The sequence below is a fragment of the Neobacillus phoenicis genome, assembly GCF_047302305.1.
GTDB lineage: Bacteria > Bacillota > Bacilli > Bacillales > Cytobacillaceae > Neobacillus.
In genome coordinates, this window is sequence record NZ_CP154847.1 from 3,054,778 (window position 1) to 3,112,448 (window position 57,671).

The 57,671-nt window shown below is 37.6% G+C and carries 61 protein-coding genes, 1 pseudogene and 1 other annotated feature (2 of these 63 only partly in view); of the genes and pseudogenes, 21 read left to right on the top strand and 41 right to left on the bottom strand.

Annotated features, from left to right (window positions below; translation table 11 throughout):
• Together AA0X95_RS15845 and AA0X95_RS15850 are read left to right on the top strand one after the other, a co-directional pair.
• On the top strand, positions 1-1,138 hold the 3' portion of the coding sequence (locus tag AA0X95_RS15845) for a hypothetical protein (RefSeq protein WP_413299439.1). 53 nt of this gene lie to the left of the window's left edge; the window shows 1,138 of its 1,191 coding nt (coding positions 54-1,191); its start codon lies beyond the left edge, outside the window; it ends in the stop codon at positions 1,136-1,138.
• Between the two features lie 191 nt (positions 1,139-1,329).
• Positions 1,330-1,998 (top strand): DUF2642 domain-containing protein, encoded by a 669-nt coding sequence (locus tag AA0X95_RS15850; protein ID WP_413299441.1) that lies wholly within the window; start codon positions 1,330-1,332, stop codon positions 1,996-1,998.
• Positions 1,999-2,076: 78 nt separating this feature from the next.
• On the opposite strand, the gene AA0X95_RS15855 is transcribed toward AA0X95_RS15850, so the two are convergent.
• From AA0X95_RS15855 to AA0X95_RS15865, 3 genes are all read right to left on the bottom strand, one after another.
• Positions 2,077-2,724 (bottom strand): phosphatase PAP2 family protein, encoded by a 648-nt coding sequence (locus tag AA0X95_RS15855; RefSeq protein WP_413299443.1) that lies wholly within the window; start codon positions 2,722-2,724, stop codon positions 2,077-2,079.
• 144 nt (positions 2,725-2,868) lie between these two features.
• Positions 2,869-3,945, bottom strand: a complete 1,077-nt coding sequence (locus AA0X95_RS15860) for an NAD(P)H-dependent flavin oxidoreductase (protein ID WP_413299445.1) — start codon at positions 3,943-3,945, stop codon at positions 2,869-2,871.
• Positions 3,946-4,064: 119 nt separating this feature from the next.
• Complete coding sequence (locus AA0X95_RS15865) at positions 4,065-4,436, bottom strand: DUF2500 domain-containing protein (RefSeq protein WP_413299448.1); 372 nt, start codon at positions 4,434-4,436, stop codon at positions 4,065-4,067.
• Between the two features lie 128 nt (positions 4,437-4,564).
• On the opposite strand from AA0X95_RS15865, the gene AA0X95_RS15870 reads away from it, so the two are divergent.
• From AA0X95_RS15870 to AA0X95_RS15920, 11 genes and pseudogenes are all read left to right on the top strand, one after another.
• Complete coding sequence (locus AA0X95_RS15870) at positions 4,565-4,957, top strand: thiol-disulfide oxidoreductase DCC family protein (protein ID WP_413299450.1); 393 nt, start codon at positions 4,565-4,567, stop codon at positions 4,955-4,957.
• 145 nt (positions 4,958-5,102) lie between these two features.
• Positions 5,103-6,285: pseudogene (locus AA0X95_RS15875) on the top strand (M14 family metallopeptidase).
• Positions 6,286-6,749: 464 nt separating this feature from the next.
• Entirely contained in the window at positions 6,750-8,174 is a 1,425-nt protein-coding gene (gene treP, locus AA0X95_RS15880; RefSeq protein ID WP_413299452.1) for a PTS system trehalose-specific EIIBC component, read from the top strand.
• 82 nt (positions 8,175-8,256) lie between these two features.
• Complete coding sequence (gene treC, locus AA0X95_RS15885; RefSeq protein WP_413299454.1) at positions 8,257-9,924, top strand: alpha,alpha-phosphotrehalase; 1,668 nt, start codon at positions 8,257-8,259, stop codon at positions 9,922-9,924.
• A 14-nt stretch (positions 9,925-9,938) separates the two neighbouring features.
• The gene (gene treR, locus AA0X95_RS15890) at positions 9,939-10,652 is read left to right on the top strand and encodes a trehalose operon repressor (RefSeq protein WP_413299456.1); all 714 of its coding nucleotides are present in this window, start codon (positions 9,939-9,941) and stop codon (positions 10,650-10,652) included.
• Between the two features lie 118 nt (positions 10,653-10,770).
• Entirely contained in the window at positions 10,771-11,448 is a 678-nt protein-coding gene (locus tag AA0X95_RS15895) for an SOS response-associated peptidase (protein WP_413299458.1), read from the top strand.
• 227 nt (positions 11,449-11,675) lie between these two features.
• Entirely contained in the window at positions 11,676-11,906 is a 231-nt protein-coding gene (locus AA0X95_RS15900) for a hypothetical protein (RefSeq protein ID WP_413299460.1), read from the top strand.
• 69 nt (positions 11,907-11,975) lie between these two features.
• Positions 11,976-12,194, top strand: a complete 219-nt coding sequence (locus tag AA0X95_RS15905) for a hypothetical protein (protein ID WP_413310064.1) — start codon at positions 11,976-11,978, stop codon at positions 12,192-12,194.
• A gap of 29 nt (positions 12,195-12,223) precedes the next feature.
• Complete coding sequence (locus AA0X95_RS15910; RefSeq protein ID WP_308079282.1) at positions 12,224-12,457, top strand: hypothetical protein; 234 nt, start codon at positions 12,224-12,226, stop codon at positions 12,455-12,457.
• Between the two features lie 199 nt (positions 12,458-12,656).
• A complete protein-coding gene (locus AA0X95_RS15915) occupies positions 12,657-12,827 on the top strand; it encodes a Spo0E family sporulation regulatory protein-aspartic acid phosphatase (protein WP_413299462.1) in 171 nt (56 codons plus the stop codon).
• Positions 12,828-12,914: 87 nt separating this feature from the next.
• On the top strand, positions 12,915-13,538 hold the full coding sequence (locus AA0X95_RS15920; RefSeq protein ID WP_413310066.1) for an RraA family protein: 624 nt from the start codon (positions 12,915-12,917) through the stop codon (positions 13,536-13,538).
• A gap of 143 nt (positions 13,539-13,681) precedes the next feature.
• On the opposite strand, the gene AA0X95_RS15925 is transcribed toward AA0X95_RS15920, so the two are convergent.
• The 4 genes from AA0X95_RS15925 to AA0X95_RS15940 form a co-directional block, all read right to left on the bottom strand.
• Positions 13,682-14,287, bottom strand: a complete 606-nt coding sequence (locus tag AA0X95_RS15925) for a hypothetical protein (RefSeq protein WP_413299464.1) — start codon at positions 14,285-14,287, stop codon at positions 13,682-13,684.
• An 83-nt stretch (positions 14,288-14,370) separates the two neighbouring features.
• Complete coding sequence (locus tag AA0X95_RS15930; RefSeq protein ID WP_413299466.1) at positions 14,371-14,616, bottom strand: hypothetical protein; 246 nt, start codon at positions 14,614-14,616, stop codon at positions 14,371-14,373.
• Between the two features lie 161 nt (positions 14,617-14,777).
• On the bottom strand, positions 14,778-15,251 hold the full coding sequence (locus tag AA0X95_RS15935) for a hypothetical protein (RefSeq protein WP_413299468.1): 474 nt from the start codon (positions 15,249-15,251) through the stop codon (positions 14,778-14,780).
• A gap of 44 nt (positions 15,252-15,295) precedes the next feature.
• Entirely contained in the window at positions 15,296-15,733 is a 438-nt protein-coding gene (locus AA0X95_RS15940) for a GNAT family N-acetyltransferase (RefSeq protein ID WP_413299470.1), read from the bottom strand.
• Positions 15,734-15,928: 195 nt separating this feature from the next.
• Here AA0X95_RS15940 and yyaC point away from each other — a divergent pair, with 195 nt between their 5' ends.
• Complete coding sequence (yyaC, locus tag AA0X95_RS15945; RefSeq protein ID WP_413299472.1) at positions 15,929-16,531, top strand: spore protease YyaC; 603 nt, start codon at positions 15,929-15,931, stop codon at positions 16,529-16,531.
• 219 nt (positions 16,532-16,750) lie between these two features.
• Here the strand turns inward: yyaC and AA0X95_RS15950 are convergent, their stop codons facing one another.
• The 7 genes from AA0X95_RS15950 to AA0X95_RS15980 all read right to left on the bottom strand — a co-directional run bounded on the left by AA0X95_RS15950 (position 16,751) and on the right by AA0X95_RS15980 (position 22,482).
• Entirely contained in the window at positions 16,751-17,182 is a 432-nt protein-coding gene (locus tag AA0X95_RS15950) for a hypothetical protein (protein WP_413299474.1), read from the bottom strand.
• A gap of 104 nt (positions 17,183-17,286) precedes the next feature.
• Entirely contained in the window at positions 17,287-17,592 is a 306-nt protein-coding gene (locus AA0X95_RS15955) for a hypothetical protein (RefSeq protein ID WP_413299476.1), read from the bottom strand.
• 439 nt (positions 17,593-18,031) lie between these two features.
• Positions 18,032-19,516: an RNA-guided endonuclease TnpB family protein gene (locus AA0X95_RS15960; protein WP_413299478.1), complete on the bottom strand. Its 1,485-nt coding sequence runs from the start codon at positions 19,514-19,516 to the stop codon at positions 18,032-18,034.
• Between the two features lie 16 nt (positions 19,517-19,532).
• On the bottom strand, positions 19,533-19,892 hold the full coding sequence (gene tnpA / locus AA0X95_RS15965) for an IS200/IS605 family transposase (protein ID WP_413299480.1): 360 nt from the start codon (positions 19,890-19,892) through the stop codon (positions 19,533-19,535).
• A 473-nt stretch (positions 19,893-20,365) separates the two neighbouring features.
• On the bottom strand, positions 20,366-20,767 hold the full coding sequence (locus tag AA0X95_RS15970; RefSeq protein ID WP_413299482.1) for an SET domain-containing protein: 402 nt from the start codon (positions 20,765-20,767) through the stop codon (positions 20,366-20,368).
• Between the two features lie 123 nt (positions 20,768-20,890).
• Positions 20,891-21,427 (bottom strand): cysteine hydrolase family protein, encoded by a 537-nt coding sequence (locus AA0X95_RS15975; RefSeq protein WP_413299484.1) that lies wholly within the window; start codon positions 21,425-21,427, stop codon positions 20,891-20,893.
• Between the two features lie 53 nt (positions 21,428-21,480).
• Positions 21,481-22,482: an alcohol dehydrogenase catalytic domain-containing protein gene (locus tag AA0X95_RS15980; protein WP_413299486.1), complete on the bottom strand. Its 1,002-nt coding sequence runs from the start codon at positions 22,480-22,482 to the stop codon at positions 21,481-21,483.
• A gap of 172 nt (positions 22,483-22,654) precedes the next feature.
• On the opposite strand from AA0X95_RS15980, the gene AA0X95_RS15985 reads away from it, so the two are divergent.
• The 3 genes from AA0X95_RS15985 (at position 22,655) to AA0X95_RS15995 (ending at position 25,325) form a co-directional block, all read left to right on the top strand.
• Entirely contained in the window at positions 22,655-23,551 is an 897-nt protein-coding gene (locus AA0X95_RS15985) for an ArsR/SmtB family transcription factor (protein ID WP_413299488.1), read from the top strand.
• A gap of 111 nt (positions 23,552-23,662) precedes the next feature.
• Positions 23,663-24,064, top strand: coding sequence for a hypothetical protein (locus AA0X95_RS15990; RefSeq protein ID WP_413299490.1), 402 nt, complete (start codon positions 23,663-23,665; stop codon positions 24,062-24,064).
• Positions 24,065-24,434: 370 nt separating this feature from the next.
• A complete protein-coding gene (locus tag AA0X95_RS15995; RefSeq protein ID WP_413299492.1) occupies positions 24,435-25,325 on the top strand; it encodes an alpha/beta hydrolase in 891 nt (296 codons plus the stop codon).
• Positions 25,326-25,455: 130 nt separating this feature from the next.
• Here AA0X95_RS15995 and AA0X95_RS16000 read toward each other — a convergent pair whose 3' ends face one another.
• From AA0X95_RS16000 to AA0X95_RS16010, 3 genes are all read right to left on the bottom strand, one after another.
• The gene (locus AA0X95_RS16000; RefSeq protein WP_413299494.1) at positions 25,456-26,586 is read right to left on the bottom strand and encodes an acyltransferase family protein; all 1,131 of its coding nucleotides are present in this window, start codon (positions 26,584-26,586) and stop codon (positions 25,456-25,458) included.
• A 160-nt stretch (positions 26,587-26,746) separates the two neighbouring features.
• Positions 26,747-27,265 carry a YbaK/EbsC family protein gene (locus AA0X95_RS16005; RefSeq protein ID WP_413299496.1) on the bottom strand — a complete coding sequence of 173 codons (519 nt, stop codon included), beginning with the start codon at positions 27,263-27,265 and terminating at the stop codon, positions 26,747-26,749.
• 152 nt (positions 27,266-27,417) lie between these two features.
• Positions 27,418-28,407, bottom strand: coding sequence for a quinone oxidoreductase family protein (locus AA0X95_RS16010; RefSeq protein ID WP_413299498.1), 990 nt, complete (start codon positions 28,405-28,407; stop codon positions 27,418-27,420).
• A gap of 305 nt (positions 28,408-28,712) precedes the next feature.
• On the opposite strand from AA0X95_RS16010, the gene AA0X95_RS16015 reads away from it, so the two are divergent.
• On the top strand, positions 28,713-29,624 hold the full coding sequence (locus tag AA0X95_RS16015) for an EamA family transporter (RefSeq protein ID WP_413299500.1): 912 nt from the start codon (positions 28,713-28,715) through the stop codon (positions 29,622-29,624).
• A 331-nt stretch (positions 29,625-29,955) separates the two neighbouring features.
• Here AA0X95_RS16015 and AA0X95_RS16020 read toward each other — a convergent pair whose 3' ends face one another.
• Both AA0X95_RS16020 and ilvA read right to left on the bottom strand, forming a co-directional pair.
• Entirely contained in the window at positions 29,956-30,675 is a 720-nt protein-coding gene (locus AA0X95_RS16020; RefSeq protein WP_309862850.1) for a YebC/PmpR family DNA-binding transcriptional regulator, read from the bottom strand.
• A 220-nt stretch (positions 30,676-30,895) separates the two neighbouring features.
• Positions 30,896-32,161: a threonine ammonia-lyase IlvA gene (ilvA, locus tag AA0X95_RS16025; RefSeq protein ID WP_413299502.1), complete on the bottom strand. Its 1,266-nt coding sequence runs from the start codon at positions 32,159-32,161 to the stop codon at positions 30,896-30,898.
• 83 nt (positions 32,162-32,244) lie between these two features.
• Positions 32,245-32,496, bottom strand: a binding site (T-box leader).
• Positions 32,497-32,682: 186 nt separating this feature from the next.
• On the opposite strand from ilvA, the gene AA0X95_RS16030 reads away from it, so the two are divergent.
• Positions 32,683-33,195, top strand: coding sequence for a gamma carbonic anhydrase family protein (locus tag AA0X95_RS16030; protein WP_413299504.1), 513 nt, complete (start codon positions 32,683-32,685; stop codon positions 33,193-33,195).
• A gap of 304 nt (positions 33,196-33,499) precedes the next feature.
• Here AA0X95_RS16030 and AA0X95_RS16035 read toward each other — a convergent pair whose 3' ends face one another.
• The 17 genes from AA0X95_RS16035 to AA0X95_RS16115 all read right to left on the bottom strand — a co-directional run bounded on the left by AA0X95_RS16035 (position 33,500) and on the right by AA0X95_RS16115 (position 50,528).
• The gene (locus tag AA0X95_RS16035; RefSeq protein WP_413299506.1) at positions 33,500-34,078 is read right to left on the bottom strand and encodes an SCO family protein; all 579 of its coding nucleotides are present in this window, start codon (positions 34,076-34,078) and stop codon (positions 33,500-33,502) included.
• A gap of 63 nt (positions 34,079-34,141) precedes the next feature.
• Positions 34,142-35,146 carry an ABC transporter substrate-binding protein gene (locus AA0X95_RS16040; RefSeq protein ID WP_413299508.1) on the bottom strand — a complete coding sequence of 335 codons (1,005 nt, stop codon included), beginning with the start codon at positions 35,144-35,146 and terminating at the stop codon, positions 34,142-34,144.
• Between the two features lie 15 nt (positions 35,147-35,161).
• Complete coding sequence (locus AA0X95_RS16045; RefSeq protein WP_413299510.1) at positions 35,162-35,923, bottom strand: ABC transporter permease; 762 nt, start codon at positions 35,921-35,923, stop codon at positions 35,162-35,164.
• Positions 35,907-36,692 carry an ABC transporter ATP-binding protein gene (locus tag AA0X95_RS16050; RefSeq protein WP_413299512.1) on the bottom strand — a complete coding sequence of 262 codons (786 nt, stop codon included), beginning with the start codon at positions 36,690-36,692 and terminating at the stop codon, positions 35,907-35,909. Before AA0X95_RS16050 ends, AA0X95_RS16045 begins: the two co-directional genes overlap by 17 nt.
• 160 nt (positions 36,693-36,852) lie before the next feature.
• Positions 36,853-37,707: a hypothetical protein gene (locus AA0X95_RS16055; protein WP_413299514.1), complete on the bottom strand. Its 855-nt coding sequence runs from the start codon at positions 37,705-37,707 to the stop codon at positions 36,853-36,855.
• A gap of 29 nt (positions 37,708-37,736) precedes the next feature.
• Positions 37,737-38,975: an ATP-binding protein gene (locus tag AA0X95_RS16060; RefSeq protein ID WP_413299516.1), complete on the bottom strand. Its 1,239-nt coding sequence runs from the start codon at positions 38,973-38,975 to the stop codon at positions 37,737-37,739.
• Between the two features lie 142 nt (positions 38,976-39,117).
• Positions 39,118-39,993: a proline iminopeptidase-family hydrolase gene (locus AA0X95_RS16065; protein WP_413299518.1), complete on the bottom strand. Its 876-nt coding sequence runs from the start codon at positions 39,991-39,993 to the stop codon at positions 39,118-39,120.
• A gap of 10 nt (positions 39,994-40,003) precedes the next feature.
• On the bottom strand, positions 40,004-40,711 hold the full coding sequence (locus tag AA0X95_RS16070; RefSeq protein ID WP_413299520.1) for a hypothetical protein: 708 nt from the start codon (positions 40,709-40,711) through the stop codon (positions 40,004-40,006).
• Positions 40,712-40,729: 18 nt separating this feature from the next.
• Positions 40,730-41,350, bottom strand: coding sequence for a TetR family transcriptional regulator (locus AA0X95_RS16075; protein ID WP_413299521.1), 621 nt, complete (start codon positions 41,348-41,350; stop codon positions 40,730-40,732).
• Positions 41,351-42,276: 926 nt separating this feature from the next.
• Positions 42,277-43,410 carry a glycerate kinase gene (locus AA0X95_RS16080; protein ID WP_413299523.1) on the bottom strand — a complete coding sequence of 378 codons (1,134 nt, stop codon included), beginning with the start codon at positions 43,408-43,410 and terminating at the stop codon, positions 42,277-42,279.
• Positions 43,411-43,485: 75 nt separating this feature from the next.
• Positions 43,486-44,760, bottom strand: a complete 1,275-nt coding sequence (locus AA0X95_RS16085; protein WP_413299525.1) for a GntP family permease — start codon at positions 44,758-44,760, stop codon at positions 43,486-43,488.
• Positions 44,761-44,879: 119 nt separating this feature from the next.
• Positions 44,880-45,989, bottom strand: a complete 1,110-nt coding sequence (locus AA0X95_RS16090) for a sugar diacid recognition domain-containing protein (RefSeq protein ID WP_413299527.1) — start codon at positions 45,987-45,989, stop codon at positions 44,880-44,882.
• A gap of 120 nt (positions 45,990-46,109) precedes the next feature.
• Complete coding sequence (locus AA0X95_RS16095; protein WP_413299529.1) at positions 46,110-47,234, bottom strand: NADH-dependent flavin oxidoreductase; 1,125 nt, start codon at positions 47,232-47,234, stop codon at positions 46,110-46,112.
• A gap of 167 nt (positions 47,235-47,401) precedes the next feature.
• Entirely contained in the window at positions 47,402-47,686 is a 285-nt protein-coding gene (locus AA0X95_RS16100; RefSeq protein ID WP_413299531.1) for a DUF3784 domain-containing protein, read from the bottom strand.
• Between the two features lie 73 nt (positions 47,687-47,759).
• A complete protein-coding gene (locus tag AA0X95_RS16105) occupies positions 47,760-48,659 on the bottom strand; it encodes a hypothetical protein (RefSeq protein ID WP_413299533.1) in 900 nt (299 codons plus the stop codon).
• Between the two features lie 43 nt (positions 48,660-48,702).
• The gene (locus AA0X95_RS16110) at positions 48,703-49,341 is read right to left on the bottom strand and encodes a LysE family transporter (RefSeq protein ID WP_413299535.1); all 639 of its coding nucleotides are present in this window, start codon (positions 49,339-49,341) and stop codon (positions 48,703-48,705) included.
• Positions 49,342-49,529: 188 nt separating this feature from the next.
• The gene (locus tag AA0X95_RS16115; RefSeq protein ID WP_413299537.1) at positions 49,530-50,528 is read right to left on the bottom strand and encodes a transglutaminase domain-containing protein; all 999 of its coding nucleotides are present in this window, start codon (positions 50,526-50,528) and stop codon (positions 49,530-49,532) included.
• Positions 50,529-50,664: 136 nt separating this feature from the next.
• Between AA0X95_RS16115 and AA0X95_RS16120 the strand changes: the two genes are divergently transcribed.
• Complete coding sequence (locus tag AA0X95_RS16120) at positions 50,665-52,617, top strand: GTP-binding protein (RefSeq protein WP_413299539.1); 1,953 nt, start codon at positions 50,665-50,667, stop codon at positions 52,615-52,617.
• 55 nt (positions 52,618-52,672) lie between these two features.
• On the opposite strand, the gene AA0X95_RS16125 is transcribed toward AA0X95_RS16120, so the two are convergent.
• The gene (locus AA0X95_RS16125) at positions 52,673-53,404 is read right to left on the bottom strand and encodes a TerC family protein (protein ID WP_413299540.1); all 732 of its coding nucleotides are present in this window, start codon (positions 53,402-53,404) and stop codon (positions 52,673-52,675) included.
• A gap of 220 nt (positions 53,405-53,624) precedes the next feature.
• Here AA0X95_RS16125 and AA0X95_RS16130 point away from each other — a divergent pair, with 220 nt between their 5' ends.
• Positions 53,625-54,665, top strand: coding sequence for an ATP-binding protein (locus AA0X95_RS16130; RefSeq protein WP_413299542.1), 1,041 nt, complete (start codon positions 53,625-53,627; stop codon positions 54,663-54,665).
• Between the two features lie 45 nt (positions 54,666-54,710).
• Here AA0X95_RS16130 and AA0X95_RS16135 read toward each other — a convergent pair whose 3' ends face one another.
• The 4 genes from AA0X95_RS16135 to AA0X95_RS16150 form a co-directional block, all read right to left on the bottom strand.
• On the bottom strand, positions 54,711-55,913 hold the full coding sequence (locus AA0X95_RS16135; RefSeq protein ID WP_413299544.1) for an MFS transporter: 1,203 nt from the start codon (positions 55,911-55,913) through the stop codon (positions 54,711-54,713).
• Positions 55,914-56,148: 235 nt separating this feature from the next.
• Complete coding sequence (locus AA0X95_RS16140; protein ID WP_413299546.1) at positions 56,149-56,472, bottom strand: BC1872 family protein; 324 nt, start codon at positions 56,470-56,472, stop codon at positions 56,149-56,151.
• Between the two features lie 288 nt (positions 56,473-56,760).
• Positions 56,761-57,159, bottom strand: a complete 399-nt coding sequence (gene spxA, locus AA0X95_RS16145; RefSeq protein WP_413310068.1) for a transcriptional regulator SpxA — start codon at positions 57,157-57,159, stop codon at positions 56,761-56,763.
• Between the two features lie 87 nt (positions 57,160-57,246).
• On the bottom strand, positions 57,247-57,671 hold the 3' portion of the coding sequence (locus tag AA0X95_RS16150) for an RrF2 family transcriptional regulator (RefSeq protein WP_413299548.1). The gene runs 4 nt beyond the window's last position; the window shows 425 of its 429 coding nt (coding positions 5-429); its start codon lies beyond the right edge, outside the window; its stop codon occupies positions 57,247-57,249.

Sequence of the window (57,671 nt, forward strand, 5' to 3'; positions counted from 1 at the left end):
AAATCTTTTTGTAGGTGAGAATGTATATAAAGGAAAATTAATCGGTGTAGAAACAGACCATGTTGTACTAGAAACCGACAATAAATATATATTTTATTATAATATCGAAAAAATTCAAGCTATCACAAAAAACACAAAGCAGTTCCAGCCAGATATATCTGCATTAAGCTTTAAAAGGACTCAAAGTTTAAAAGATCTCCTTCATTCCTTTCAAAATACCTGGGTAACCATTTTAGCATTCAACAAACAAAAATTCACAGGAGTCTTAAGTGACATTGATGAAGACTTCATAACTGTGATAAATGGAGAAGAACGGATTCTAATCAAAGTCGAACATGTATCTAACATTTTAAAAGGTGTTCTTAAGGAAGAAGAGTCTAAACAGAACGATGCAAAAGAGAACAAAAATAGCAGTAATAAATCCAACAAAAGTGACGACGATAAAAAAGATGAATCTGAAGAAGATAAAGATTGTCATTCCTGCCAGGACACAGAGGAAAAATCAAAACAAAAAACAAAATCATCATCGAACAAAAGTTCTGAAAAGAAAGCTAAAGCAGCTGAAAAGAAACACGTAGAAGTAGATACAGAAGAAAAGATGGTTTGGTCACAACCAATAAAAGGTGAAACAGTTGTAAATCAAATCAAAGAAGTATCTCACAAGAATAAAAAACCTCATTCTGAAGAAACAACACCAAAAGTGGTTACAGAAACAAAGAAACCACAAATGGAAATGGCTCATACCGACAAAAAGATGGATGAATCTAAGTCAATTAAATCCAATTTTGACGAGCCTTCCAAAGATATGAAAACAGAAAAAGAAGTTGCCCCTCTCTTTAAATTGGAACCTAAACCTGTACCGCTTTTACCAATGGCAAAGAAGGAAGTAAAACCAATAAAATCACAGGAAACTACACCACATACACCAAAAGCAAGTATGCCACAGAATGCTTCCAACAAGAAAGTAGAGAATACTACACATGAACTGAATACGAACGATACAAAGAGTGTGTGGAAACAAAAGGATAAAGAAACTCAAGCTTTCCGCTTTACTGGTGAACCCGTTAAACGTGATGAGATAAAAGCATTCCCGTTTGCAGGATGGCCAAATAGAAGCAAAAAAACTTTTAGATTTTAATTACAGACAATCACATGTAATGGAAATAGCATACTTTGATCGTTCGATCGAAATTATCTTTTTGTGCATCCTCAAGTCCTATTACAAATATGAGCTGGGCAGGTCCTCATAGATGAATTTAAAAAAATCCCTTTGCTGCTTCAGCCCTTCTCTATTTGTAAATGGAACATCATAGGAAAGGAAGTGAGTAAATGAGCTTAAAAGATAAGATCGGAAAATATATCAAACTAGAGATTTCTGGTAAGAAAATAATCAGTGGCTTATTAGTCGATATTGGTAGTGATTTATGGGTTGTTTTTAATGGGAATGACTATCTATATATTCCAATTGTCCATATACAAAATTGGCAATTCTTAAAACATGATGAAATAGCTGAAATTAGTTTCAATGATGAGCCTACCCCCATTTACAACCATAATGAAGAGATATCCTTGAGAAAAACACTAACAGCTGCAAAGGGAATATTTACAGAAATCTATGTAACAAGTAAACAAGCTTTACATGGGTATATTATTAGTATCATGAATAATTACTTTGTATTTTATTCCCCTATTTATAAAACGATGTTTATCTCCCTCCACCATCTGAAATGGTTAATTCCTTATACCAGTAACCAACGGCCATATGGTCTAAGTAATTCAAGTCTTCCAGTAAATCCAAGTGGCCATACATTTGCACGATCATTCGAAGTCCAAATAGAGAAATGTGTTGGCGAATTAATTGTCTTCAATATTGGGGAAAATGAGAATGTAATTGGAAAAGTGCAAGGGATTAAAAATAATTTCGTAGAATTAATCAGTGCAAAAGAAGACCCTGTTTTTGTCAATCTGCAGCATATTAAAACCGTTCATATGACTTGAATCCTCGTCATGTGATTGATTTATAAACAAGCTTAATAAAACAAAAAGAGTGTCAATGCACACTCTTTTTATACGGAACTATTTGTTTTTTAAAGAAACTGGCTCAGACTTTTCGCCAAAACGAAAGATTAACAGTTCAAATGTGATTCCATAAAGGAAGGTAACAAGAAACATCGAACCCATCATATCAAGAATGACATGCTGTTTAACAAATAGAGTGGAGATAATAATTAATGAACCTAAAACATGGATACATAGATTGGTAATTAGATGCTTATTTTTTATGTGAAGTGAAGCAAGCATAACCGCAAACGTTGTAAGTACATGTATGCTCGGAAAACAATTATATGGACGATCGTTTTCATATATCCACTGTACAAGCAATTGAAGAAAGTTATCTCCTTGAATGGTTGGCCTTGGAACAGTGGTTTGAAAAAAGAAATAAATTACAAAGCAGATCAGCTCGGCTATCACAATTAAAAGCAATGTTCTTAAATATACCTTCGTGTCCTTATACCAAAAGTAGACTAAAAACATAAATATATACATATACCAAAAAATATAGGGAATAATAAAAATCGATAAAAATGGGATCACTTGATCTACAGATGTAGAAATATCAAAAGCTTTATGCGAACGGTTATTTAAAAAGCTATAAACAATGGCTAGAACTGGAAATACTAATAAAAATAATAGGTAGGGAGTTTTTTGTATACTTTTTTTCATGCGAGTCCCTCCCCTTTAATAAATTGCTCACTTAATCATGAGATTACTAAATAAATATTTTGTCGAACTAATTTCATAATATCATAAAAACAGTTTGAATACATAAATTTTCCAACTGAATACTCAGTACCAAATCATCATTTGTTAGTAATTTCTTTTAAAATACCTATCCATTTCCAGTTTTAACCTTTCCATAAGTTCCTGAACAGTAATCCTCTTTGCTAAACGAGGACTTTGCCCTGACCAGAGTGACATACAATCATTATTTCCTATGGACCAAGAGGCCTTTCGTATTGCCTTTGTTAATTCATTTTGTATAGGGTAGTCTGGCAGTTCTTCTTCATATAGATTCAACTTCTCTATAAAACTGTTATTTATTCCTCTAGCCATTTTCCCTGAAAATGCTTTTGTAAGTACAGCTTGTTCTTCTGTTGCCATTAATATAGCTTCCTTATGAAGAGGATGTGCGCCGCTTTCTTCACATACTAGAAAGGCAGTCCCCATTTGGACACCTGATGCTCCGAGTATATTCGCCGCACAGATCCCCCTCCCATCCATTATGCCTCCTGCTGCGATTAATGGAATACAAATAGAATCTGAGGTTTGAGGAATAAGCGACATCAGTCCGATTAGGCCTCTTTTATCTTCATGCATGAATGTTCCACGATGTCCGCCTGCTTCCGCACCTTGGACTACGACGGCATTCATGCCGGCCTTTTCATTGAGTATTGCCTCTTGCACCGTTGTTGCTGTGCCAATCAATATGACTGAATTTTTCTTGAGTTTTTTTATTACTTCCTGTGTTGGCAAGCCAAAAGTAAAAGAACAAATGGGTATTTTTTCTTCCATGATTATATTTATGTGTTCCTGAAAGGTCTTGCAGTCTTGTTCAAATGTAGGTAGTGAGAGTTGATCGGTAATATCGTATTGATCCTTTATAGGCTGTAATAGAGCCATGGCTCTTTCCAGTTTATCAACATTAGTTGAATAGGTTGAAGGAACAAATAAATTTACCCCAAAAGGCTTATCGGTTAATTTTCGTATAGCCTTAATTTGTATCTGTAACTGCTCCGGACTCATATACCCAGCCCCTACCATCCCAAGACCACCAGCATTCGATACAGCAGAAACTAGTTCAGAAGAGGTTGGACCGCCAGCCATTGGTGCTTGAATGATTGGATAGTTAACCTTTAATAATTCACTTAATTTATTTTTCCACATATTTGTATACCCCATTTCGGACCGTGTATCCTTCCTTCGCTTCCCTAAATTCAATCTAATACATATAAAGACGAAAAATCTTGGTTTCAGGTTTCGTGTTTTTGCAATATGTGTGAACTTTACAGTCCATCTTGTCTTCGAGTAAAACCATGATAGCGTGTGCCTTGGAAGACGAGTTCTCCTCGATCGCCTTCAGCTAACTGACCGTATTCTCGACCATTTACACCAAACTCCATCCGATCGCCACTCTCAACCTGGAACGTTACATAGTACCAAGTACTAGAATGATGATCATTACCGCCATGTCGTACTTGTGTTCGCTTAGAAACCACAACTGCTTCAACGTTTAACCGCGGTTGGCTATTATTAGAACTCCATTCCCTTATACCCCTTATAATGGAAAATAGTATGATTCCAGCGACAATAATAAAAAATATTGGGAAAATAGTCTGCATAATTGAAAACATATCAAACCCTGTGTAAATATCCATCTCCTAGCCCCCTTTTTGTAGTTAAATAGTAATACGTAAAACACGAGGATTCGTTTCGAATATTTTAATAAGTTCTATTGTTGCTTATATGGTAAGCTAAAAAAAATGAAAAATAGTTGGTGAAACCAATGGAACGAATAATATTATTTGACGGTGTCTGTAATCTTTGCAATAAAAGCGTACAATTTATTATCAAAAGGGATCCGTCCGGAACGTTTAAATTTGCCTCCCTTCAAAGCAAAACAGGTCAAAACCTTTTAATAACGCATGGATTATCAACCGATATAAATAGCTTTGTTTTAATTGATAATAAAAGAATATATGTAAAATCCACTGCCGCTTTACGAGTTAGTTCCCATTTACGTGGTCTTTGGAAAATGCTATCCATATTCCTGTTAGTCCCTTCTTTTTTTCGTGACCGACTTTACGAATGGATCGCCAATAATCGATATAAATGGTTTGGAAAAAAAGATCACTGCCTGCTGCCATTACCTGAGTGGAAAAGCAGATTCCTTGAATAAGCAAACGACAATGTTGTTTACCTAATTTGATTCTAACATGTAATGGGTATGTAACCATTTGGTGCCTGACACCATAAAAACCTAATAAATTATCCTCAGAAGCATACATTTTACTAATTTGTCTAATCTCATCTGGAGGTGCTTCATGGATATTGTTGTTAGGCAAGGGGATTCTCTATGGCACTATAGTCAGTTATTTAAAATAGATTTGCAATTAATTAATGATTCCAATCGGAACGTGCAACCAAATGCTCTTTCCATTGGGCAAAAGATTCGGATTCCAGGTTTTGTCGCTCAGGAATATCAAATACGCCAAGGGGATACTTTATGGAAAATAGCTCAAAATCGTAATCTTGCACTAGAAACCCTGCAACTGGTTAATCCAAACATACATCCTACTAACATAAAAGTGGGCCAAACAATTAAAGTTCCTTTAAGGATAACCTGGAGATTAGTGAACGGCGGACAAAAATACGACTATCAAACCTTGATCACTGATATTAACCGATTACAAAGTGTTTATCCATTTTTACAGACACCTTCAATAGGAAAAACCGTGCTAGGAAAAAGTATTCCTGAGATGGTGATTGGTACTGGTGGGAAGAAGGTTCACTACAATGGATCTTTCCATGCAAATGAATGGATTATTACCCCCATCATTATGACTTTTATTAATGATTACTTATTATCACTGACAAATCACACTGCCATTCGTGGACTTTCAACTAGCAGATTGTACCAGCAAAGTACTTTATCAATTGTACCAATGGTAAATCCAGATGGTGTCGATCTTGTTTTACATGGGCCACCTTCCATCGCGCCATGGAATACAAAAGTCATTGACTACAATAAAGGCAGTACAGATTTTTCAGGATGGAAGGCCAATATTAGAGGTGTTGACCTTAACGATCAATTCCCTGCCAGATGGGAGCTTGAAAAAGCAAGGAACCCTGATCAACCTGGGCCTAGGGATTACGGTGGCGAAAAGCCTCTCACTGAACTAGAAGCCATCGCAATGGCAGATCTGACTAAAAGTTACACTAGTGCTTGCGTTCCATACTCAAGGTGAAGTAATGTACTGGGGATTTGAAAATCTTGAACCCCCTGAGTCAGAAACATTGGTAACTGAATTTAGTATAGTCAGTGGATATGAACCTGTAAAGACGATAGAAAGCTATGCAGGTTATAAAGACTGGTTTATCCAAGATTGGAGAAGGCCAGGATTTACAATAGAGATTGGGAAAGGAATTAACCCTCTCCCCCTTTCCCATTTTGATGAAATATATCTAAAAACACTTGGAATTTTCTTGGCAGGACTCTATATGTGAAAGTTAAAGAGGTTGGAAAATTCCAACCTCTTTTTTTTTGTAAAAAAAGAACCCTTGAACAATTAGTTCAAAGGTTCAAACGAGAACTTAGTGGTCTAGGCTAAGTTCTCAACAATTAGGAGGTCTAAACTCAGAAGAATTTAAACATCTATAGTTTACCATTTTTGCAAAATTCATTCAATGGTTTAATGCTGTAAAGACAAAAAGTGATACAAAAGACATATTAAGATATGACCATTTATTTCTTAGAAACGATAGCGTAGGCCTAAGGATATTGAATAGAAAAAATTTCTACATTTCATTGTTGACATACATGTATATACAAGTTAGAATGTAAACGTACTCACAACTTGTATATACAAGAGGGAAATCTCAAATGTAAACGCGCTCAATACTACTTGTATATATATCAGATAGCAAATAGATAATAATGGGGCCAATCCCATTTACAGGGGGAAAGAAAAATGTCTAAGTACACAGAACCTTCAAAAGATTTATTGAAGCACATTGGAGGAAAAGAAAACATTGCTGCCGTTACCCATTGTGTAACACGCATGCGATTTGTATTAAATGATCCATCAAAAGCTGATGTTGAAAAAATCGAAGGCATCCAGCTTGTAAAAGGTACATTTACCCAAGCTGGTCAGTTCCAAGTCATTATTGGAAATGATGTTTCTAGTTTCTACAACGATTTTGTCAAAATTGCTGGTGTAGAAGGCACATCAAAAGAGGAAGCAAAAGTAGCTGCCAAACAAAATATGAACTGGCTACAGCGTATGATGGGACACTTAGCTGAAATTTTCACCCCATTAATTCCCGCACTGGTAGTTGGTGGTTTAATCCTTGGCTTCCGAAATGTAATCGGTGACATTAAATTACTCGAAGATGGAACAAAGACCATTGTTGAAGTTTCTCAATTTTGGGCCGGAGTCCACTCATTCCTATGGTTAATCGGAGAAGCAATATTCCACTTCTTACCAGTTGGTATTACATGGTCAGTGGCAAAGAAAATGGGCGCTTCGCAAATTTTAGGTATCGTTTTGGGTATTACCCTTGTATCTCCTCAGTTATTAAATGCATACGGCGTTGCAAGTGCAAAGGAAATACCAACATGGGATTTTGGTTTTGCTCATATTAAGATGATTGGTTATCAAGCACAAGTAATTCCCGCGATTTTAGCTGGAATTGTACTAGGATTCTTGGAAACAAGATTACGTAAAATCGTACCAAACTCAATCTCTATGATTGTTGTTCCGTTTTTCGCATTAGTTCCTACAGTATTAATTGCACACACCATTTTGGGTCCGATCGGCTGGTCAATCGGTTCTGGTATCTCTCATGTGGTTTACTCAAGTTTAACTTCTGCGTTTGGCTGGTTATTTGCAGCAATCTTTGGATTTGCTTACGCTCCACTCGTTATTACAGGATTACACCATATGACAAATGCAATTGACCTTCAATTGATGAGTGAGCTTGGTGGTACAAACCTATGGCCTATGATTGCTTTATCTAATATTGCTCAAGGGTCAGCAGTTCTTGCAATGATTTTTATCAATCGTAAAAATGAAGAAGAAAAGCAGGTTTCAATACCAGCTGCGATTTCCTGTTACTTAGGCGTAACAGAGCCAGCGATGTTCGGTATTAACTTAAAATATGGCTTTCCATTCTTAGCAGCGATGATCGGTTCCATGATTGCTGGTGTTGTATCAGTAGCAACTGGTGTCATGGCTAACTCAATTGGTGTAGGTGGTCTTCCTGGAATTTTATCCATACAGCCAAAATATATGGCAATGTTTGCAGTATGTATGTTGATTGCAATTGTGGTTCCATTCATTTTAACAAACATCTTTGCAAAAACAGGTGTTAAGAAATTAAATCTAAAAAAATAAAATAATACTCCATTTAGGAGGGAGACCATCTCCCTCCTTTTCCACATTAGAGAATTTCAAAAATAATAGGCAGGTGGTTAGTTTGTCAACAGCTTGGTGGAAAAAAGCAGTCGTTTATCAAATTTATCCAAAGAGTTTTAATGATACAACCGGAAGTGGTACTGGAGATATCCAAGGAATCATTGAAAAATTGGATTATTTAAAAGAACTTGGGGTGGATGTTCTTTGGCTAACACCTATATACAAATCCCCACAACGTGATAACGGTTATGATATTAGTGATTATTATTCCATTCATGAAGAATACGGAACAATGGCTGATTTTGAACAGCTCCTGGAACAAGCTCATAAACGTAATATTAAAATCATTATGGATATCGTAATCAACCATACCTCCACTGAGCATGAGTGGTTTAAACAAGCTAAGTCCTCTAAGGATAACCCGTACCGTGACTTCTATATTTGGAAGGATGGTAAAAACGGTGAACCGCCAACAAACTGGGAATCAAAATTTGGTGGATCTGCATGGAAGTACGATCAAGCAACTGAACAGTACTACCTTCATTTGTTCGATGTTACACAAGCGGACCTCAATTGGGAAAACAAAAAGGTACGCGAGGCGCTATATGAGATGATGCACTTTTGGTTAAAAAAAGGTGTCGATGGATTCCGCTTGGATGTGATTAATTTAATTTCTAAAGACCAACACTTCCCACAAGATGACAGTGATGGTCGGAAATTTTATACAGATGGACCGAGAATTCATGAATTTTTGCATGAAATGAACGAACAAGTATTTTCAAAATACAATATCATGACAGTTGGTGAAATGTCTTCTACATCAATTGATAATTGTATTCGTTATACGAATCCTGATCAGAAAGAATTAAATATGACGTTTAGTTTCCATCATCTGAAGGTTGATTATCCAAATGGAGATAAGTGGACAAAAGCAGATTTTGATTTTCAATCATTAAAGCAAATTCTATCTAGATGGCAGATTGAGATGAATCAAGGTGGCGGTTGGAATGCCCTTTTCTGGTGTAATCATGACCAGCCACGTGTGGTTTCACGCTTCGGCAATGACAAAACCTATCATAAAGAATCTGCTAAAATGCTGGCAACATCTCTGCATTTGATGCAAGGAACCCCTTATATTTATCAAGGGGAGGAATTTGGGATGACGAATCCCAACTTTACTAAGATTGACGACTATCGTGATGTCGAGTCCTTAAATATTTATAACATTAAGAAGCAAGAAGGTTTAACAGAACAAGAAATTCTTGAAATCCTTAAACAAAAATCTCGGGACAATTCTAGAACTCCTGTACAATGGAATGCTGGTAAAAACGCGGGCTTTACTACTGGAACACCATGGATTGGTACCGCAAGAAACTACAAAGAAATTAACGCTGAACAAGCTGTTAGCGATTCAGACTCTATTTTCTTCCACTACCAAAAGCTAATCAAATTAAGAAAACAATATGATGTGATTACAAAAGGTGATTTCGAGCTCATTTTGGATAATGATGGAGAGATATTCGCTTATATCCGGTCAAGTGGCACTGAAAAATTAGTTGTGATAAATAATTTTTATGGAAAAGAAAAGACATTCCACCTCCCTTCTCATTTAAATCTTGATGAATTTACAAGTGAGATGTTACTCTCTAATTACAAGGATTCTGCGAAATTCGGACGGGAAATTCAATTAAGACCATATGAATCACTTGTGTACCACCTGAAAAAATGAACGGAGATGTCAATATGACAAACAAATACCTAACCATCTATAACCATATTGTGGAGCAAATTAAGAGTGGTGAAATCCCGCCGCAGACCCTTCTTCCCTCAGAAAACGAATTAAAGGACCAATTTGATACATCAAGGGAAACCATTCGCAAAGCGTTAAACCTGCTCTCGCAAAACGGATATATCCAAAAAGTTAGAGGTAAAGGTTCGATTGTCATAGACATTAGCAAGTTTGATTTCCCTGTCTCAGGATTGGTAAGCTTTAAAGAACTTGCCAATAAAATGGGCAGTAAACCGAAAACGATTGTCAATGAGCTTTCGTTAGTAAAGCCAGATGGATTTATTAGACAGCAACTTCTGTTAGGTAGTAAAGACCAGGTTTGGAAGGTCGTACGTACAAGGGAAATGAATGGGGAAAAGATTATTTTAGATAAGGATTTCATAAGTAAAAAGTTCGTCGCTCATTTAACGGAAGAGATTTGTACCGACTCGATTTATCAGTATATCGAGGATGAACTAAAGCTAACAATAAGCTTTGCTAAAAAGGAAATTGTCGTAGTAGAGCCTACTATCGAAGACCGGTCCCTTTTAGACTTAGATGGTTTTCATAATGTGGTTGTTATCAAAAACTATGTTTATTTAGATGATGCTACCCTTTTCCAATATACAGAATCAAGACATAGACCTGATAAATTTCGTTTTGTGGATTTTGCACGTAGAACACATTGAAAAAAGTAATTTAGGAGCCTTCAAATGAGGCTCCTTTTTCTTCGAACATTGGACTAATTTCACCTTTTATGATTTGTTTTGCTACAATAAACCTAAATAAACGTTGAGGTGACTTAGAATGTGTGGGCGATTTACACTTACTGCAACCTTGGAAGAAATTATGGATCGTTATGAAATTCAATCTTTTCTCGATGAAGAACATTATTCCCCCAGTTATAATATTGCACCTTCTCAGGGAGTACTTGCAGTGATTAATGACGGAAAGTTAAACAGAATGGGATTTTTAAAATGGGGCTTGATACCTCCATGGGCAAAGGATGCAACTATCGGCCATAAAATGATTAACGCCCGCGCGGAGACTTTAAATGAAAAGCCCAGTTTCAGAAATGCATTTAAGAAAAAGCGCTGTTTAGTCATTGCTGATAGCTTTTATGAATGGAAAAAGAATGAAGATAAAACAAAAACACCGATGAGAATCAAACTAAAGTCAAATGAATTATTTGCAATGGCAGGAATATGGGAAGGCTGGAAGTCTCCTGAGGGTCAAACGATCCATACTTGTTCAGTCATAACTACAAAACCAAATGAACTAATGAAGGATATTCATGATCGAATGCCCGTTATATTAAAACCGGAGGATGAGAAAATCTGGTTGGACACATCTATTACGGACCCACATTTTTTAAATCAATTCCTTGTTCCACTGGACGAGAGTTTAATGGAGTCATATCAAGTTTCATCGTTAGTCAATTCGCCCAAAAATAATAAGATTGAGCTTATTCAAGAAATTTGTTAGCGCCCTTTTTTAAAAAAATTTTTTTCTAATGGACATGTTCACTACATGCACGTACAAGCATGAACATATGCTGTACTAACCCATAAAAGTTTTCCTTCATTTGAAAGTGGTTTACCCCCACTTTCTTTTTTTATGGATTTTTATCACGTTCTGATACTCCCTCCCAGCGAATATATTTTAAAACAATATGACATCTTCTTTTCTAAATAGAACCATAGGAGGTAAGGATGTTTTTTATCCCAACCAAAATCAACATTGGTGATTTGAAGATAAACAGCGCTGATCACACAAGCCCTATTTCATTAGGGTCAAACTTCCTCATAGGTAATAATGTTGCTGGTAAAAAAAATCAAGGTTTTGGTCAGCAAAGTGCAGACCTCTCAATAACAGCCATACCCATCCACATGATATTCGATGATGATGGTAGTGACTCACCATCAGTAAAAATCGACAAATAACTTGTGCACCTTCGACCATGGATTTAACAGAATTTATGCATAGGAGTGATTTCATTGAACATTGCACCAATGGCGATTACATTCTTAGGCTTTAAGGTCAATACAGTAGATAATGGTTCATTTGTTAACTTAGGGCCTTACCAGCTTATCGATCAGTTTCAAACTTATAAACGAAACCAGGGAGTTGGAGAACAAAATGGAGATCTCTCTCCTGTTAATATTCCAATTTCTTGGGTAGTAGACCCTGATGTTACAGATAGTAATTCGGTTAAGAACAGCATTATATAAAGGGGACAGCACTCAAAGGGGTGAACATAATGATTTTTGCACCGATGATAGTGAATGTTGGAGGGTTGAAAGTGAACGTATTGGACCATGGCTCCCTGCTTAACACGGGCCCCACACAGTTCATAGATCATTTCATCTCCTACAAACGAAATCAAGGGTATGGTGAACAAAATGGAGATTTTGTCCCAATGATCATCCCTATTTCATATATCCAAGACTCAGACTTAAACGATAGTAATGCTGCTAAAAATAGTATTATTTAAAAAAGTGACTTCACCAGCCTTTATGTATAAATAATACTATTTTCATATGAAAAATGTACTAGAATGTTCACTAATTGTGAGATGTTTCACTGCTATACCACATTTATTTATCTTATAATTGAACTAAAGTTATTTTCCATATTAATTGTTAAAAATGTAAAAACATGTACTAAACTACTTAAATTTGGATGTGGGTATTATGCTAGTGAAGGAACTGACATATAGTGAATTAAAAGCTGCCATCGAGGTTCTTCGAAAAGAAATGATTCAATGTGGGCTATCTAACGGTCTTACAAATGAAAGAACTGTTCAAATCAGCCAAATATTAGATATCCATATCGCCCAATACCATTCCTTGAAAAATCAATAATGATCAGGAGGACTCGATAAAAAAGTCCTCCTTTTTCTTTTTTGAGCTATAATTTATTATAGATGAATTGGAGAGAGGAGAATGAAAATGGATCAGATTGCAACTAAATTTCGCAATATTCCCACTACATGTATTTCCGATGCGATGGATGGTTTAAATAACCTGCATCCTTCCATCAAACCACTAAAGGAAGAATATAAGCTTGTAGGGAGAGCCTTTACAGTCAAAATTCCTGTCGGTGATAATCTTGCAGTCTTAAAAGCCATAAACGAAGCAAATCAAGGTGATGTTTTAGTTATTGATGCAAAAGGCGACCAATATCGAGCAATCGCCGGAGACTTTGTTGTTGGAATGGCTCAAACACTTGGTATTAGTGGATTTGTTGTTGACGGGGTCATTCGTGACATTGTCGGAATAAAAGAATTGAATATTCCTGTCTTTTGTAAGGGAACGACTGTTGCTGCAAGTGGCAAAGCAGGAGTTGGTGAAGTGAACGTTCCCATTTCCTGCGGAGGTTCTGCTATCCGCCCGGGGGACTTAATTGTTGGGGATGCAGACGGTGTGGTAGTCATTCCACAAACCATTGAGCAAGAGGTATTAGTGAAATCCCTAGAGAAATGGAGAAAAGACCAACAAAGAGAAGAACAAATTTCCGGAAATCCTGAAGCAATTCGGAAACATTTATCTGAACTTCTAGGTATTTCGAAATAAAGAGAGGCTGACTCATAAGGGGTCTGACACCACTAAAAAAACAATATCTAGACTAGATTCCACTAGGTTTTTAACTAGATATTGAATTGTGGGGGTCTAACACCTTTGCTTTTGAGTCAGCCTCTTTTATAATATTCTTCTGCTCACGAACCAAGATTAATTTGCACTCCATTTGGGTCAATAAGTTCATTTTTATTAACATTAGATACCTTTACTTCTTTCAACATCACACGTTCTTCTATTATATTTTCTATTTCAAGTACTTTTCTTCCAAAAAGCATTTCCAAGTCCTCCCCCAATCCCTCAATGTGAGTGGAGATGACCATTTTATCAATTTCTGCTTTCTTTCCATCTCCATCTACTGCATCCAAATGTGTTTGTAGTTCAATCAAAAATTGATACGGTGTAGTTATGAATGTTCTTCTTTCTTCAAGTTCCACTTTCCAGTTTAATAAATTGGCATTTTCACATATTTTACTTTTGTCTTCATCTGTAACAAAGAACCCGATATGATCAAATATCACACGTTTTCCAAAACCAAAGCTGATATTTACATTCCCTTTCTTCATTTCAATGATACGAAATATGATTCCTTGATCCCTAAATTGATCCCAGGATAATGGAGGATTAAAGGTTTGAAAAACTCCTTTATATTTCCCTAACCGTTGATTTACCCGAAACCCCTGAGCTTGATAAAAGGTCTCCATTTCCTCTAGATGTGGTGTCCAAAAATGGTAATGAAAAAGCACAAACCTCTCCCCTTGCTGCAAAATTATTTTCTAAATATGTATTATTTTAACATATTAGAAAATAATGAGGCTCTTTTAGTAGATTACCTGTTTACTAAAGGACCTTCCTTCTTGCCTTTTGTATCCCACCACTCACGAACCTCAAATATACCAGTTACCTCATTTTTTACTTTTTCAAATACCTCTACATTTTCGTTAGTAGAATATGAAAAAATATAATGGGTTGGTGTCTCGCTTAATACCCGAAAAGAACTAATTTCCCCATCCTTCATTTCAACCATATAGACTTTCCCACACTGAACCTCATCCGTTGACGCTAAATTTTTCATTATAACATCACCTCTTATATACTATATTTTCAATTTAACAGATTTATGGATACTAAAAGTGTAGGAAATTTGAATAATTAACGAATATGAACAGGGATAAAATCATATGGTTACTCAAAAAGGAAAGGAAGCAGTCATTTTTCTGCTTCCTCTAGTTTTTTTCATGAACTCTTTTTTATTAGACTATAACCGGTGGAAATCATCACACTAAGAACCATCCCCAAGATGAAAGTGATCCAATTAAAATATAACGTATTAGTATATTGATTATACCAGCCAAAACGGTAGATTCTCGAATCTGGGCTCTCTGGCCCTCCCCCAAGTAAGATAACCAAATTCTGAATATACCTAACTTCCAAGAAGATGAGTACAAAAAATATTACTGCAATACATCCAAGAAGTGTAAGCCGTTTTTTCACACTTATTCCGTTAATTGCTTTGTAAATCCACCTGCTTAGATAATAAAGAAATAGTAGGTAGAGCGGAACGGTTGGCACTGTAAACAGAATGGCAAAATTCCCATTGCCGGAATATTGTGAGGGATTCATCGTGCTGCCTGCGATTAATGCAAATCCAATGAGGCTTAAAACCATAAAAATAAAACAAATAATCATAAGTTTCTTTCTCTGGTTCATTTTTCGCCTCCCCTCACACTTTACTATTCTATTTTATGCAGACCTTAAACCGTATAATAATAAAAATAATTCGTTTCTTGTACAAAACCTATTTTTTCATAGAGCCTTTGGGCGTTAACATTTTCCTTGCCTGTTTCAAGGAAAACTCCTTTTGCCCCCGATTCTTTTGCAAAATGAAGTGCCGTTTTGATCAGATTTTCCCCAACACCTTGACCGCGTGCTTCCTTCTTGACATATAAATCATTTAGGACCCATGAACGTTTCATACTCACTGAAGAAAACGATGGATAAAGCTGAACGAATCCAAGTGCGACATTTCCTTCTAGAGCGAGGAAAATCACAGATTCCTCATTAACGATTCTTTTGTTCAAAAACTCTTTCGCTGCATTAATGTCTGATGTTTGTTCGTAAAACACTCTATACAAATCAAATAGTTCGGCTACGACTTCAAGTTCATTTATAGTGGCTTTTTGAATATACATTTCTATTTCCCCCTATTTTCACTAGAATAATTTTATATTAATTGTAATTAACAGAAATTTCTAGTCTACTATATAGGAATTATCATTTTTATTTCAGTGAGCTTAAGAAGGATTTATTTATATGGATGAAGAATATTGTACCATCCATATGTACAGAACTGGCTAATTCAAGATTAATGGTGAGGTGAACCAAGCATGAACTATCCACAAACTTATAATGAAAAACATCCTTTACTAGAAAGTGCCATTCCGTATAATCACAGCCTAGCTCCATTATTTATTCGCGATACCATCTATTCTCTCATTCCTGAAGGCACACAACATGTACTTGTGGCATGTATAGGGTCTAACAGAATTAGTGGTGATAGTCTTGGTCCCTTTGTTGGTACATTACTTAATAATTCATATTCAAATCACTTATCTGTAATTGGTAATCTTCAAAATCCTTTAGATGCAGCAACACTTATACCTGAGCTTTCGCGTTTTGTTATTCCGCAAAATAGCTTTGTCATCGCCGTTGATAGTGTAATAGGATCAGTTGATTTTGTTCATACAATTATAGTGCGTGAAGGTTTGTTACAACCTGGTGCGGGGTTAGATAAGACTCTCCCACCTATGGGGGATTGCAGCATAATGGGAGTTACAATTGATAGAGAGAGTGCTATAGAAGATTCATTGATTTACACAAATTTACATATTGTTTATAAGATGGCAACAAATATTGCAAAAGGGATTTCATTAGCGGTTAGATTATATTTTCAATATCCTTCAAGTCATCCCGTTTTACCGCTAGGCTAAATGGGTGTTGCATTCATTAATCGCTTTTCTATGTAATTTATAAGAAAAAGCCTTGACTGAACAAGACTTTTTCTTCGTTGTTTGAGGGCATACCTAATTCTATATTTATTAACAATTTATGATTAGCATTTATATTTTATTAATAACCTGAAAAAACATCATTCATTGATGAATTGTGGGTCGTCACAAGCCTCCATATCAATCATTAATTGGAGAATTTCAAAAGCCGCTAAATCCTCCATGTGCGAAGTGGCCTCCCCAGCCGCCATGCCATGGATGACCGTGGTGGCCTCCCCAACCGCCATGCCATGGGTAACCGTGGTGGCCTCCCCAACCGCCATGCCAACCATGGCCAGGAAATCCTCCCATGCCCATGCCGCCCATGCCTGGAAATCCTCCCATGCCCATGCCGCCCATGCCTGGAAATCCTCCCATACTCATGCCACCCATGCCTGGAAATCCTCCCACTGCTCCTGTTCCACCCATACCTGGGAATCCACCCATTGTTCCTGCTCCACCCATACCTGGGAATCCACCCATTGTTCCTGTTCCACCCATGCCTGGGAATCCACCCATTGTTCCTGCTCCACCCATGCCTGGGAATCCACCCATTGTCCTCGTTTCACCTGTAAATTGCGTAATATTATTCATAAGAGCAACTCTCCTTTGTGTAGGTTACAGTCTAGACTATGTTGAATTTTCAAAAAGGCATGGGCGGGTACCCCTCTTTTCTTAAACAAGGTCAACCCTAAAACCTATCTAATGGAGTACTCACGCATCCACGCTGAAATTGAATCTTGTATGCTACCTCTAAAGGCCCTTTCTCCTGCAGCATAAGACAATGAAGGCATCAGCATATCACCTGAAAAATCAATCAGATCCTCAACGCTAGGAGGATACGGGCTTTTTCTAATGTGGCTTCGAACTTTTCCAAATACTTTTTCACAGTCCAAATAAGGACCTAACTTAAACCAAAAAAGGACGATTTCATCCTTTGTCACAAAGTTTGTGTAGACTGACTCAATCAGTACTAATAACTTTAAAATTTCTGCCTTTGTCAATATTTAAGCTCCTATCATTCCGACATATTTGTTAGTTTTAACTTAATTGACTTACATAAAAACAAGGTCAACCGGAATATTTCATCCGATTGACCTTTTCTCTTGATTTATTCAATTATTTACTATGAAATTCGACCTACTTAACCAATCTTTAATTAAACCTTTAACAATTTCACGTTTTTCGATATCTGACAACTCCCACATCTAAAGCAGTGGGGTTCTAGGGTATAGGGGAAAATGTTACCTCGTACACTTCTCAACGGTACCCTTATCTTTCCTTACGGAAAGAGTTTCTACCGAAACACTGGTGTACATTCTCCTAGAACATTAACGGACGTATTGCGTATAGCAAGACACTTCTCCAAGCAGGCCTTAGACCCCTCGTGTGCTTATCATTCCGACTTCTCTTGGGCGTTGTCACGACCAATCAGATTTGTGTTTATGCTACAAACCAACGCAAGGTTTTACTAGATAATTGTTTTAACCGTGCAATTTCACGATTATGCAGTTCAACAAAGATGTCCCATTGTGCGTTGCATAATTCCACGTTAACCGTATTGAGCGTTTCCGTTGTGTTTCCTATTAAAAAAGCACTATATAAATCACGTTGAATCCGAAATTTCCCCACGTCGTTCCAACGTTCTGAAAGTTGCTTCTTCGTATACTCACCAGTCAAATGATTGAACTGACCAGCCTTTGTAGCATAGGTATCAATTTTCTTGATTGACCGTCCTAGATACCTTAGTTTTCGGTCAATAATCGTTAGTAGCATGGCAGGAGCATGATTCGCGATGGATTTACCAAACCGTTTCTTAGAGTTAATCTTGCCGTTCTTCTTATTTCGAGTCGTTTTCTTCACTCGTTTTTGTAGCGAGTGAAATCGCATGGTTTCCACTCGTACATCCGAACCAAGTGCTAAGATTTCGTTCGCTAACATCTCATGGGTCTGTTTTCGGTGAACAGTTATTTTACGAAACAGCTCTTTTCGCTCTCGGTGAAGTTGGAGATATCGCTTGGAATACGTCCTCGTCTTTCTCCCTTTTTTAGTATTGCTGTTCTCGTTATAGTTTTGAGGGTTAGTGGACCGTTGTGATCGGTCCATTGCTCGCTGAATACAACGGAGTTTCTTCTCGTCAGCATGGCATTCTGGGGCTAGTTCTCGAAGTTGTACGGTTTTTTCACTACTAATGGCGATTGTAGAGGAACCAATGTCGATCCCTACGCGTTTGGTTTCATCATCGGCCGCCTTACGATTTCGTTTTGTTGGAGGATAGCCTTCTTGAATAAGTTGGACAAAAAAGCGAACCTTGCCACGCACTTCACGCTTCAAGATCCGCACGTACTTTGTCTTATCCATTAAGGCTAGGTGTGCATATTCATCCTTTGCTTTTGGTACAACAGGGATACAAAGCCAGTTCTTAGGCTTAGGCTGTTTCTTTGTTGGTTTTTCTCCCCAAAGAATGTTGCCATCTGCATACCGCAAGCCAGTAGCATTTGATTTGTTTTCAACAGAAATATCATCATCATACGCTTTGAAGTGCACTTTTTTTGCTTTTCCAAAATGGAGTTTCTCGACTGCTTGAAAAGCCCTTGTAGCAAGTTTTTGTGCTTCAAAGCTACCGATATTTTCCTTGAATTTGTGCTGAACATTTCTCACGAAATCGTGCAAACCATATTCAGAAAAGCCGTAGGCTAAACGTATCTCTGAAAGCTGTAGGTCACGTCCTTTAGACTTAGGGTCCCGAAGCAAAGCACGATGCTCTTTATCAGCTTTGACACGTTTATGACGTTTGAGAGCTTCACCCAGACAAGAATTGTAGACGTACCGAGCAATCTTGAATTTCTTTTCCAAACGGTGTTGTTGCCAAACTGGAATAATTAATGGGAGTTCGAGTGTATAAGTCGGTGTAGTCTTTCTTGCCAAAGGTATCAGCTCCTTTTTAGTTACGCTTTTTCTGATTTTCAACGTATCGTTTTATCGTTTCATTCGATACATTTCCAGCAGTCGAAACAAAATAAGAACGTGTCCACAAACTCGGCAAGTGTTGTAGATGCGGAAATTCTTCACGCAATTGTTTAGAGGTCACTCCTTTTATTCTTGCCATCATGTTTGCAGGGCTTACTGTTGGCAGTGCGTTTAGAAACATATGGGCATGATCCTTGTCGCATTCTATTGCAACAACTCTAATTTTGAGAGATTCATTAAAATCAAGGAAAATCTTCCTTCTGTATCGAGGACAAAATACAAAATGATAGTTGATTAAGGATACGGTAGTACTAGTTCTTCTATATTCTTCCATATTTATATTTTATTAGTTTACTATTATTACTGCAACTTTGAATCAAAAAAGGACGTGATACTTTCAAATGCTTGAAGCACCACAAACCTTTCGGTTTATGTGGTACTTCGCATTTGACCTCACTATCATCCCATGTCTAAAGACGGGCTAACGCTCTGCATGGGCTTTCTCGTTCGGAAAATCTGTAACATCAATCTTTTGAGGTATATAGTCGTGATTAGATTTGCAAAAATATATTATGAAGGCAATGAAAACAGCAGCCTAACATAAAAGATACGTTGCTAATTCCTATTTTTCTAACCTTTAAAAAATCGTAATAATGATGATCACATGCTGTACAATCCAACCCCATTTTCCGTATCGAAAAGCTTCTGAGCTAATTGGCCTTCTATGCCAGGAGGGTGCAATTTTTCTACATAAAAACAAAAGGATAGAAAGGGCGAAATTAATCGCTCACTCTCTATCCTCTTTCATTAATCATTTTGGCTATCTGTTTTTTCCTCTTTATTGAACCAAAGTGGCTCATCATCATCCACATCGCCATTATAATTGATAAGAATTTCTTCTCCTGCTTTTATATCCCGATATGCATAAAAGTCAAACGTGTGATTGGGAAAGTTAATTTCATAAATGGCATTAGGCTGATAAGAATGATTAAACAGCATACCATATCCTAACAAAAGGGCCGTGTGGTTCTGTCCATACTCAAAAGCATAATCAGCGAGCAATGTTTTCTCGATATGAACATGCTCCCTATTTGGATAAGGAATAACTGGTGCCTCATGAATTAATTCACCTTTTGCTATATCCTGTGTCGCAAATACCCCTCTATTTAATTCTCCATCACTAAGCTTCGACGTCTTTACTTCAATCATTTAATCACCTATTTGTCTTTCCGAGAAGATTTTATTACTACCTACATAAGATTGCCAGTAATTCGACAAGAATGCAAATATTTTTTCTTTTTATGGTGCCTGACCCTAAATCTGCATCATTGTTTATAAAAATACAATTTGTGCGGCAGGCATTACTGTTATCTCATGATCGATTGTTTTTACGTTGCTTAAATGGTGGTTGTGATGCTTAATAACCATTTCTGCTGGTATAGCACCGTCTGCAGTTGTATGACCATCTGATACTAATGTGACATTGAATCCTAGGGTAACCGCTCTTCGGCATGTTGTATCAACACAATATTCCGTTCTTGCACCAGCTACAATTAATTGAGAAACTCCTAGAGACAATAATTCATCCTGCAGCGAAGTCTCATGAAAGGCATCCGTGCTCTTCTTATTAATAATGCAATCGGAGGACCGTGGAGCAACTCCGTCAATAAATTGCCAAAATGGTGTGCCTCTTTCCAAAAAACCTCCGGCCTGTTCTTCATGTTGAATATAGAAGATCGGAATCTGTTTTTCCTCTGCTTTGGCAATTATGTCCATAACTTTTGCCAACGTTTCTTCTTTCTTATATGTTTCATAAAGAGGTCCCACCTGCATGTCAATGACCAACAAAGCAGATTTCAAATCACTCATTTATTATCACTCCTATTTTAATAGATTGATATTACCAAATATTTAAAAACTCATTATATAGAAAAGACAATTTTTCCAAACTGATTTCCTTGTTTCATTTCAGAGAATCCCTCATCAAAGGACTCTAATGGCAGGATGTTAGATACGACTGGCACCAATTTTGACTCTTCCACAAATCTGATAGCATTTTTAAATTCGGTATATGAATGCATCGCTGATCCAAAAATTTGTAGCTGTTTCCCCATCACTGTATCAATATCAAAAAGGGGAAGATTTTCTCCGATAAAAGAAAATTGTACCAGTCTGCCACCCTTTTTTGCATAATGGATACTTGAAGTGAGGGTACGACTATTACTCGATACGATGACATCAAACCCTGTTGGAACGAGAGAAAGGGGATTTATCCCACCATCACGGTAGTTAAATCCAGACGTTGCCCCCAGCTTTATGGCCTTTTCTAATTTCTCATCAGAGCTGGAAGTGACGAACACCTTCGCTCCTACTGATAAGGCTAGCTGCAAACTATACAACGCAACTCCTCCACCAATCCCTTCAATTAATATGGATTCACCTGCCTGAAGCTTTGCTTTAGAAAATAACGCTCTCCAAGCTGTACCAAATGCTAACGGGAGGGCTGCTGCTTCCGCAAATGTTAAATGGTTGGGTTTTCGTTCTAGATTGACTGCCGGTACTTTTACATACTTGGCAAAAGTACCTCCCCAAACAGCCCCGCCTAATACATTTCCTGATTCACATAAAGAATGTTCCCCTTTTAGGCAATACTCACATTCCAAGCATGAGATTTGAGAATTGATTACTACCTCATCCCCTATTGACCATTGTGTTACCTGTTTGCCCACATCAATAATTTCACCAGCACCATCTGAACCATATATGAAACTCCTTTTATTTTTTGAGTTTGTTATATGAAGGTCACGATGGTTTAGGGCAGCTGCTTTAACCTTAATGAGCACCTCATTATCTCCTATAACTGGAATAGGAACCTCCTTGATTTCTGGCATTACTTTTTCAGGATTAAAAACTACAGCTTTCATACGACACACTCCACTTCTATTGAAAATTGAGTAATTTATCTTTATAATTCGTCTTATAAGGAACTTTAATCTAGTTCGTCTATAACCGAACTACAATTGGATTATATATCCATTTAGGGCTGTTTGTCATCTTTTTTCATAAAATTTTTTCAATGGAACGGAGTGTTGTCTCATGTATACGGTAGAAATTTCTTTTACTGAAGTGAATGAATTAATAACAAGTTTACATACCTACCTTTGTAAGAGCTCACATAAACGCATTGATATAGGTGTCGGCTGGGTGAAGATGGTTAAGCAGCAGCTTTCATCCAACTTTCAAACCGAATTAGAAGGTAAGGACGTTTGGATGCCTCTGCAATTGCTGGCTATTCAGCATAAAGAAATGGACACCCACTTGTTTTTAAAGTGGCTAGATGAAGCCAGTACAGGAGAATTATTTGAACGACTATCTCCCTGGATGAGTGCTGTCCCAAATGACCTTAATGAAAAAAGAAAAGAAATGGTTGATCTGTTGTCTGAGTGGGAAAATCAATATTTCAAAGACTTTAATTCGGAAATACTCGAGAGATTAAAGAGTGAATCTGAGAGCAGAAAGAAGGAAATCACTCGTTTTGACCCAATGGAATTTGGTATTCATGTAACAAACGGTGTTATTTTTATACCAGTAGAAGGCTTAAAAAGGATTATGTTTATTCCTCACTATCATTCACAACCAAGTAATTTGTTCCATTTCTTTGGGGAAACCTTACTTTGTCACTATTCACCTAATATTTACCCGTCTGCAATTGATGACCCCTCCATGGAATTAATGTTAGTGACTAAAGCATTATCTGATAAAAGCAGATTGAAGATCCTAAAATTTCTGGCTACTCATCCTGCTACTTTTATAGAAGTCTATCGACATATGGATTTAGCGAAGAGTACTGTCCATGATCATTTAATTAGTCTAAGAGCAGCCGGCTTAATCAATGTAGAAATTGCGGGAGAAACACTTGGAAAATACAGTTTTCGAAGGGAATCCACTTCTACCTTACTAGCCAATCTTGAAGGATATCTTTTAAAAGCATAATTTGTTTTAGGTCAATCTCCTCCTCCCTCCATATGAGAATTTTTTTCTGCAGTACTTATTTCGGCAGGAAAATCATAATATAGAATATACGTTCGCAAGGAGGCGAGGAGATTGTTAAATAACAATTCCTTAATTACAGGTGAGATGTTAAACAAGTATTACGAGCTTAATAAAAAGAAAAAAGAAATTGAAATGGAAATGAATACACTGAAGGATGCTTTCCAAACATATTTTAATAATCTGGTAGGCTGCAACCATAAAGGGGAAATTACAATAAGTGGATTCAAACTACAAAGACAGATTCGTAAAACTGAAAAATATCATGAAGTGGACACCGTTAGAAGGCTAGAAGAATTACAGATGCATGATCTCATCCAAGTGGTTAAGAGACCAGATGATAGTAAAATAAAGTCGGCCTTAAATTTAGGGCTGTTAAGTCCACAGCAATTAGAGGGCTGCATCGTTACCACCTACTCCCCTGCGATCTCGGTAAAACCATTGATACCAAGATAAGAACTTCAATACAGCCGGACACATAGAAGTTCACTTAATATAAATCTTGTTTAAAACGGTCAAGTAGATCTACTACGAGACCGTTTTTGTTTTTAATATTGTTATGTAGAGTATCCCTAAGTTACCGGTTTCGGTTTTTTTGAATGCTTTCGGTCATGTAGATCCTTCCTACGTTACCCGTTTCGGTTTTTTCCGACGGTTCCGGTCACGTAGAGCCTTGCTAATCCTCCTGTTTTGTTAACTACAACTAAATAGGATTACACATAGCCTACATTCTAACTATAGTTGTTAAATTGTGGAGGAAATCGGCAAATTACGAAGAATTACATATATGTAAACACTTACGCTCAAATTGAAAGGGGAAATTTTGATGGCCAGTCAAGAAAGTCTCTTAGTAAGGCAGTATTTACAGATGTCAAAGGCAAACCAATCACCTGAAGCAAATATTGAAACAGCTAGACAAGGATTAGAAGCTTTATCCGCTTTGACCCCTGTAGCTCAAGATATTACTGTTGAAAAAGTGGAAATTGAAGGGATTCCAGCTGAATGGGTCAGCGCACCAAATGCAGTTGAAGACCGTGTCTTCCTTTACCTTCATGGTGGTGCCTACATAATGGGTAGCTGTAATACACACCGGTATTTAGCATCAAAGCTGTCTCGCTCCACTGCCGCACGTGTATTGGTACCAGAATACAGACTCGCACCTGAACATCCTTTTCCAGCCGCAATTGAAGATGCGGTTAGTGTCTACCGTTGGCTGCTCAACTCAGGTGTATCTTCAAAAAATATCGTCATTGGTGGTGATTCAGCAGGTGGCGGACTAACTTTAGCAACCCTTTTATCACTTAAGGATGCGCGGGACGCACTACCTGCTTTAGCTGTACTATTATCCCCTTGGACAGACATGGAAGGCACAGGAGAATCCAGGGTAACACGTGCTAAAGTGGATCCATGGTTATCACCAGATGCCACTCGTTTAACTCCAGCATTGTATATTCGCGATCTAGATCCTCGTCATCCGCTTGTTTCACCTATTTATGCTGATTTAACGGGTCTTCCTTCACTTTTAGTGCATGTTGGAAATGATGAAATTCTACTAAGTGATGCGGCCCGTCTAGTGGACCGTGCTCGCGCAGCAGGGGTAGAAGTCAGCTTTAAGATTTGGGATGATATGTGGCATGTTTTTCAAACGTTCGCCATCCCAGAAGGACAACAGGCAGTTGATGAAATTGGTGAATTCGTCACCAAACACTTTGAATAGAACTCAATCTAAAAAGAGCTTTGATTTTTCTATCGGGTTCTATTCCAAAGGCATACTTGAAAATTGCAACAAAAATGACTATCAAATTGTAAACTAATTTGATAGTCATTTTTTTATTTGAAAACACATTCTATGAACTAAATATTTTAACATTTGGCTCTGATTTGGGCTTCTTTTCTCCTTTAATACCAAACAGGATCCGTAAAATTGCTACCTTTGAAATGATAAAATGATAAAGGAGCATTATGATACAAAACGCAGTAACCATTAAAAAGATGAGTTTTACAGGGATGGACCATGTCTCATCAGCGATAAAAAATCCTAGCGTAACAATAACTGGCTGATGGAGAACATAAAACGGCATGGATGCTTGTGAACTGTATGATAACCACTTATTTGAAAAAGATAAATGCTTTTCTGCTACAGCAAAAATGACAAGGATCAACGTCCAACAATTTAATGCTTTAATGGATGCAAACACCATTGCTGCTATAAAACCAGTTGAAGACATATCTGAAAAGAATCCATACACAAAAAAGATAGTTGTACAAACTGCAATAACTAGATTAATAGGAAGCAGTTTTTGAATCACCTTTTTGAAAGATTCTTTTGTGAGAATAAAATAACCAAATAAAAATAAGATCAAATAAAAAGTAATGTCCCAACCTGCTAGACGAACAACATCTACGAAAGTAGATACAATCATTAAAGGAATAGTCATCAGATATAACTGGTATGATTTCAATTCTTTCGTAATCGCTGGTTTCTTTTTAAGAAAAAGCGGAAGCGTAATAATGCTAAATATCAAAAGAACTAACAAATACCATAAATGTAAACCAACGAAAGCAAAATTCCCCGTTCCACCAATATCTAAATAGACTCCATTAAAATACTGCGGAAACCAAGTAAAAAAGGATCCGGAAAATTGACCATGACTAACGCGTTCCATATATACTTGTGGAGGAGTTAGAATCATAACTCCAAATAAAAGCGGTACCCCCAATCTGGCAAGTCGTTCCATCATATATTCGTTTCCAGACCTTTTCTTGAGGGCGTAATAGGAGTTCATCCCAGAAACAGTGAAAAAAATTGGCATCAACCAGGAACTCATAAACAAGGCAACCGCTGTAATATAGGTTGGGTCGGTCTTATTATTTTTTACAAGCCAAGCCCATGGATTAAAAAACATGAAACAATGGTAAATGAAAACAGCCAGTGTTGCGAGGACACGGATCCAATCGAGGTCGAATTGTCTTTTCATATTATAATAAAATTCTCCCTAATATAATTCAAACAATATCTTTATATATTATCCATCATATACCATTTACCTATTTAACGGACAAGATATTTAGCAATAATATCCATAAATAATAAAAAAAGGACAAACTTTGTCCTTTTCCTTACACTATAGTATGTAATTAACGTACTTCGCTTGTGACAGTTTCATTTTCATTTAACTGCCCCTCATTCCACCCTTTACAAACATCTACCCAGTCCTTGGCAAAAGAATAGTCGAATAGCTCTTCTTTCGTTAATTCAATCGCTGAATTGGTGCTTCCACATGCAGGGAAAAGTGTATCAAATCGTTTCATTGATACATCAAGGTATACATCCAATTCTTTATTTAAACCAAACGGACAGACCCCACCAATGACATGGCCCGTTTGCTCCAAAACCTCATCTGGCGAAAGCATCCGGGGTTTGAAGCCAAATTTGGCACGAAATTTTTTATTATCAATCTTTGCATCCCCAGCAGCAACAATTAAGATTGCCTTTTCCTCCAATCCCCTAAAAGATAAAGTTTTAGCAATTCGTGCAGGTTTCACTCCAATTGTCTCGGCTGCCTGCTCAACAGTTGCACTTGAGGTGTCAAATTCCATTATATCGATCTCTCGATTCCATTGTTTAAAATGATTTTTTACACTTTCTAAAGACATTCTATCCATCCTTTCCCAATGGTCCTAATAAGAATATTAACATACTTTAAAGGGATGAAGTAAAATGATGCTTACTAATAATGTATGACCCCCCAAAACAAGTGTTGCCAAATTAGGCGTTTTTCAACATCTAGTTTAAGGGTCTATTATTTTTATGAAAGAGAATCTCTTACATCTAATATAATTTTACCGATGCTTAATCTACTTTCAATTAGCTTGTGGGCAGCAATGGCATCCTCCAAGGGATAGTGATGACCAACCTCCATATTTAATTTCTCTTCACTAAACAATTTGAGCACTTCCTTGGCTGTGGATTGTAAAGTCTCTGGTCGTTTTTTTCTAGTCGTCCCTAAGCTAAATCCTAGCACCGACCTACAGCTAGAGTGCAGATCACTGGTTTTAAAACTTCCCACAGACCCGCTAGAATTTCCAAACTGTATCAACCTTCCATATGGTGCAAGACAGGTTAGACTTTGGCCAGTTATCTCACCAGCAATAGAATCGAGGACAATATCTACCCCCTGATTATCTGTTAATTCATTTACTCTACTTGGAAAATCATCGTTGTTATAGCAAATTACATGATCAGCCCCAGCCTTTAGTGCAACGGACACTTTAGTTTCGTCACCGACCGTTCCGATAATTTTACTTGCACCTAGAAGTTTTGCTAACTGAATGGCTGTAGTTCCCACTCCTCCTGCAGCGGAATGAATGAGGATGGTTTCCCCCTGTTCAATTCGTGCAATATCTGCTAATAGTTTATATGAAAGGAAAGAAACAGTAGGACAGGCAGCGGCAGTGGTAAAATCCATGGAATCGGGAATTTCATATGTAAGAATACCTTCCGCTACTACAAATTCTGCGTAAGATCCACTAGCTGGAAATGCTATGACTCTTTGACCAGGTTGTAAATGTTTTACCTCAGCCCCAATCTCCACAATCACGCCCGCCGTATCGAGGCCAGGAATAAAGGGGAAGTTCCCTTTTTCTTTTTTACCATATCTCGCTTTCACATCTGCATAATTTACACTTGTTTTCTCTACTCTAATTAACACCTGACAAGGATTAATTTTTGGTGTCTTAACCTCTACATACTGCATAACTTCTGGTGCCCCAAATTTGGGGACGATAATTGCCTTCAAAGTTATTCCCCCTTGTTGCTTGATAGTTCTATTTTATGGTAAAAATTTCATATCGTATAGAAAGAATCTTTTATCAATGTACATAATAATTTCTTATGCTTAACCTTATATAATAAAGGTTAGCGGCAATTAACATTTAGCTAGCAAATTGATATAATTATGCTAGCAACTATCCACTTCTACTCTATCAATAAAAAAATGGTTCCCTACACGGATTACATCCACTTATTAGCAAAATTCTTCCATTACTACAGTAAACTTTGATATATTTATAGATAAATAGTTTCGACAATTGGAGGAATAAAATGAATTCGCGCGGTGTCATCTTGGCTTATCCAAGGACAAAAGGGATGTTATTAGTCATAATTGCAGCTACCTTTTGGGGAGTTTCCGGGACGGTTGCTCAATACTTATTTCATCAACAAGGCTTCAGTACCAGTTGGCTTGTTGTAACTAGGTTAATTTTTTCAGGAGTGGGATTACTCCTGTTTTCACAAACGGTTGGAAACCAAAATATTTGGACGATATGGAAAAACAAACAGGATGTTGTTAAACTCATCGTTTTTGGCATCTTTGGAATGTTTGGTGTTCAATTTACTTATTTCGCAGCTATTGAACATGGAAATGCAGCGACCGCCACTGTCTTGCAATACCTTGCACCTGTAATTATTGCTGGATATTTAACTATTCGAGGGAAAAAGCTACCTACTAAACATGAAGGGCTTGCGATACTTTTTGCTCTGTTGGGAACATTTCTTCTTGTTACTCAAGGTAATATCCATTCACTTTCCATTACGTTTCCGGCTTTATTTTGGGGAATCTTGTCTGCTTTTTCACTTGCCTTCTATACACTTTATCCGAGAGATTTATTATCAAGTTGGGGATCATTAATCACGGTTGGCTGGGGGATGACAGTCGGAGGAATTAGCTTTAGTTTTATTCATCCGCCATGGGTGTTTCAAGGAAGATGGAGCCTGCCATCTTTTTTAGCGGTTATTTTTGTAGTCATTTTTGGTACGTTAATCGCCTTTTTCTGCTATATGGAAAGTATGAAATACATAAAGGCATCTGAGGCTAGTCTTTTAGCCTGTGTTGAGCCATTATCAGCAGCCTTTATATCAGTTGCCTGGCTACATGTTTCCTTTGGCGTAGCAGAATGGATTGGTTCATTTTTAATTATTGCTACGATATTTATTCTCTCAGCTGTAAAAAAATAGTTACCATTTCTATTAAAAAAAGGCAAGCATGGTTCATGCTCGCCTTTTCCTTCTTCAATGCGAATATCGATATCTGAATACCCTAAGCTAGAGCGTACATACGAAATAGCCATTGCAGCCTATAATTCATATGTCTAATAAAATAGACCGCTCTATAACTCAAAATTCTTAAAGTTGAGAGTAAGCTAAAAAGAATATTCAAAGCATATCCCTCCACATTGAAATTTTAGTGTTAAAAAATAACACCTGTATTTATTGTTAATCGGAACAGCCTATTTATTCATAATTTAAAAAGAAAGCAGACCTTCACAAAGTGAGGTCTGCCTATTTATTATTCACCTAAATCCACATTGTGGTACACTTGTTGAACATCATCTAAATCTTCAAGTGCATCAATCATTTTTTCAAATTTAGCTTGCGCGTCTTCAGGAAGGGTTACATCGTTTTGTGCAAGCATAGTAAGCTCTGCCACAGTGAACTCTGTAATTCCCGCATTTCTAAATGCTTCTTGAACTGCATGGAACTGATCAGGTTCAGCATAAACAATGACAGAATCTTCTTCTTCAATAATGTCGCGTACATCTACATCTGCTTCCATTAAAAGTTCAAGTACATCATCAGAAGATTTACCTTCGACACCGATAACAGCTGTAGCATCAAACATATAGGCAACAGAACCACTTACACCCATGTTCCCGCCATTTTTACCAAATGCGGCACGGACATCTGAAGCAGTACGGTTTACGTTATTTGTTAGAGCATCAACAATGACCATGGAACCGTTTGGTCCAAAGCCCTCGTAACGAAGTTCAGTATAGCTTTCTTCAGAACCACCTTTTGCTTTATCAATAGCACGGTCGATAATGTGTTTCGGTACATTGTAGGTTTTAGCCCGCTCGAGAACAAATCGTAATGACTGATTAGATTCTGGATTTGGCTCCCCTTGCTTTGCCGCTACATAGATTTCTACACCAAACTTTGCATAAATACGACTAGTATTTGCATCTTTTGACGCTTTCTTTTCTTTAATATTGTTCCACTTACGACCCATAATGAACACTCTCTTTCCACTTTGAATCTACACAAAATTATGATCCTGAATTATTCCGTTTCAGAATAATAATTAGCAGTTCATGATAATTTCTATTTATCGAATCAAGCACAAACAGATACTGATTCATACACAGATAATATTATACCTTAAAAATGACATTTGTTAAGTATCATGTTAGTAAAAAAAGACCTTTCCATAAAGGAAGGTCTTTTCACGTCTATACCAGCATCTGAAACAACGTACTATCTTTATTAACTTCTCTATAGAAGAAGCCTTTTGCTTTAATCCGTTCAATTAGAGGGAAGTAATCTTCTTTATCTTTCAGTTCAATTCCTACCAAGGCAGGTCCCGTTTCTCTATTGTTCTTTTTCGTATACTCAAAATGGCTGATATCATCATTCGGTCCAAGGACATCAAATAGGAACTCACGTAAGGCACCAGGGCGCTGTGGAAACTGAACGATAAAATAATGCTGCAGTCCTTCATATAACTTAGATCGCTCTTTAATTTCCTGCATCCTTCCAATATCATTGTTACCGCCACTTACGATACAAACCACCGTTTTCCCCTTTATCTGTTCTGCATATGTATCTAGAGCTGCAACGGAAAGCGCACCGGTTGGTTCAACAACAATGGCATTTTCATTATAGAGAGACAAAAGCGTCGTGCAGACCTTACCTTCTGGAACAACCGTAATATCGTCCACAATTTCCTTACAAATAGTAAAGGTCTTTGTCCCAACTGTTTTAACAGCAGCTCCATCTACAAATGGATCAATTTCTTGGAGCTTTGTTACTTCTCCTTTTAAAATGGATTCCTTCATCCCTGGTGCTCCTTGAGGTTCGACACCAATTAATTGTGTTTGAGGGGAGTAATGCCTTAAGTACGTACCCACTCCAGCAAGGAGACCACCCCCACCGATTGCTGCAAACAGATAATCAATTTTTTCAGGACAATCATTTAACAATTCAACAGCAACGGTTCCTTGACCAGCAATCACATCATAATCATCAAAAGGGTGAATAAAGGTACGGTTTTCATTCCGACTACATTCCATTGCTTTTTCATAGGCATCATCAAAGGTATCCCCCACGAGAACAATCTCCACACTGTCCTTTCCCCAAAACTTTACCTGGTTCACCTTCTGCTTAGGCGTCGTACTCGGCATAAAGATTTTTCCGTTGATTTTTAACAGATGGCAGGAGTAGGCAACACCTTGTGCATGATTTCCTGCACTTGCACAGATAATTCCGTTTTGAAGTTCTTCTCCACTCAATTTTTTAATACGGTTATAAGCCCCACGTATTTTAAATGAGCGGACACTTTGTAAATCTTCCCTCTTTAGATACACATGACAGTCATACCGCTCGGAAAGTAAATGATTATACTGCAATGGAGTTGGTGAAATCACATCCTTGATGGTATGGCTAGCAATAATAATGTCCTCCACATTAAACGCTTTTTTATCGACCTGTTGATTCATTTTCAGGTTCCCTCCCAAATAATCCATGTATGTTATAAATAGTTATTTATTGTCTAAAAACAACAAAAAACCCGTCCCCATAATATAGGGACGAGTTAACTCGCGATACCACCCTACTTCCACAAGTTTCAAAAAAGAAACTGCGGCTCTCGATCAATGTACAAACTCTTGTACATGTTCCATCATAACGGCGGACTAACCGGTGTAGCCTACTTGGAATGTTCAGCTAAACATCTCTGAGATGATCTTCAAATCGCCCTGTTATCGGCTCCCAGCACACGCCGACTCTCTGTGAAACAAGGAGCAGATTCTACTCTTCTCTTCATTGATTCAAGTTTAATTTTTTATAAGGTTACCACCGAAAAAAAATACTGTCAATGTTTTTTGATTATTTTTACTATTTTGTAAATTATGAAGCGCTTACAATTTAATAAGGCATTTTTTAGCGGTGCCTGGCACTCTTCATGTTATAATTTTATTTAGATGTAAGATAATTCCGAAAGTTTTAAGGAGTGATTGTAATGATGATCCCGTACAATGGAGTTTCACCTACTATTCACGATTCTGTCTTTGTTGCACCTGGGGCGTATATCATTGGGAATGTTCAGATTGGGAAAGAATCAACGGTTTGGTTTAATGCAGTCCTTAGGGGTGATGATGGACCAATTATCGTTGGCGAGAGATGCAGTATCCAAGATAACTCGACCATTCACCTTTACGAGGGGTTTCCTGTTATTATTGAAGATGATGTAACAGTCGGCCACAATGTTATTTTACATGGTTGTAAAATTGGGAAACGTTCGATTATAGGAATGGGCTCCACGTTATTGGACAACGTCGAGGTTGGCGAGGAATGTATAATTGGCGCTAATACTTTGCTCGCAGGAGGAATTAAAATACCGCCCCGTTCCCTTGTTCTTGGCTCGCCAGGTAAAGTCGTCAGAGAACTAACAGAAAAGGACCTGCAAATGTTGCAAATGTCCAGTGAACACTATGTTCAAAAAGGGAAAGAGTTTAGGGAGATACTAAAATAAACATTTGGGTGATTTTTTATACTGATTTACGCATTATATACTACATTTTACCTCCTAAAAATTCTGTTCAGGTGTAAATTTACACCGAATTTACTCGAATTAATAATTTATCAGCGAATTTTTTGCTTTTATCAGCGAATTTCAAGATTTATCAGCGAATTAATACAGTTATCAGCGAATATGGAATTTTATCAGCGAATAGTAAATAAAACCTCTTATCGTACGTGTCCACTGTTGTACTCATATACAGTGGACACAAAATTTCACTATTAAAGTTTACATAACATATTTACAAATAACCAAATTATTGTAACGACTTTATATCCTTAACGATCTGCTCATACGGCGGATCCGATACCCCTTCATATTTTTGTACAACAATCCCCTTTTCATCTACTAAATAAAAGGAAGTACTATGCACAAATTGATTCGAACCTTCTAGTTTAGCCGCTGCAGCCATAAACGATTTATTTGCAAAACTTTCAATAAACTCCTGTTTATATCCTGTTATAAGATCCCAATTTGAAAAATCAGCACCTACTCCACTTGCATATTCCTTTAATATCCCTGGTTGGTCATTTTCAGGGTCTATACTAAAAGAAACAAGATGAGCATCTACATCTTCATCAGTTAATTTACGCTGCAATTCAGCCATATTTGCAGTCATGGGTGAGCAAACCGTATCACAGTTCGTAAACATAAAATCAACAATCCAGACTTTACCCTTTACATCTGAGTATGACACTTTCTTTCCATTCTGATTAACACCATTAAAGTCCCCTACTTCCATATGAAGTGGAAAATCATTCTCGACCTTCTTTACATCCTTTGAGCAAGCAGATAGAACCATTACGAAAAGGAGAAGCAAAAATAAACGTTTCAACGAAAACCACCCTTTTTCACAAAAAGGTGCCGAGTCAAATGACACCAGCACCTTTCATTCGTATTAGTTAATGAATTGTGAATCAATTAATGACGCAAAATCTGGTTTTTCCTTCAAGAACTTAAGCTCAACAGAAGAATTAGCGAAATCTTGAATTACATCTTTATTGACATCAGTTGTAAAACGGATATTTCCCCAAGCCCCATCAACAATTGCCTTATCTAGTTCTTGTTTTGTGCTCTCTTTAATGCTCTTTATCGTAATCTCTTTTGCTTCATCAGGATTATCCTTGATAAAAGCAATCGCCTCATTTTGTGCATCTACGATCTTTTGAATAATATCTTTGTCCTCTTTAATTTTCTTGCCGCTTGATACGAGGATTGTATTCGGTAATGTTGTACCAAATGAAATCTTTTTGCTATCAACGATAATTTTAGCACCAGCTTCTTTTACTAACTGTGAAGCCCATGGCTCAGGAACAGCCGCGATATCCACTTTCCCAGATTCAAACATAGCCGCATATTGTGCTGGATTTCCAGTTACATGCTTTAGTGTACCACCAATTCGTGCAGAAGAAATGCCGAAATCTTGCAAGAATGTCTCCATTTGAACATCATGCGTACAACCTACGCCTGGAGTAATAAAAGTTTTACCATTGAAATCCTCTACAGAATTCACTCCGCTTTTCTTGCTTGCAACAATCGCTGTTCCACCTGAAGATGCTCCAGCAATAATTTTTACGTCAGCGCCATTTGTGAAGTTATTCATAACAGGTCCTGGACCAACTAAACCTGCATCAATTTCACCAGTTTTCAACGCCGTCATAAAGGCACCGCCATCAGGGAACGTCTTATATTCCACTTTAACGCCATCCCCTAATTCTTTTTCATAGTAACCTTTTTCACGTGCTATCATGGCAGGTGCATGGTCAATGTTAGGGAAATACCCTATTACGACCTTTTTCTCTTCTTTACTTGATCCTGAGCTTGCTTGATCTGTTCCACACCCTGCTAATGCCCCGATTAGAAGTAGGAATACTAAGCTAATAATCGCTGTCTTTTTCTTCATCTCTCTAGTTCCCCCTTAATTAGATGTTTCTAAACCCCAACGGCGAATGACATTTTGTTCCACCCGTTGGAAGAAAACAATATCAACCACAGTGCCAATGACACCAATGATAATCATAATAGCAATAACCATACTCATGTTTCCAAAGTCTGATGCATACTTCAAGGTATACCCTAATCCAGGTCCTGTGCTAAGTATTTCTCCCGCCATGAGTGCACGCCAGGCAAATGCCCAACCAAGTCTTGCTCCCGTTACAGCGTAAGGAATTGAGGCTGGAAAAATCACGCTTGTAAAGAGACCGACCCCACCAGAACCCATCGTTTGTGCTGCTCGTATATAAAGAGGAGGCACATTTTTAATGCCTATTCTCATGTTAATCGTCATGACGAGCGTAGCACCAAGGATCACGATAAAAATGACCGATGTTTCATTCAGACCGAACCACATGATTGCAATGGGTAACCAAACAATACTAGGTACACTCTGTAATGCTAAAATCAGTGTTCCCAACGTTTCATCTGCGGTTTTATTTTTTGCTAACAGAATGCCCAGACCTAAGCCTAGAAAAATCGATATACCTAAACCAATGAATAAGCGGCGAAAGCTCGCTAAAATATCATAGATTAATGTTTTATCAGAAAAACCCTTAACTAACGCCTCTAGGACATCCGTTGGTGCGGGCATAACAGAGGGCGAAACACCACTTACGGATACGCCCACCTGCCAGAACACAACTAAGGCTACAAAGAAGATAATACGTTTAATTGTTGGCTGCATAGGCTAATTCCTCTTTTACCACTTTATCAATCTCTGATTGTAATAAACTCATAATCTTTTCCTCTAATTTGGCGACCATTTGTGTATGGTTTTCACGAGGTCTTGGAATTTTCACCTGAATGTCTTCTAGCACCACACCAGGTCGTGTTCCCATAACAATGATTCTGTCTGATAGCTTGATAGACTCACGAATACTATGAGTAACAAACAAAATGGTTTTTCTCGTTTCAATCCATATTTTTTCTAATTCAAGATGAAGCCTTGATCTCGTTTGTTCGTCAAGAGCTCCAAATGGTTCATCCATTAATAATACCTTAGGATTCATGGATAAGGCTCTGGCAATGGACACACGTTGTTGCATTCCACCAGATAACTCATGTGGGGAATGCTTCGTATAGTTGCTGAGTTGTACCATTTTCAAGTACTGGTGAGCAACCTCCCTTGCCTCTTTCTTTTTCATTTCTTTTCGCAATGCAAACATTACATTCTCTTCTACTGTCATCCAAGGAAAAAGCGCTGCTTGTTGGAATACCATCCCGCGGTCTCTTCCTGGCTTAGTAATTTTCTCACCGTTCAGAAATACCTCACCACTAGATGGCTTAGTTAATCCAGCCACAATGGATAATAATGTTGATTTTCCACAACCTGAAGGACCAAGGATAGAGACAAACTCTCCTTCTTGAATTTCAAGATTAATATTTGAAAGGACTGTATTGGTCGCATTTTGGTTTCCAAATTCTTTATTCACACGGTCTATATGAAGAAACATTTGTATTTCACCCTCTTCACCTATAATTCACATTAGTTTTATCGGATTAATATTAATTAAATTTTATTATAATCTTTATCAGGGTAAAGTCAATATTTTTCCAAAAAAAAGTGCCTGACACCCAGCAAAAAATCCGCTGAGTATCAGGCACCGCTTAAAATTATAATAAATAACCACTCGAATGGAAGGTATACCATTTTCCATTAATGTATTGCTTATTTTGAACCATGGCACCAGATGATGATAAGTAATATTTCTTTCCGCGATCGGTAATCCAGCCGGTAGCCATTGCACCTGAGGAATTGAGATAGTACCACTTATTGTTAGATTTTAACCATCCAGTGGCCATCGAGCCATTTGAATTCAAAAAGTACCACTTGCCATTAACTTTTTGCCAGCCAGTTAGCATGGCACCATTGGCTCCAAGATAATACCACTTGCTAGCATCTTTTTGCCAGCCAGTTAGCATGACACCATTGGTTCCAAGGTAATACCACTTACTAGCATCCTTTATCCAACCAGTCGCTTTCGTTCCGTTTGGTTGAATGTAATACCACTTGCCTTGCTCTTTTAACCACCCTGGCTTCTTAACTGTAGAAATGGCTTGGATATTTCCTTCATACATTTGCGTAACAGCAATTCCTGGATAATAATATTTCAAAATTTCTTGATAATTTTTTCCTGCGCCTGCCATGTTTTGGGCACCCCATTGACTCATCCCCACCCCATGGCCATCACCTGTACCTGAAACAGTAGTCATTCCATTTTCTGATTTCACTTCATTTACTAAATAACTATTTATGGTAATTTCTGCTTTGTTACCTAAAAAATTGACCAATTTCACCTTTACAATTGGTTCCGACTGCGCTACTGCAAACCCATGTTCAAAAGTAAATACAGATAAAAATAAAGATAAGACAGTTACACATTCTTCAACGGATGATATCCCTCCGAAACTAGTAATATAGGACCAGCTGTTAGGATAATCATATAGTATTAGATTTAGTTGCGACAATGGAATGTTATTTCCAAATAACATTTCTATTAATGGACAAGTTCCTTCTTTATAAATGGCTGTGTCATAGTTGGGAGAAGAACTTCAATGCAAGTTCCCTCGTTTACTTTGCTAGTTATGTTTAATGTACCATGGTGATTTTCTACAATTTTAAAACAAGTCATTAATCCAAGTCCGGTTCCCTTTTCTTTTGTGGTATAAAAAGGCTCACCAAGTGTAGAAATTCGTTCTTCAGGTATTCCGAGGCCTGTATCATTAATCTGGACTGAAATTTCCCCTTCCTTCTTTTCTTTTACGATTAACTCTATCGTTCCACCTTTTGGCATAGCTTCAATTGCATTTTTCAAAAGGTTTAAGAAAACCTGTTTTAATTGATTTTCCTCACAGCTGATGCTGGGAAGTTCAGGACTAAACTCGGTGAGAATTTGGACATTGTTTAAGATTGACTGGTTGTTAATTAAGGTTATAACATCAGTTAATAATGTCTTTATATTATGTTCAACAAAAACGGCTGCCGTTGGTTTTGCGAGGACAAGAAATTCACCAACAATGGAATTAATCCGGTCAAGTTCTGTTAATACAATATCGAGGTACTGATCATTTTTCGTGCTAGATTTCATTAGCTGAATGAACCCTTTAATAGAGGTAAGCGGATTCCGAATCTCATGTGCAATACCTGCAGCCATTTGGCCAAGGAGAGCCAACTTTTCTGACTTTTGAAGAAGTCGCTCGGTTTCTTCTTTTTTCTCCGTAATGTCTTTGCCAATTGATAGAACTGCTGCTTTTTCACCAAAGACAATAAACAAGGAAGATACTTCAAAAAAGAAGGTTGTTTCGTCCATACGTTTTGCCTTATATTCTATAGTGTTGACTGGCTGTTTTTCTTTTTTTATTTGCTTAAATCGTTCCATTAATCGTCCCTGATATTCTGGAACAATGAAGTCAAAAATGGACTTTCCGATGATTTCGTCTTTATTCTTAGCTCGAAGCATACTTACCGCTGCGTTATTCACATAAAGTAATCTATGATCCCTAGTAATATAAACGGGTTCGGGCAAGGAATCTATCAATCTCTTATAACTAATCTCTCCAGCTTGGGCCCTTTTTGCATAATAGCGTGATTTATCATATTGCCACCCGACGAACCAAGCTATAAAGGTAAATAGAAAGAAATCTATTTCAAATATTGGATCTTTCTCGAAAATAGACTGATAAATGGTAAATAAAATAGAAATGGAAACGAGAATAAGTTGGCCCAATCTTTTCATGATATTTTCCCTCTTATATAGATATATTTTCTTATTCCATTCGACAAATCCGATAATTTCCCTTCCATACTTTTTACTAAATTGTTACAAATTTGTTAGTAAACGAAAAAAAATGGCGAGACTCATGAGTCCCGCCAACAATTTAGTTAGATTCTACCTCTCTTAAAAACTCTCTAACAACTTGCAAATACTCCTCTGGCTCTTCCACATATGGCATATGCGCACTGTTTTCAAACACATGGAAGCGTGAATTCGGTGTTAAACTGCTAAAATACTCAGTAGACTCTGGGGTAGCTTCATCAAAACGTCCGCATGTAAAAAGGGCTGGACACGAAATGTCCTTTAATTGAGCGGTACAATCAAATTCTTTAAGGTTCCCTAATACTGTAAATTCAGTTGGCCCCCACATGATATTGTATACTTCTGGATTTCTATATTGGGTTCCTTGCTTTAACCAGTCAGGAAAAGGATCTAAACGACAAACAAAGTTTTTGTTAAATACATCAGTTGCCTCTTTGAATTCCTTGGAGTCGGTTGTCCCATTTTCCTCACATCGTTTTATCGTCTCTTGGACCTCAAGAGGCAGTTTTTGTAGATTTCGCTTCTGATCTTGTTCCCATATTGGTGCACTTAAGCAAGAACTTGAAAAGATCACACTTTTTACACCGCTTGGCTGTGTTAAGCAATAGGCAGCAGCTAGTGTGGTTCCCCAGGAATGACCGAGAATATGGACCTCATCAAGATTTAAGGCCTGTCTTACCTGCCCTAATTCTTCTACGAATCGGTCCAAACGCCACAGTGAGGTATTTGTTGGTCTTTCCGATCTTCCACAACCTAGTTGGTCATAAAAAATAACTGGCCGGTCCTCTGCTAGTGCTTTTAACCCTTGAAGCGAATAGGAGGAAGATCCTGGACCCCCATGTAAAATAATAACTGGCGTACCAGGTGCACTTTCATTAAATATTTGGACCCACACTTTTCCCCCAGTTACTTCAATGAATCTCTCTTCACCCATCATGATTTCCCCTTTAGATAGTTGGTTTGTTATTTTCTAATTTTGCCACATGAATCGACGGAATTGCATTATCACTCTTTACTAATAGTATACCAAAAGAAATAAACCAAATCGGAACAATAATTAACCCGCCTAAGCCCATTCCAACCATGACAAGGACTGTAATACCGCTAACATTTCCGAGAACGGTTAGAATAAAACAAGCGCCTCCGACCATACCAAGAATAGAAAGGACTTTTTTATTTAAATACTTATTAGTGATAATCCCTACGGTAAAAATCCATAAACCAACAAAACCAAAGTCAACCCAGCCTTGTGGACTCAACTCAACCAGTCCAGCCCACGAAGTTACAATCGTTTCAAAAACGACTCCACCTTTCATCATCGCTTCATGACTTAATTCATGATCCATACCGACTTGACGGAAATTATTGATGGCTAGTAATGCAAAGCCAATAATGGCCATTACCTTTGAATACGGGTACCACTCACTGGATTCCGTATATTTTTCTAACCTATTCGAGATAGCAAGCACTACCATTATTCCAAGAACCCCTAAGAATCCAAGTATATAATGAACCGCTACTAATCTATTAATATAGGTTACATGGTCCACGACCGGATTTTCACCAGGTGGTGATACTAACACAATCACTACTGTTAAAATATATAAAAATCCAACGATTAGGGCGGAGATTCCGCCAAGTCTTGTTTTTTTCATAAAATATCCCCTTAAACCTTAATTATTTTTAAATAATGCTAAAGCCAAATAGGAGCGAAAGGCTTGAAATTGTTTGTATACATTTGATTTTTCAGGTCCTAAATGAAAACAATTCACATAGATTCCATCACAAAAAGTAAGAATAGTACCTGCAATATCTTCAATTGGTAGAATAGGTGAAAATTCTTTCTCGTTTTTCCCCTTTTCAATGATTGAAATAAACCCATTCATAGCCTGCTTAATCCGTGCTTCCAACAAGGGAATGTGTTTTTTGGTCTGCCAGCCAATCGTAAAGTAATACTCATAAATTGCAGGAAGTAAAAGATTACTTTGGCTGTTGATAATTTCTTGAATTTGATCTAGCAAGAAAGTAAGTGCTCCCCAATTTGTTTGTGCCAAGTTGTAAATACTCTCTAGATTCCATTCATCTTCAAGGTCTCTTCGTCTTAAAATCTCAAGAAAAATTTGCTCAGTATTCTGGAAGTATGTATATACTCCGCCTCTGCTTACACCTGAATGATTGATGATATCTTGGATTGTGGTTGCGTTGTAACCCTTTTTAATAAAAACTTCTTTTGCTGCTTGAAGAATGATGAGCTTTCGTTTTTCCTTATGTTCTACTGACACGATTGGTGCCAACTAGGATCCCTCCTTGTTTAAGAGTCATCAATGACTCTATACTATTTTATTTTACATTTTTAGTCAATAATAATAAAAAATTCCATATATTTTTTTCATATAAAAAGGCTAACCCCGTTATAGTAAGGGTTACGTTTTGAGGTTCTTTTCTTAAAATACGTGCAGAAATGACAGTCGTATGGGCATGGTTATTAATATATATAAAAGTAAAACTCGCCATAGTAATTGGCGAGTTACTTTATTAGGAATACAAAAACCTTATTTATATAAATCCTCACTTACTTGTGATACGGTTCACCGTAAGGTTCTCTTGGATTTTGAGATATACTTACTCCCTTTTAAATAAGATGTCTTGTCCTTAATTGAGTAACCAGCAAAAGTAAAATAAGCGGAGTTTTTCCTGTTATATTCAGAATGGAGCTCGTTTTGAGGTAAAATAAGCGGAGTTTTTCCGCTTATGCAAAGCAAAACCTCCCCTTTTTCACATTTTTCGAGTCAATAGGCGGAATTTCTCCGCCTATTTAAGCTATTTTTAATGATAATTTCCAAATAAGCGGAATTTTTCCGTCTATTTATCAGCTCGGATGCTTAACCTGCACCACCAACTGATAAGTGCGGACCCACTTGATCCTAGATGCGGGAATTAGCAGTTTTTTATCGACCAGCTTATAAAAACTAATAAAATTGGTACTCAAAACGACACTGTAAATGAAAGAATTTTTGACCCTCACTCTTAATTGTAAAATACTTATTTTGTCCATCATAATAATGATGTTAATCGCTTTGTGAAAGTTAATGAAATTTCGTAGAAACTTTGATAAATAAAGAAAAAGACGTATGCCAATTCATACGTCAATTCTTGTGTCATTTAATTAAGAAAGCATCCGAAAACATAACCCTTTACCGTTATAGTGGCACGCTTTATGCTATCCTTTCATCTTCCAAACAGCTGCAATATTGGTAGCTGTTCTTTCTACGTATTCTGCTGCATGTTCAAAGGCGTCCTCAAGTAAAACAACACCAGGAACAATACTGAAAACAGCATCGATTCCATAATCATGAACAACAAGACTATCTTTTCCGAGGTTTCCAGCAATTCCAATCACAGGAACATCATTCTTTTTAGCCGTTTTTGCTACGCCAATTGGTGTTTTTCCAAAGATGGTTTGTTGATCAATTTTTCCTTCACCCGTGATGACCAAATCAGCATCTTCAACCGATTTGGAAAGAGACGTTGCATCAATCACGATATCAACACCCCGTTTTAATACGGTCGGTAAGAAGGCTAACAATCCTCCACCAAGTCCACCAGCTGCTCCGGCACCTGCTACATCTTTTATATTTTTTCCAAGCTCACGTTCAATCATGGCTGCATAGTGGTCAAGATTTCTGTCCAATTGTTCTACCATTTCCGGTGTCGCCCCTTTTTGCGGACCAAAAATAGCTGAAGCTCCTCTTTTTCCTGTTAGTGGATTATCTACATCACAGGCAACCTCAATTTTAATATTCTCTAATCTTGAATCTAATTGAGCTAAGTCGATCGAAGCTAACTTACCTAGCGCCCCACCACCTTCTCCAATGTCCATCCCATCCTTATCAAATAATCCCACACCAAGGGCTTTAGCCATCCCCGTACCACCGTCATTAGTGGCACTTCCACCGATTCCAATAATGATATGAGTTGCACCATAATCTAGGGCAGCTGATATTAGTTCACCGGTTCCTCTCGTTGTGGTAATTAACGGATTACGTTTCTCTCTTGGAACTAGGTGTAAACCAGAAGCTGCCGCCATTTCAATCACTGCCGTACGTTTATTACCAAGCATACCGAAAAACGCTTCGACTGGTTCTCCTAGAGGACCCGTGACAGTTTTGCAGATAATTTCTCCACCGGTTGCATCAACAAGAGATTGAACCGTCCCCTCTCCACCGTCTGCCATCGGTATTTTCACATACTCTGCATTTGGAAAATGATATCTAAAGCCTTTTTCAATTGCCTCAGCTACCTCAAGTGCTGAAAGGCTTTCTTTAAATGAATCAGGGGCAATAACTATCTTCATCTCTATCCCTCTCCTGTCAATTCCATTGGGTGATGTGAAAAGAGGAGTGTTTGCTCTCCTCTTTTGGTCATTTATCTATCCGAAAAAGTGAAACACTCCATAAATCAAGGTTGAAATAATCGCCATGGTTAAACCAACTAGCGTTTCATAAGGAATAACCTTCAAACGTTCTTTGATTTCCATATTTACGCTTCCGCCTGTTGCATGGAAAAAGCTTCCGTGTGGCAGGTGATCTAATACGGTAGCACCTGCATGAATCATAGCTGCACCAGCAATAGCAGATACACCCATACCTAAAATCGTGCCACTAAACACTTGGCTCGCCACTGCTGTTCCAGCAGTAGTGGATGCAGTTGCTGCTGACATGAAAATACCTGATACTGGAGCAAGTACATAGCCTGGAAGTCCAAGTGCATTTAACCCTTCGATTAATAAGTCCTTCAATCCAGAATTAGCAATAATTCCTGCTAGTGTACCAGTTCCAAGTAACATAATCGCAACACCTGACATTTTTCCTAAGCCAGAAACAGCATACTCATTGATTTTTCTTCCTCTACCCATTACCAATGCACCAACAATTCCACCAATTGGAAGAGCAATCATCGGGTCAATACTGATATCAAATAGTGGTCTTAAGGCCAATAGAATTATTGTTATAAGAGGAGCAACAATCGCTGGTAAAAAGAGCGGAAGTTTTCCTCCATTGTGTGTTTGAATTTCAATGTCTTTAATAGCTGAACCTTTTTTCACTAGCTTTTTCGCTATAAAATAAGTAATGGTTAACCCAACAATGGCAGGGATAATACCCGCGGCCATAATGGATGTTAAGGGAACCTTAAAGGCATCCGATGCGGCAATGGCATTTGGATTGGGTGACATGAGGTTACCTGCTTTACCGCCACCAATCATAGCAAACAATATCGCAGTTTTCGAAATGCCCGCCCTTTTGGCAATCGCAAGGGCTATTGGTGACACAGTAATAACGGCAACATCAATGAACACTCCAACTGCAGTTAAAATCAAGGTTGCAACCGCTAGAGCAAGTAACGCCCTCGTTTCACCTAATTTTTTGACGATCGTCTCTGCAATAACAGCTGCTGCACCAGATTCAATTAAAACACCAGCTAGAATACCCGCAGCTAAGATCCGTAGTACAGCTGGAATAATGCCTTTCGCACCTTCCATCATTAAGGTTACGGTATTAGTAATATCTACCCCACCAATCAGTCCGCCGATTAACGCTCCAGCGATCATTCCATAGGCAGGAGAAACCTTTTTCAAAATTAAAATAATAGCTATTACAAGTGCACAAATGGCACCTAAAGCGCTTACTTGTATATTTGCATCCATTTGTTAATCCCTCCTTATTTGTTTGTATACTCATTGTAAGCGTTTGCTACAGCGTTTTCATTGGGCAAACTATCAAAAAAAAGACCCGTTTCTACCAGGTCTTTTGTTCATTTGCACAATTACTTTATCAACTCTTGAATAACAGATATGTATAATTCAAGTAACTCCTTAATCTTTCTCGGGTCCTTTCCTGTTATTTCAGTTATCTTATCCAGTCGATACCTTAATGTATTTCGATGAATGAATAACTTTCCTGTAATAGTATGTATATCCCCATTTTCCTCAATAAACGCCAATAACGTTTCAACCAATTCCCCTTTTTTGTCATTCTCTTGAAGGGATTGATAGTAATTTTGTATTTCTTCCCCAATCCCAAGATTCTTTGCTCTAGTTAGCAGGACAGGAATTTTATAATCTTCATAAAAATAAATTGTTTTTACCGGATCAATCCTCTCCCCAACAAATGAAGTTGCAACAGCCTCGCGATAGGAATCGGCAATTCCTTTTAATTCAGGATGATAGTTTCCGATACTAAGTTTACAGTGTACCTCCAGATATTTTCCAGCCATTTCAGCCCATTTTTCAAGTTCAATCCTATTCTTAGCTACATTTTGGCTCGTTACTTTTTTAAGAAGAATCAAATAATCTGGATGCATGACCAATAAATCTTCCTTATCTAACCGATCGCGTAAAGTCTTGAATACCTTTGCCCTGTCCTTAGCTGTTAAAATCACAGCAAGACGCGGGATATCCAAATTGATTCCTAAGCGGCGAACTCTTTCAAAATAGAGAGAATTGAGGTTTTCCGTTCCATGCAGAAGCTGGCTAATTAGTTCTTCCTTCAATCGTTCATCCCACTGCATTTGATCGATTAAAACGGCTTGTTGCAGGATTATTTCCGCTGCCATTTTTACCAGTTCCCCGTAGTTACGAATTTCCTCAGGTGCTCCAGTAATTCCAATAACACCGACCACCTGATTATTAAAATTAATTGGAAGGTTGATTCCTGCTTTAACACCATGTAGGGCTTTTGTGTCGTGTTCCTCGATTTCAAATTCCTTTTGGTTTTCAATGACAAGCAGGGCCCCTTCATGAATAGAATCAATTCGAGTTGGATCCCCTGAGCCAATAATAATCCCTTTATCATTCATGACATTAATATTTCGCTTGATTATTTTCATCGTCCGGTTGACTATTTCCTGAGCCAGTGATTTATCTAAAAATTTCATGATGATGTCCTCTCCACTTTTAACGATACCACTATTATAACTTCAGTCTTTTAAAAGGCATATTCATACATTACAAAAGAGCATCCCAATATTAATTGAGATACTCTTCTAAATAATAATTTATTCAATCCCCGGAAACCAACCTGGTGAATGGATAATCGCTTGCCAGAGTGGATCAGGTATAACCAGTTCCTGTTGCTTTTCTTTATCTATTTTAGTAATAATCTCGTCTTCCCTGCCTTCCGCTACCTTTTGTACCCAATCAGGATCAATAATGATTTCGCGCCCTAACGCAATTAATGGCACTCCCGTTTGAATCGCTTGTATGGCATCATCCACGGTATAAATCGAGCCCACTCCAATAACAGGAACCTGATCACCAACCCGTTCTTGAATAATTTCAATTCGAGAACGAGTGTCATCCACCCCACGTCTTGGCTTGGACCAAAAATCCTGTAGAGAAACGTGTAAATAACCAAGATCCTTTTTAGCTAATGCATCGATCAAAACCAATGTATCTGCCATCGTGATCCCAGGTGTTTCTGCCTCTTCAGGTGAGAAGCGATAGCCAATCACAAACGGTCCGCTTGCGTGTTCCGCTGCTACTCTCTTTACTTCATCGACTACAGCGAGCGGAAACGTAAGTCGTTTCTCCAAACTTCCTCCCCATCGATCTTCACGGCGATTTGAGTGTGGAGAGAAAAATTGCTGAATGAGGTATCCGTTTGCCCCGTGAATTTCTACCCCATCATACCCCGCTTCAATTGCCCGACGAGTAGTCTCACCGAAATCCTTAATGATGGATTCTACTTCTTGATCCGTTAATTCCCTTGGAACTGGTTTCCCTGCACCTTCAGAAGCTACAGCACTTGCGCTAACCACATCCCCATTCGGAACTAATTCAGGTGGTACTTGGCGGCCACCGTGAAATATTTGCAGAATGGCTTTTGCTCCTTGGTCCTTAATCCCTGAAGCCAGCTGTCGAAGGCTCGGAATCAATTCATCACGGTTTCCCCCAAATTCCCCGTGAAACCCTTTTCCATTTGCTGTAACATAAGTGCAAGCTGTGATAACCATTCCCACTCCTGCAGAACGTCTTGCGTAATAATTAACTTCCGCATCTGTGACAGTCCCATCCGGGTTGGATGAGAAATTGGTCATAGGAGCCATCACGATCCTATTCTTTAAAGAGACCTTACTCCGAAAGGTGAACGACTCAAATAATGCAGCATATTTAGAATTCATGAACAATGTCCCTCCAGCTTTATTGTAATTATCAATGCATTCTTTCAACCACGTTATAGTTTGCCGTTTTTATTTCGTGGTCATTCTAATGAATTATGAAACACGGGGAAGTTACAAAAAAACAAGGTGAAACACCTTTTCCTGGGTGCTTCACCTTGCAATTCACGCTATTTAATTAACCTTCTATTAATAAATAAGTAAACGGTTGTTAACAAGACTAACATAGCAATTAGAATCACGGTTAATTCATATTGATACTCAAATATACTATTAATAATGACTAATATACCAAGAGGAAGAAAAAATACGCTAGCAGTAATTTTGCCTAATAAAGATTTATTATTAATCATTTTTTCATTAAAACCTGCTAGTAGCCAGGTTTGTTTTTTTACACCTACAAGGTAAGAAATAAACAAAAGTAATAAACCAACAACTAATAATTTGTAATCCATTGTATAATCCCTCAGATCCTCTCCTACTATACGAAGTAGGACCGATAAAGTTTCATATCCATTAACCTTTTTATCAACAGATTTGCTTTTTTATAATAAATAGCAGCATGCTAACCACTAAAGCAACAACTGAGAAAAATAAAGCAATACTTGAAAAAGCCAGGACATACGCATTTAATTCTGCAATTTTCACAATCATCCCGTAGCTATTAAGTTTGAATACAGCAGTAAAAACATTGAACAAGACGAGAATGAAATAAATAGTTAATAGCCCCTTTGCAGCTCCTTCAATATCCGCTTTACTGAGGGCAATATGTGAAGAAATGCTAATACCTACTATTAAAAAAATCCAGAACAGCGGATTGATGAGATTTTCAAGTGTAAAGAGGTTTTTACTTATTGCTAGTATTGCCCCTGAAATGATTCGTAAAAAAGTAAAATCAATTTTTTCTAAAGTAACATGCAACTGGATCTCTTTAACAAAGGCCTTGTACGTTTCAGGGACTAAAAGGTACATACTTAAAATTAAAGAGCCTATCCCGCTAAAAATGGGGCCTAGTCCAATAAAAAAATTGCCTGCCTGTTGATACCAGCTTTTCCGGTTGTATTGGTGCTCCACAAAACCTAGGATACCTGTAGGACTATTGAATTGCAGTAATTTGACCCTCGTAACTCGATGTCCCCAGATGAAACACTGAATAAGATGACCAATTTCATGAATAGGAGTTCCAATCCATGCTGTAAACAAAACTCCTCTTGGGCCAAATGCCCTTATCAGAAACGAATTAGAATACCTTTCCAGAATCCCTAAAACCACTCCCACTGCCATGATGACACCGAAGAGATAAAGCAACTCGACAAGACTAATTAGAAGTGTATGTATAAATGAAAATAGGATATCCATTTCTATCCTTAATCCTTTCAATGACTCTCTTTCCATCCATGTTATACCATAGGAAAGAAAAACATTCACTGAAAAATCCCCTTAAGATAAAATATTTTAGTAAAAACCCCCTTTAACTATCATGCAAAATTGCGTCGATTCCCTGATAGCCAAAATATAACCCAAATACTACTAACGATGCTCCGGATACAATAGAAATAGCAATTAGACTTTTCACATTTAATAATCTTCTGAATCCTGTAGTTAGTGCTGCAACAAACACATCCCAAAATGTGAGCCCAAGAAAAATCATACTACTATAAATTAATAAGGAATCCGTTCCGTTTGTTTGTGCTGTTTTGGCTAAGACTGACCCATATATTCCCAACCAAAACAAAATGGATAATGGGCTGGTGATTGACATGATAAATCCAGTTAAAAAACATTTAAATAATGAATCCTTCTGTCTACTATACGAAAGAGTTATGGTATTTGCATTCTTAATACTTTCAATGCCGGAATAAATTAATACAAACCCTCCGAATAACCAAAGAAAGATTTGAACAACAGGAATCCCTAAAAATTGAACCATTCCTAAATAGACCAAAAGCATAAAAACACCATCTGCAATCATGGATCCAGCACCTACAATCCATGCATGCCAAAAACCATTCTTTATCCCTTTATCTAACCGAGCAGAATTCACTGGTCCAATTGGTGCTGCCAATGTAAATCCTAATATTATATAGCTAATTAATACACTAGTACTCAATAAAACCACCCCCACCACACGGTTGTATCAACATGTACATTTTATGTAGATAATACAAAGTCATGTCCAAAAAATGATAAATCTTTAGTGACCCTTAAGAACGTGAAAAGCCAAATCCTTGTATTTATGGATTTGGCTTTTTACCTAATGTTAATTTACCTCTCATTTTTAGCTGTAGGAGCATCCGATTACCACGGATATTCGCCTTCCTTTTGTTTATCCGTTTTTGAAAAATACGCTGGTTGATAATGAGGAACAAACTTTTGGGTATTCGTATTAATAAAACCTGAGCCATAGGTTGGGTCTTCTGCCTGCCAGACACCATTTAGCAGGACCTCATTCCAAGCATGGTTTTCACCGTAAGAGACTTTGGTTTTAATTCCTACCGCACGATGCAGCGCTGCACTTAAATGCGCATATCCTGAACATAGAACGTTTCGAGATTGATAGGCTTGCAGTGCAGTGTACATGGGTGGATTGGTTGAATTAACCAGTGGTGCATTATACGCAACATTTTTTGCTACCCAAGAAAAAATCGCTTTAGATTTCTCTACATCCGTTTTTTTACCATTGGTAATGTTTTGCGCTAGCGCGACAAGACCAGGGTCTGTGCTTTGAACCATAAAACTTGGCAATAAATAGGGATCACCATCGGTTAAATGATATTCAGCATAACCGAGAACCCGATCAGGGTCATCCTCCTTGCCGGTATAATACTCATCCAAATTGATGATAACATCTCCAACTGTAAAGGCAAGCGGATATTCATACTGAATCTTTCCTTTTTTAAAAGGAACCTTTATCGTCGTTTTCTTATCTGCCCGCTGTTCTTGTATATATAAAATGACTCCATCTGCCTGATTGTATTTTCCATAGGGTGTTGGTTTTCCTGAAACCACTAATTTCCCACTCTCAACCGTTACCTGGTAAGTTTGGATTACAGTAGGCTGATATTTTCCGTTTGCAGCTGTAGTTGGAATAGAAGATGTTGCCTCCTGTTCCTCAACGTTGTCCTGATTTGGTACTTGCGGTGAACTTGGCACACTCTCTGACTGTGATTCCTCTTTTAACGGAGAGTCAAGGTAATCTAAGATATTCTTTACTTGATCTATAGAAGGAAGAAGGTCTTTTTGCCCAAGATAAAAAAAAGCATATACACCTAGAAACAGAACGATGAGTTTTTTCAACTCTCAAACACCTCAGCTTTCTAATAGCTATAAGTCTATTTTTCTAAATATTCGAGACGTTGGCAACTTTTTAGGAGGGCCAACGGTCAATTTGGTATAATAATTTATATAAGAAGTACGTAAAAAGAGGTGCATCATGAAGAAAACAATAGGTATGTTTGCGCATGTGGATGCAGGAAAAACCACTTTGGCTGAGCAGCTTCTTTTTCATACGAAAGCAATCAGACAAAGAGGTCGTGTAGACCATAAGGATACGTTTCTCGATACACATGAGATAGAAAAACAAAGAGGCATTACCGTATTTGCAGACCAGGCTAAATTTACTTTTAATCAATCAGACTATTATCTAATAGACACTCCCGGACATGTGGACTTTTCTCCTGAAATGGAACGAGCCATTCAGGTGATGGATTTTGCAGTGATCATTATTAGTGCCGTTGAGGGTATAGAGGGTCATACCGAGACGGTTTGGAGACTTCTACAAAAACATCAAATCCCTACCTTTTTCTTTATCAATAAAACAGACCGAGTAGGTGCGGATGTGCTTAGGGTAATGGAAGAAATTCGAGACAATCTTACCCAAGATATCTTTGATATAACCGAGACTCTGAACGCAGATGAAATGAGTGAAGAATTAATTGAATTTTTAGCTGAACGAGATGAGACACTTTTGGAACAATATATGGAAACCGGCTATCAGCCAGATATTTGGCTGAAAACAATGAAGACATTGATATACGGAAATGAACTCTATCCGTGTGCATATGGCTCTGCATTACAAGATATCGGTGTGGAAAGTTTTCTTAGAAAAATGGACCTATTAACCTCGACGAATTATGATCATCATTTACCCTTTGCAGGTAGAGTCTATAAGATACGCTATGATGACAAAGGGACAAGGATTACGTTTGTAAAAGCTCTTAGCGGTACCCTTAAAGTTCGTGAAGAAGTGAGATATGCTGATGCTGACATAGTCCACTATGAAAAAATCACTCAGATTCGTATATACAATGGAAAAAAATTTATTACTGTCGATCAGGTTTCTGCAGGTGAGATTTTCGCCGTGACAGGGCTTTCCTCCGCTACTGCTGGGGATGGATTGGGGGCATTAAATGAAAAAGCCAGTTACGAAATGGGTTCTGCGCTAAAATCCAAGGTCATCTTTGACCGTTCTATAAATGTAAAAGAGGTATTAAGGTATTTTAAAATTCTAGATGCTGAAGACCCCTCCTTGAATGTTACGTGGGAGGAAAGATCGCAAGAAATTCACATTCGGGTCATGGGTACGATTCAGCTAGAGGTGTTAAAGCAAATAGTTAAGGAACGGTTTCACTTGGACGTTCAATTTGGAGAACCAGAAATATTATACAAAGAAACGGTTGATACTGTAGTTTATGGGTACGGACATTTTGAACCGTTGGGCCATTATGCTGAAGTTCATCTTAAAATTGAACCTGCACCTAGAAATAGCGGTCTATCTTTTAAGACCGTGTGTCATACGGATGATTTACCTGTCGGAACCCAAAATCAAATACGACATCACCTGTTTGAGCGGGAGCACCATGGATTGTTAACGGGTTCTCCTCTTACGGATGTGAAAATCACTCTCTTAACAGGACGGGCCCACAATAAGCATACCTCAGGTGGCGACTTTAGAGAGGCTACCTACCGAGCTTTACGACAAGGTCTGGAAAAAGCAACTAATGTGCTGTTGGAACCTTTTTATGCTTTTAAAATGAAAATAGAATTAGACCACTTAGGTAAAATATTAACTGATATCCAAAATGCACATGGTAGCTTTGATGCTCCTCTTACAGAAGACAATAAGGCTATTCTAACTGGTAAAGTTCCTGTTGCAACATTTATGAACTATGGTCCTGAATTTGCATCAATTACACAAGGAAAAGGCACATTAAACCTAGTGTTTGGCGGTTATTACCCTTGTCACAATTCCAAGCAGGTAATGGACAGAATCAATTATAACAAGGATGCAGACCCGGAATATTCTTCGTCTTCCATCTTTTGCTCTAAGGGGCAAGGGTATTCTGTACCTTGGGATCAAGCGGAAGCGGAAATGCATTGTTTGTAGATACGAAGGGCTTGTAAAAAACAAATTAAATAAGGAGCGAATCTCTTCGCTCCCCCTACATTGTTCTCTCCTTGCCGGAATTCCCCTTTATGGCATGAACAACAAATGTACCTAAAAATACAATAATCAAGATAGAAAAGAAAACAAATTCATCTAAATGATAGCCAAATGCCGAGGTAATCATTTTTATGGCGATAATAGCAATTAATACAAATGCAGTGGTCTCAAATTCAGGGACCCTCTCAATCAAAGCGAGGAATAAATTGGCCACTCCGCGCATCAATAAGATTCCTAATACTCCCCCAAGAAATAGTACCCATTCTTGATTGCTTACACCAAATGCAGCTATGATACTATCCAAACTAAACGCAATATCCATTAACTCAACAGTGATCACGGTTTTCCAAAAGCTCATATTCTTATTTTGAACCTCGTCTGCCTCTTCATCCTTCTTCATAAAGTTTTGAAACACAATCCAGAGTAGATAATGACCGCCTACGATTTTGATCCATCCCACATTAATTAAGGTCACTCCAAGACCAATGGCTATGATTCTAAACAAATACGCACCAAAGATTCCATAGAAAAGAGCTTTTTTACGCTGTCTTTTTGGCAAATGCTTCACTAATACAGCAAGAACAAGCGCATTATCGGCGGATAATAACCCTTCAAGAATAACAAGAGAACCAATTACTCCCCAACTAGCAGGATTTGAAAAAACTTCTTGTAATTCATCTAATGAAAAGAATGTACTGTAGCTATGCAGCAGTTCTAGTAGGAATTCCATTTTTTCTCCCTTTCATTCAATTTAGTAAATTGCAGAAGAAAGAAGGCTTGTCCCCATCTTTTCACTTCTTGCCTTCCACTATAAATGTATGTGTGGGATATAGAGAAAATGAACCAAAACTCATCTTAGCAGAAACAAATTTTATAAAAAGAAAGGATTTTTCACTATGGAAAAAGAACTATTATTTAGTTACTAATAGATTTTAAAAGGATGTATTTTCATGGAAACTACTCATACTCACATTAATTACCGCGACTTAATTCCACGACAAAAAGGTTTTGTCTTTAAGTTTGTAAAAAAAGAGGATCATTTTATACATACATTTAGTGAGGGGGACTTTCTTACGACATTAGGAATTGACTCTGCTTCGATTATCGGAAAAACACTCTTTGATTTTTTACCCAAGGAGATTGCGAAACAGAAGAATGAATTTTATGAACAAGCTTGGAGAGGAACACCTGTCAATTATGAAGGTCAAGTGAATGGCTACTACTATATTGCCTCGTTAAACCCGATGGTCGTTAACGGTCAAACAGTTGAAGTCAATGGAACAGCCATCGATATTACAACTGAAAAGGAAAACGAAATCAAGCTGAGGCAAATGGAGAAATTATCGCTCGTTGGTGAATTAGCAGCAGGAATTGCCCATGAAATCCGAAATCCCTTAACCTCAATAACAGGTTTTACCCAGATTATTAATGAAAGTATTCAAGATCCTTCCTTAAAAGGTTACCTTGAAATCATGCTTGATGAACTAGAACGAATTAATAATATTGTTAGTGAGTTTATGTTTATAGCAAAACCAGCTGAAGGATTTATCTGTAAAGAGATAAATATGGGTACCTTAATCTCAAGTGTACTATTTTTCATGAAACCACAATTTAATATGAAAAGCGTTAATATTACACTGGACTTTGACTCCTCCATTACTGCTTTTTGTGATCCAAATCAAATCAAACAGGTTTTAATCAACCTCCTACAAAATGCGGTTGAAGCAACATCTACTAATAAAAATATCGAAATATCACTAAAAAACGAAAATGAGAATTATTTTTCTATAAAAATAAAAGATTATGGCTCAGGCATTTCAGAAGAGCGGCAGAAACGCTTATTCGAACCCTTCTATACGACTAAGGAAAAAGGGACAGGCTTAGGATTAATGGTATGTAAACGAATCATAGAAAACCACCATGGAACGATCTACATAAAGACCAAACAAGGTGAAGGAACAGTTGTTACTATTTTACTTCCTAAAAAATGAACAATTAAAAAAGGGCCATGGGTGGCCCTTTCTTGTATTCTGAAGTTATGAAACAGCCTTGCGTTTTAAAATACGCTTCTGTTCATTGGTGTTCCAATATGCCATCGTTGTTGCAGCTAAAAGTAAAACACCTGTCACGATAAAGACAACTTGGACTGGAAATATTCCGCCGATAAATCCTCCAAGGATTGGTCCCACCATTCCACCTATTTGATTCGCTGTTTGACTTAACCCGAACGCTCTACCTCGGAATTCACTTTCTGTCGATGTAACAACCAGACCGTTTAATGCCGGATACACTGCACAGAAAAATACGCCAAAAGCAAAGCGAATAATGGAAAATCCCCAAAGTTGGCTGAATAGTGTGTGAGCCAACATCCCGATCCCGCCACCTAACAACCCTATAAAAAGTACTCGATGGAAGCCGACCTTGTCTGCCCATCTCCCCCAATATGGCGCAAAAATGGCGGAGGCAATTCCAGGGAGTGAGAATACTATTCCTGCTATTAGTGATGCGTTTTCAGTCGAACCACCTAATTTAACAATATATAATGGGAGGACAGGTTCAATTGTCATCACTGAACACGATGTAACCACCAACAACAAAAGAACGAACATAAAAGGACGATTAGACCACGCGATTTTCAGGTCTTTTTTAACAGAGCCCCGCTCCTTACTTGCAGTGAAATTCTCTTCTTTTACCCAAAAAATAATTAACAAAGTGGCGATAAGAACGATGCTACCTGCACTAGCAAATGCCCAGCGATTTCCAACGAGGTGGGCAATTCCTCCACCGAGCAATGGACCAATAATCGTTCCTGAAGCAGAAGCTGAAGATATCAAAGAAAGTGCATACCCAACTTTTTCATTCGGTGTATTGGTTCCAATCAACGCTATGGCTCCTGGAATAAACCCACTCAACAATCCCTGCAAAATTCTCAACACCAATATTTGATATGGATTAGTCACGAAGGCCATTAAAGTATAGATAAAAAAGAGAACAATCCCAGCCCGAACAATCATCGGTTTTCTCCCATATTGATCCGCTACCCTTCCCCAAAAAGGGGCTGCGACGGCACCGGCAAAAAAAGCTGAACTAAATAACAATCCTGACCACATTTCCGTATGTTCGTGAACACCAATTTGCAAAAGAAATATCGGCAAAAAGGGAATAACCATGGAAAAACTAGCCGCTGTAAAAAAGACTCCAATCCATAACACCCATAAATTACGTTTCCAACTCTGCACGCTGTTCCATCTCCCAAAGTTGATCAAAGTTGTCTTTCTTCCATTCCATTTCCAATGATCATGTTTTATGGATTATCATATCATATCAGCAAATTATTATCACTCTCGAAATATTCGAATACTGAAATAGTTTGACAAACCGAATATTATTTGGGTCCAAGGTGACATTATAAAAAACTGCCTGGAAAAATAAAAAAGTTGGTTACCTATTTTAAGTAACCAACTTTTCCTTGTTTTAGCATAACTGATTCCATAATCTAGAGCTTTCTACAACAGAGTTGTTTTCTATAATGGTGTACGCTGCGTTTGTAATGGCTTGTGATAAAGTCTCACCTGTTCCTTTGATGTCATTAAAGGAAGCCTCAGATACTCCATCACTGGAAAAACTAAATCCGAATTTCTTTAATCTTTCAACGATTAGCATGGCATGATCTAGGTTATGCTCGGGCTGAAAGTCAGACTCATGTATGAATTTCCCCATTTCATAATCATACCAACGATCCCATCTATTTAACTTCCAACCAAGTATTCTTCTTGCAATTGAATCTGTTTTGTACAATTTCATTCCCTCCTTCGTTTGTTATATAACAGTTATATTATTTAATTCATATTATATAACAATATTTCGGAGTCGACTACCCATTTTTTTATTTTTCAAATAAAAAAAACATCCATATAAGTTGGATGTTTTTCATTAAGGGTGTTTATATGACAGATTGTCAGGGTTAAATGACAGTTAACTTCCGTCATGCGACAGTAAATCTTAGTCATCCGACAATAAATCCTTGTTATACGACAGTAACCTACTACTACCTGCACTGCACTCCACTCCATCACGAGTCAACTATTAATAGTTGACAACCTGGGGTGTATCAATTCTTAAGAATGTACGGAGTTTACGTGGGAGGAAACTACGGATATCTTCCTCGTTATAACCTACCTGCAGCCTTTTTTCGTCTACCATAATTGGACGACGTAAAATTTTGGGATTATTGATGATTAAGTCATATAAATCTTGTAATGGTAAAGATTCAATGTTGATGTCTAGTTCTTTAAATGTTTTTGAATTAGTAGAAATGATTTCATCCGTACCATCTTCTGTAAGACGAAGAATAGATTTGATTTCATCTTTTGTAAGAGGTTGAGACAAAATGTTTCTTTCAGTGTAATCAATATGATATTCCTCAAGCCAAGCCTTTGCTTTACGGCATGATGTACAACTTGGTGTAGAGTATAATGTTACCATCATCAAACACACTCCTTAAACATAAAGTATTTTGAAATAATTTATTACGAATTCAAGATAAACGTCCTAAAAAAGAAAGAAACCAACTTACTCCTTCTGTTCACAGCTTTTTATTCTTTCGAGGACATTGCTAATCGTTATCTGATTTAAATAGGATTGAAGATGCATCTCTGCCTCAGTGAAGATTTGGTCCATCACCACCTGAGTATTAGAAGAAATCACACAGGCTTGATCCGGATCACCTGTACACCAACTAGGTTTAAGAGAACCAGTTGCCATGGCCAGATAAATCTGAGACAATGTTGTCTTTTCAGGGTTACAGCTTAAAACATATCCTCCACCTATGCCCTCTTTAGTCTTTACGTACCCGCTTTTTCGTAATATACTCATGATTTTTCGAATTCTTGTCGGATTTGTACAAACATTTTCTGCGATGGCCTCACTATTTGCCATTTGATTAGGTAAGTTAGCTAATAAAACGAGACTATGGAGTGCTATAACAAAATCGCTAT

What these genes read in the sequence shown, in the direction of transcription:
- AA0X95_RS15850 (WP_413299441.1), top strand. Translation starts at nt 1,330, where the DNA reads ATGAGCTTAAAAGATAAGATCGGAAAATATATCAAACTAGAGATTTCT.
- AA0X95_RS15855 (WP_413299443.1), bottom strand. Translation starts at nt 2,724, where the DNA reads ATGAAAAAAAGTATACAAAAAACTCCCTACCTATTATTTTTATTAGTA.
- AA0X95_RS15860 (WP_413299445.1), bottom strand. Translation starts at nt 3,945, where the DNA reads ATGTGGAAAAATAAATTAAGTGAATTATTAAAGGTTAACTATCCAATC.
- AA0X95_RS15865 (WP_413299448.1), bottom strand. Translation starts at nt 4,436, where the DNA reads ATGGATATTTACACAGGGTTTGATATGTTTTCAATTATGCAGACTATT.
- AA0X95_RS15870 (WP_413299450.1), top strand. Translation starts at nt 4,565, where the DNA reads ATGGAACGAATAATATTATTTGACGGTGTCTGTAATCTTTGCAATAAA.
- treP (WP_413299452.1), top strand. Translation starts at nt 6,750, where the DNA reads ATGTCTAAGTACACAGAACCTTCAAAAGATTTATTGAAGCACATTGGA.
- treR (WP_413299456.1), top strand. Translation starts at nt 9,939, where the DNA reads ATGACAAACAAATACCTAACCATCTATAACCATATTGTGGAGCAAATT.
- AA0X95_RS15895 (WP_413299458.1), top strand. Translation starts at nt 10,771, where the DNA reads ATGTGTGGGCGATTTACACTTACTGCAACCTTGGAAGAAATTATGGAT.
- AA0X95_RS15900 (WP_413299460.1), top strand. Translation starts at nt 11,676, where the DNA reads ATGTTTTTTATCCCAACCAAAATCAACATTGGTGATTTGAAGATAAAC.
- AA0X95_RS15905 (WP_413310064.1), top strand. Translation starts at nt 11,976, where the DNA reads ATGGCGATTACATTCTTAGGCTTTAAGGTCAATACAGTAGATAATGGT.
- AA0X95_RS15910 (WP_308079282.1), top strand. Translation starts at nt 12,224, where the DNA reads ATGATTTTTGCACCGATGATAGTGAATGTTGGAGGGTTGAAAGTGAAC.
- AA0X95_RS15915 (WP_413299462.1), top strand. Translation starts at nt 12,657, where the DNA reads ATGCTAGTGAAGGAACTGACATATAGTGAATTAAAAGCTGCCATCGAG.
- AA0X95_RS15920 (WP_413310066.1), top strand. Translation starts at nt 12,915, where the DNA reads ATGGATCAGATTGCAACTAAATTTCGCAATATTCCCACTACATGTATT.
- AA0X95_RS15930 (WP_413299466.1), bottom strand. Translation starts at nt 14,616, where the DNA reads ATGAAAAATTTAGCGTCAACGGATGAGGTTCAGTGTGGGAAAGTCTAT.
- AA0X95_RS15935 (WP_413299468.1), bottom strand. Translation starts at nt 15,251, where the DNA reads ATGAACCAGAGAAAGAAACTTATGATTATTTGTTTTATTTTTATGGTT.
- AA0X95_RS15940 (WP_413299470.1), bottom strand. Translation starts at nt 15,733, where the DNA reads ATGTATATTCAAAAAGCCACTATAAATGAACTTGAAGTCGTAGCCGAA.
- yyaC (WP_413299472.1), top strand. Translation starts at nt 15,929, where the DNA reads ATGAACTATCCACAAACTTATAATGAAAAACATCCTTTACTAGAAAGT.
- AA0X95_RS15950 (WP_413299474.1), bottom strand. Translation starts at nt 17,182, where the DNA reads ATGAATAATATTACGCAATTTACAGGTGAAACGAGGACAATGGGTGGA.
- tnpA (WP_413299480.1), bottom strand. Translation starts at nt 19,892, where the DNA reads ATGGAAGAATATAGAAGAACTAGTACTACCGTATCCTTAATCAACTAT.
- AA0X95_RS15970 (WP_413299482.1), bottom strand. Translation starts at nt 20,767, where the DNA reads ATGATTGAAGTAAAGACGTCGAAGCTTAGTGATGGAGAATTAAATAGA.
- AA0X95_RS15975 (WP_413299484.1), bottom strand. Translation starts at nt 21,427, where the DNA reads ATGAGTGATTTGAAATCTGCTTTGTTGGTCATTGACATGCAGGTGGGA.
- AA0X95_RS15980 (WP_413299486.1), bottom strand. Translation starts at nt 22,482, where the DNA reads ATGAAAGCTGTAGTTTTTAATCCTGAAAAAGTAATGCCAGAAATCAAG.
- AA0X95_RS15985 (WP_413299488.1), top strand. Translation starts at nt 22,655, where the DNA reads ATGTATACGGTAGAAATTTCTTTTACTGAAGTGAATGAATTAATAACA.
- AA0X95_RS15995 (WP_413299492.1), top strand. Translation starts at nt 24,435, where the DNA reads ATGGCCAGTCAAGAAAGTCTCTTAGTAAGGCAGTATTTACAGATGTCA.
- AA0X95_RS16000 (WP_413299494.1), bottom strand. Translation starts at nt 26,586, where the DNA reads ATGAAAAGACAATTCGACCTCGATTGGATCCGTGTCCTCGCAACACTG.
- AA0X95_RS16005 (WP_413299496.1), bottom strand. Translation starts at nt 27,265, where the DNA reads ATGTCTTTAGAAAGTGTAAAAAATCATTTTAAACAATGGAATCGAGAG.
- AA0X95_RS16015 (WP_413299500.1), top strand. Translation starts at nt 28,713, where the DNA reads ATGAATTCGCGCGGTGTCATCTTGGCTTATCCAAGGACAAAAGGGATG.
- AA0X95_RS16020 (WP_309862850.1), bottom strand. Translation starts at nt 30,675, where the DNA reads ATGGGTCGTAAGTGGAACAATATTAAAGAAAAGAAAGCGTCAAAAGAT.
- ilvA (WP_413299502.1), bottom strand. Translation starts at nt 32,161, where the DNA reads ATGAATCAACAGGTCGATAAAAAAGCGTTTAATGTGGAGGACATTATT.
- AA0X95_RS16030 (WP_413299504.1), top strand. Translation starts at nt 32,683, where the DNA reads ATGATGATCCCGTACAATGGAGTTTCACCTACTATTCACGATTCTGTC.
- AA0X95_RS16040 (WP_413299508.1), bottom strand. Translation starts at nt 35,146, where the DNA reads ATGAAGAAAAAGACAGCGATTATTAGCTTAGTATTCCTACTTCTAATC.
- AA0X95_RS16045 (WP_413299510.1), bottom strand. Translation starts at nt 35,923, where the DNA reads ATGCAGCCAACAATTAAACGTATTATCTTCTTTGTAGCCTTAGTTGTG.
- AA0X95_RS16050 (WP_413299512.1), bottom strand. Translation starts at nt 36,692, where the DNA reads ATGTTTCTTCATATAGACCGTGTGAATAAAGAATTTGGAAACCAAAAT.
- AA0X95_RS16060 (WP_413299516.1), bottom strand. Translation starts at nt 38,975, where the DNA reads ATGAAAAGATTGGGCCAACTTATTCTCGTTTCCATTTCTATTTTATTT.
- AA0X95_RS16065 (WP_413299518.1), bottom strand. Translation starts at nt 39,993, where the DNA reads ATGATGGGTGAAGAGAGATTCATTGAAGTAACTGGGGGAAAAGTGTGG.
- AA0X95_RS16070 (WP_413299520.1), bottom strand. Translation starts at nt 40,711, where the DNA reads ATGAAAAAAACAAGACTTGGCGGAATCTCCGCCCTAATCGTTGGATTT.
- AA0X95_RS16080 (WP_413299523.1), bottom strand. Translation starts at nt 43,410, where the DNA reads ATGAAGATAGTTATTGCCCCTGATTCATTTAAAGAAAGCCTTTCAGCA.
- AA0X95_RS16085 (WP_413299525.1), bottom strand. Translation starts at nt 44,760, where the DNA reads ATGGATGCAAATATACAAGTAAGCGCTTTAGGTGCCATTTGTGCACTT.
- AA0X95_RS16090 (WP_413299527.1), bottom strand. Translation starts at nt 45,989, where the DNA reads ATGAAATTTTTAGATAAATCACTGGCTCAGGAAATAGTCAACCGGACG.
- AA0X95_RS16095 (WP_413299529.1), bottom strand. Translation starts at nt 47,234, where the DNA reads ATGAATTCTAAATATGCTGCATTATTTGAGTCGTTCACCTTTCGGAGT.
- AA0X95_RS16100 (WP_413299531.1), bottom strand. Translation starts at nt 47,686, where the DNA reads ATGGATTACAAATTATTAGTTGTTGGTTTATTACTTTTGTTTATTTCT.
- AA0X95_RS16120 (WP_413299539.1), top strand. Translation starts at nt 50,665, where the DNA reads ATGAAGAAAACAATAGGTATGTTTGCGCATGTGGATGCAGGAAAAACC.
- AA0X95_RS16125 (WP_413299540.1), bottom strand. Translation starts at nt 53,404, where the DNA reads ATGGAATTCCTACTAGAACTGCTGCATAGCTACAGTACATTCTTTTCA.
- AA0X95_RS16130 (WP_413299542.1), top strand. Translation starts at nt 53,625, where the DNA reads ATGGAAACTACTCATACTCACATTAATTACCGCGACTTAATTCCACGA.
- spxA (WP_413310068.1), bottom strand. Translation starts at nt 57,159, where the DNA reads ATGGTAACATTATACTCTACACCAAGTTGTACATCATGCCGTAAAGCA.